Raw genomic sequence first — 56518 nt, 5'->3', positions numbered from 1 at the left:
GCTGGTCGGCACCGGCACGCTGTCGTTCCTGCTGATGATTCAGACACTGGCGCTGACAAGCGCCGTGACCGGCCGCTACGCATCGCTGACGACGCAGTTGCCGCTGGCGATCGGTTATGCGCCGGTTTTTCTGCTAGGGCTGGCGGCGGCGCGGGTGCCGACCCTCCGCCGCATCGTAACCAACGGATTCCGGATGCCGGCGCTGATCCTGATCGGTGCAGCGAGCGCACACATCCTGTGGCGCCTGCCGTGGCGGCCGGCCATTGATCCGGTGCTGGCGGGATCGATCGACGATCTGTTGCTGGTCGCCGCCGCCGCGTTTTGTCCACCCGCCGCCGCCGCGCTGATCCTGCGATCGGCAAATGCGATCCGCCATGTCCCGCCCCTGCTGCGGCGGTTAAGCGATGCCTCGCTGACCATGTACATCCTGCACTATCCGATCATCGCCGCGTTAAAGCTGATGATCGCACCGTTGGAATGGCATCCGTGGGTGGAATGGGTGCTGGCCGTCGTCGTCGCGGGCGGATCGTCCTATGCCATCCATGCCTGTCTGGTCGAACGATCGCCTGTCGCCGCACTGTTGCTGAACGGTCGACCCCTACCGCGCCCGGTGCAACGAACTGCGTTTGCGTGAGTCGAGGCGACGGACAATCGTTCGTGCAATGTCATAAGGCGAGTGGGGAGCTTCTGTTGCCCGGTGCTCCCCGTACCGCTGGAATCCGCTTCTGTTGCCCGGTGCGGTCCAACCGCGCTATCTTGGAGTAACCTTAGGCCGTGAGGCCCTTAGTTACGCCGCAATCGCGAGTGCTTCGTTATCGTTGGCACTTGTGTAATGGGCCGTTGCGGTGGTCCCATTCCGAGCAAAAACGGCGCCTTTCAATACACGTCGATCCTGGTTCGACCCCGTCAGCTGAACCGCCCCTTCCCCGCTGAAAGCAGGTGGGCGGCGGTGCAAATGGTGGAGTCGCCGGGTACTGCCCCCGGGTCCGCTGCATCTAGTCTACGCCGCGATTTATCGCCATAGTCGGGCGAACCCGACACATTGGATATAGGGAGCCGCGCGCGCCGGTGCAAACGCCTTTCGCTCGCCACAAAGCGGGTCCATAGGGCTGACCATCATGTTGACCCAGCGTTCCCGTTATGGCCTTCGATCGATGCTGTTGCTGGCGGAAGTGCCGCCGAACAGCCCGCCGACGCCGATGACGCGCATCGCGGCGGAAGCGAACGTGCCGCGCAAGTTCCTGGAACTGATCCTGGCCGACCTGCGCGATGCCGGACTGGTGACGAGCTTTCGCGGCAAGATGGGTGGATATGTGCTGGCGCGGCCCGCGCACCTGATCTCGCTGGGCGATATCATCCGCGTGATCGAGGGGCCGCTGGCGCTGGTCCCCTGCGTCAGCCGTACCGCCTATCGCCGCTGCACGGACTGCAAGAGCGAGGCGGATTGTGCGATCCGGCATGCAATGATGCGCGTGCGGGACGAAACCGCGCGCATCCTGGATGGTACCAGTCTGGCGGATGCGACGGCCGTGGCGCTCGTCGCCGCCTAAGCAGCGCAATCGGCGATCGTCGCCTGATCGAGCAACAGCAGGATTTTTGCGTCGATGCCCAGTCCGGATGTGCGGGCAGCACGAACGAAGGCCGGCACGTCGGCGGTTGCGACATGGTGGACGGTGATGTCTTCCTCCGGCGATCCGCCGCCCGCGCCGGTGCGGACGAGGCCGGTGGCCCGCACGACCATGAAGCTCTCCGACGTCATGCCGGGCGAGGAATAGAACAGCCCCAGTTCCTCGATCTTGTCCGCGAGGTAGCCGGTTTCCTCCTCCAGTTCACGCCGGGCGCCATCGACGATCGACTCGCCCGCGCTTTCGTCACCGACCAGGCCGGCGGGTAGCTCGATGCAACGGCGGCCGATCGGAATGCGGAACTGCTCGACCAGGATCAGCCGCCCCGCCTCGTCAGTCGCAACGATCACCGCCGCGCCGATCTGTCCCTGTCGTTCGGCGTATTCCCATGTGCCCTGCTGGCTGACCTTCAGGTAACGGCCCTCCCACATCGTCCGTGTGGGGTCGCTCATAGTTCGATCAGCCGGTCGGGCAGTTCGTTCACGTCCATCTCCGTCTTGGGTACATATTCGGCCAGTACCGTACCGATCCGATCGACCGCTGCGACCAGCCCCGCCGCAGGTCGGCCCGCGCGGACTTCATCGACCAGGGCAGTCATCGCCTCGCCCCAGGCCTCGTTCGGCACGCGTCCGTGGATCGGGCTGTCGGTGACGATCTCGGCCAGATGTTCGTCGAGCGACAGATAGAGCAATACCGCTTCGTGCGCCTTCGTTCGCCGGTCGGCACCCAGCCGGAACGCGCGCACCGCCTGCCGCCTCACCCGCCGCGCCTTGGTAGCGCGGGGCGTCAGTTTCAGGCGCAGCGGCATCCAGGCGAGGGCAAAACGAACGATCAGGAACGCCACCGTCTGCGCCACGAGCAGCGCGAACAGCCCCTGTTCCAGTTGCCAGTCGCCCCAGCCGGTGTCGCCGACCATCAGCAAGGGGGGATGGATAGCGGCGATTGCCGTCACCGCCAGCACGGCCGCCACCGCGTAATGCAACGCGACGTCGTGATAGGCATCGGAGCGTTCGGCAAGGACGGTGACGATCTCGCCGTCCGTCCCCGCCTCTGCGCGCTTGACCGCCGCCGCTACGGCATCGCGACCCGAGCCATCCAACAGCGACACCATCACCAACCGCCCGAGGCGCCACCGCCCCCGAACGATCCGCCACCACCGGAAAAGCCCCCGCCCCCGGAAAAACCGCCGCCGCCCCAGGAAGACCCGCCGCCGCTACCGCTGCCGAGACCGGGACCCCACAGCACCACCGGCGCGATGCCGCCGCGATAGCGCCGCCCCTTGGCACGGCTGACGATCAGCGGCAGCACGACGAATACGATCACTACCGCCCAGAAGATCGCAACGGCGATGTCGCCGTTGCTGGCGGCCTGTTTCTTCGGCCCGGCCGCCTGCACCTGCGCCTGGGCGCGGCGTTCGCCTGCCTCGAGCGGCAGTTTCAGCTGCTCGGCGATCGCTTGCGCGCCGGCGACGATGCCACCGCCCATGTCACCTTCACGGATGCGTGGCAGTATGGTCTGGTTGACGATGACGCTGGCCAAAGCATCGGTGACGATCGGTTCCAGTCCGTAACCGACCTCGATCCGCACCTTTTTTTCGTTCGGTGCGACCAGCAGGATAACGCCATTGTTCGCGCCATCCTGACCGATCTTCCATGCGCGACCGAGGCGATAGCCATAATCCTCGATCGAATAGTCCTGCAGACTCGGTACGGTCGCCACCACCAGTTGGCGCGACGACGCCTGTTCGACCTGCGCGGACAGTTGATCGAGCTGCTGCGTCTGTTCGGGCGTCAGCAGCTTGGCGGCATCGACCACCCGGCCCGACAGGGGCGGAAACGTCTGCGCGGTTGCGATCCCTGCCGTGATCAGCAGGAACAGGCCCAGCAGCCAGCGGAACATGATGGTCATGCTCCGGTCAGTTCGTGTTGCCGAAATCCACGCGCGGCGCCGATTCCGCGTTGGTCGCGGTCGCCTTGAACGGGGTCATCGGCTTGGCGCCGTAGAAGATCTTAGCGCCAACCGCGTCGGGGAAGGTGCGGATGCGGGTGTTATAGTCCTGCACCGCCTGATTATAGTCGCGCCGCGCGATGGTGATGCGGTTCTCCGTCCCCTCCAGCTGCGATTGCAGCGCCATGAAGTTGGCGTTCGACTTAAGGTCCGGATAATTCTCGGTGATCGACAACAGCCGGCCGATCGTGCCGCCGAGCGTGTTCTGCGCGGCCTGATACGCCTCTACCTTGGCCGGATCGGTCAGGTCGTCGCCGGACACCTGCATCGACGTCGCCTGCGCGCGGGCCTGGGTCACCTGCGTCAGCACCTCGCGCTCCTGCTTGGCATAGCCCTGCACGGTGGACACCAGATTGGGGATCAGGTCCGCGCGACGTTGATATTCGTTCTGCACATCGGCCCAGCGGGCCTTGGCGTTCTCCTCGGCGGTCGGGATCGAATTGACGCCGCAGCCGGCGAGCGGGACGGCAAGCGTGGCAACGAGCGCGACCGGGGCGAATTGGCGGAACATGCGACCTCCTGATGATCCTGTCCTATTGATATAGGACACGAGCATCGCCGGGCGAAGAGGCAATCGTATTCGGGCTACGGACCCGTCATCATCGTTGCCGTGTCGATGTTTAATCCGTAGCGTCCGACAGGGTGCAGCAACGGGAGACACAACGATGCTCAAGGAATTTCGATCGTTCATCGCGCGGGGCAACGTGCTGGATCTGGCGGTCGCGGTCATCATCGGTGCCGCATTCGGCAAGATCGTGACGTCGCTGACCGACGACATCCTGATGCCGATCATCGGCAAGATCTTCGGTGGCCTCGATTTTTCCAGTTATTTTGTGACGATGGGGCCAGTGCCGGCCGCGTTGCAGGGATCAAGTGACTATGCCGCGTTGAAGAAGGCGGGTGTACCGCTGCTAGGATATGGCGAGTTCATTACCGTCGCGGTGAATTTCGTGATCGTCGCCTTCATCATCTTCATGGTCGTTCGCTCCGTTAACCATGCGACGACGCTGCTGGAGCGGGAAAAGGAAGATGCCGCCGCGGCTGAGCCGGTTGACGTCGCCTTGCTGCGGGAAATCCGCGACGAATTGCGGGCGCGTCCGAAGGTCTGATTTCTATCGGTGCGCGGCGCGGCTCAGCCGATCGTTGATCGCCGCGCCGATCCCGGCCGGCGGGATCGGCGCCACCGCGATGCGCTCCGCCGAGCCCTCATCGGCGCGATGCAGCGCGGCGAACAGGCGCCCGGCGGCCTCCACCGGATCGCCAGTCGCCGATAGCGTATCATCGCCGGCAATGGCGCCGAAGCCGATCAGCCATTCGCCGGGCAATGCTTCAGTCGCATTAAGCCGGAGTGGCTTGGCGGGGGCATAGTGCGTCGGCAGCTGGCCCGGTGCGGTGATCCGGCCAGCCGACGTCAGCGTGGCGCCGCCGCCGGGCAGGACGCGGGCAATCTCCTCGGCCGTGATCGGCCCTGGTCGCAACACATCGCGGCCGGCAACGATCGTCGATTCCACGCCCGCCGCGCAGGCGCCGTCGTCGATCACCAGCGGCACCGCTTCACCCAGACTAGCGAAGACATGCGCTGCCTCGGTCGGGCTCAAGCCATTGCTGCGGTTGGCGGAGGGTGCGGCGAGCGGGCGTCCAGCCGCCGCGATCAGCGCCTGCATCGCACGGTGCGTCGGCACCCGGATCGCCACTGTATCCAGCCCCGCCGTCACCAGGGACGCGATCGGCGCGCCGGGCCGCAGCGGCAGCACCAGTGTCAGCGGCCCTGGCCAGAATGCCGCCGCCAGCGCGTGTGCATCGTCATCGAACACGGCCAGCTGCCCAGCCATTGCGGCGTCGGTGACATGCACAATCAGGGGGTTGAACGAAGGCCGGCCTTTGGCGGCATAGATGCGCGCAACCGCCGCCGAATCACCGGCGTCGGCAGCCAGGCCATAGACCGTCTCGGTCGGCACCGCGACGATGCCGCCGGCGCGAATCAGCGCCGCCGCCTCGGCGATGGCGGCCGTGCCGTAAGGGCGGATACGCGGGTTTGAAGTGGCCATGATTGTCGGCCTATACCAGCCGAAAAGCCGGAGAGAACCTTGCCCTTCACACCCCCCGTCGCCGAACAACGATTCGTGCTGACGCATGTCGTCGGCCTGCCCGATCTGGCCACCACCGACCGCTTTGCCGCCGCGAGCGAGGATGTGGTCGATGCGGTGCTGGAGGGGGTTGGCCAATTCGCCGCCGGCGAATGGGCGCCGCTTGCGCGGATCGGCGATACGGTCGGCGCGAAATGGACGTCGGCGGGCGTGCGGATGCCGGAGGGCTACGCCCAGGCCTACCGCGATTATGTCGACAATGGCTGGGGAACGATCGGTGCGCCGGAGGCGTGGGGCGGACAGGGTCTGCCGTTCGCGCTTCAGACTGCTGTGCTCGATACGTTGGGCGGCGCGAACATGGGCTTCGCGCTGTGCCCGACACTAACCGTTGGCGCGATCGAGGCGTTGCTGCACCACGGCTCGCCCGAGCAACGAGAGGCGTATCTGCCGCATCTGTCGACAGGCGCCTGGACCGGCACGATGAACCTGACCGAGCCACAAGCGGGCAGCGATGTCGGTGCGTTGCGCGCCACGGCCACTCCGCGTGGCGACGGCACGTGGAGCGTGCGCGGCACGAAGATCTATATCTCGTTCGGCGATCACGACATGGCAGACAACATCGTCCACCTCGTCCTCGCCCGAACGCCCGAAGCACCGGCGGGGACGCGCGGCATATCGCTGTTCCTCGTGCCGAAATACCGGCTCGATGCTGACGGCAAGCCCGGCGCGTTCAACGACGTCACCGTCGTGTCGATCGAACACAAGATGGGCCTTCACGCGTCGCCCACCTGCGTCCTGTCGTTCGGCGATGCCAGCGATTGCATCGGCGAGCTGATCGGGCCGGAGCATGGCGGGATGCGCGCGATGTTCACGATGATGAACAACGCCCGCCTGAACGTCGGTTTACAGGGCGTGCAAGTAGCCGAGGGTGCGACACAGGCGGCGGTGACCTATGCGCTCGACCGGGTGCAGTCGGCGCGGGCGGGCGGCAACAGTCGCGATCCGGTGCGGATCATCGAGCACCCAGACGTGCGCCGGATGCTGCTCAGGATGAAGGCGCAGACGCAGGCCGCGCGCGCGCTGGTCTATTACGCCGCGGGGCAGGTCGATCGTGCCAATCTGGGCGATGTGGCGGCCAGAGAGCGGCTGGAGTTGGTCACGCCGCTGGCCAAGGCACACGGCACCGACATCGGTAACGAAGTCGCGAGCCTCGGCATCCAGGTTCATGGCGGCATGGGCTATGTCGAGGAGACGGGCGCAGCGCAGTTCTTCCGCGATGCCCGCATCACGCCGATCTATGAGGGCACGAACGGCATCCAGGCCGCGGATCTAGTCGGGCGCAAGTTGGGTCTGGGTGGCGGATCGGCATTTGCGGTGCTGATCGCCGATATGCGGGCGGAGGCGGCAGCGCCGGAGCTGATCGCGCTGATCGATGCCTGTGAAACGGTCGGCGGACATCTGGCGCGGGCGGGCCAAGACGATCGCCTGGCGGGCAGTTATCCATTCCTGACGATGCTGTCGATTGCGGCGTGTGGCTGGCTGATGGAACGCCAAGGCCGCGCGGCGACGGGCGACGATGGTTTCGCGGCGATGAAACGGGCGAGCGTGCGCTTCTATCTGGAACAGCTCGTGCCGGAAGCGCTGGGCCTGCGGGCAGCGGCGATGGCCAGTGCGGAAATGCTGTACGCGGTGCCGGCGGAGGCGTTCGCCGCCTGATCCCGGCCATCCACGGCAACGACGGGGCGCTGTCTTCACCAATTCACCCTGTCGTTCTAAAGACCCCGGCCATGTTCGACCTCAACACCTATCTCGCCCGTATCGACATGCCCGCCCGCCCCACACTCGATGCCGCCGGGCTGGGCCGGCTGCAACGGTCGCACCGGTTGGCGATTCCATTCGAGAATCTCGACGTCATCCTTGGTCGCGGCATCGCGATCGACAGCGATAGCGTGTTCACCAAGCTGGTGACCGACCGGCGCGGCGGATATTGCTTCGAGCATAACCGGCTGTTCGGCGACGCGCTGGGCGAATTGGGATTCGACCATCGTCCGCTGCTGGCGCGGGTCTGGCTGGGCGGCGGCGATGCGGTGCCGCCGCTGACGCATACGCTCAGCCTGGTCGAGATAGACGGCCAGTCTTGGATCGCAGATCCCGGCTTCGGCGGCAGCTACGCGCCCGCCATGCCGCTGGTCGAGGGGGCCGAGGCCGCGGCACCCGATGGTGCTCGCTTCCGCCTGACCCGGTCGGATCTGCATGGCTGGATGCTGGAACGGCATGGCCCGGCGTCCACCACCGACGGGCGCGGCACCGGCGATGGCTGGCAACCGCAATATAGCTTTACCGAAGCGATGGTTTTCGACGCCGATCTGGCGATGGGCAACCTTTGGTCCTCGACCGCGCCGACCAGCCGTTTCCGACAGTTGCGCGTTGTCAGCATCATCCTGCCGCACGGCTTCGCTACGCTGACCGATGCGAATTATCGCCGCCATGCTGCCGGCAGCGACACCGCCGCGACGATCACCGACCGCCGCGTCTATCGGATGCGGCTCGGCCTGATGTTTGGTATCGCGCTCAGTGTCGAGGAGGTCGCGGCGCTCGGCCTGTTCTAGGCCCGCTCACGCTCCAGCAACTCGTCCCAGTTCAGGCCGAGCAGATTCACCGCCTCGACGATACGCGGCCAATGGAGGCGGTGGAACGTCTCGCGCTCTGCATCCAGCAGCTTTTCGGCGGCGCCCGGCAGCACGAACATGCCGACGCCGCGTCGCACCTCGACATAGCCATCATCCTGAAAGCTTTGATACGCCTTGGCAACGGTCAGCGGGTTCGCGCCATGTTCGGCGGCAAAGGCGCGAACGGAGGGCAACTGGTCGCCGGCTCGGTATGCGCCGCGCAGGATACCCGTCGCGATCTCGCCGCGCAGGCGGAGATAAACGGGACTGTCCTCGTTACTTAGCGCTGTCATGCTGGGATAATACAGCAATGGCCGGTCTTGTCGACTCACCAGTGCGATACGATCCGGTCAAATTCGGGACGCGGTCGCTCGTCGAGTGGCCGGCTGGGTGTACCGATGAACACGAAGCCGACGATGCGTTCGGGCGCAGCGCCGAACGCGTCGCGGACTGGATCGCTGTACGCTGGCCACCCAGTCAGCCAGCCGCCCGCGAAGCCTAACGCGTTGGCGGCGTGCAACAGGTTCATGCACGCCGCCCCCGCCGACATCTCCTGCTCCCATACCGGGATCGGGCTGGCGGCCTTGGGCGATGACAGAACCACCACCAGCGCCGGAGCTTGGTGCGCGAACTGGTTCATCCCCGCGATTTCCGCCGCTGAGGCGGTCGGTTTCTCGGCGAGATAGGCGTCGGTAATCAGCGTCGCCAGGGCATCGCGGCGATCGTCGGCTACCACGACGAAGCGCCACGGTGCGAGCTTGCCATGATCCGGTGTCCGCGCGGCTACCGCCAGCATCTGCATCAGCGTATCGGCGTCCGGCCCCGGTGCGACCAGATCGCGCGGCTTCCCGGAGCGTCGGGTGGCGAGGAACGTGGCGGGCGAAGAATGGTCGTTCAGCATCGCTGCGCCACGTAGGCATCCCGGCCCATATTTACACCCGCCCCGATGACGCTAGGGTCGCGCGCAAAGCGTGGAGAGTTGAAAAGCGTATGGCGACAGTGATGCAGGGCGGCGGGGTGCCGCCGCATGCGAAGACGTTTCTGGGGCATCCGCGTGGCCTGTACCTGCTGTTCTTCGCCGAGATGTGGGAGCGTTTCTCCTATTACGGCATGCGCGCCATTCTGGTGTTCTACCTCACCAAGCATTTCCTGTTCACCGAGCAGCCGGCCTATGCGGTGTACGGCGCCTATACGTCGATGGTGTACATCACGCCGATCCTGGGCGGGTGGCTGGCGGACCGGTATCTGGGCGCGCGCAAGGCGGTGCTGGCCGGCGGTGTGCTTATCACCACCGGCCATCTGCTGATTGCGCTGGTCGAGGGACCAGTGGGGGTCCGCGGCACGGCGATGGAGGGATTCTACGCCGGCCTCGCCTTCATCATCGTCGGCACGGGATTCCTGAAGGCCAATATCTCGGTGCTGGTCGGGCAGTTGTATCCGCGTGACGACCTCCGTCGCGATGGTGCTTTCTCGATCTTCTACATGGGCATCAACACCGGCGCCTTTGCCGGGCCGATCATCGTCGGCGTGCTGGGAGAGACGGTGGGCTGGAACTGGGGCTTCGGCGCGGCGGGCATCGGCATGGCGCTGGGACTGGTGGCGTTCGTCCTGTTTAAACCGGCGCTGCACGGCGTCGGCGCACCGCCATCGGCCGAACGGTTGAGCGCACGTGGGCCGATCGGTCTGTCGCAGGAATGGACGATCTATCTGGCGGCACTCGGCGGTGTGGCCGCGTCGTGGTGGCTGGTGCGTAACCAGGGCGTGGTCGGCACCGCGTTGATCGTCGCGGCCATCGGCACAATCGGGTACATCCTGTGGACCGCCGTTGTCCGCCTGCCGCGCGAGGACCGCGACCGCATCTTCGCCGCGATGTTCCTGATCGCGCTGTGCCCCTTGTTCTGGGCGCTGTTCGAGCAGACCGGATCGTCGCTGAACGTCTACACCGACCAGCAGGTCGACCGCACGATGCTGGGCTGGACGATTCCGGCAACGGTGTTCCAGTCGGTCAATCCGTTCTTCATCATCACGCTGGCGCCGCTGTTCGGCGCGCTGTGGATCAAGCTTGCCCGGCGCGGGCTGGAGCCGAGTGCGCCGCTGAAGTTCGGGCTCGGCCTGATCCTCGTCGGCGCGGGTTTCTTCGTGCTGACTTGGGGCGCGCCGGCCGAAGGACTGACGCCGGCGATCTTCGTCATCCTGCTCTATATGCTGCACTCGATCGGCGAGCTGTGCTTCTCGCCCGTCGGCCTGTCGTCGATGACGCGGCTGTCGGTGCCGCAGATGACCGGCCTGATGATGGGGACGTGGTTCCTGTCGACCGCGGCAGGCAATTTCCTCGCCGGTCTGATTGCGCAGGCGACCGGTGGCGAGGGGGCCGGGCCGTCGCAGGTGCTGGAGGTGTATGGGCGGATCGGCTGGGTTTCGATCGGCATCGGTGTTGTCGTGCTGTTGCTGGCGCGGCCGGTGACGAAGCTGATGCACCTCGATACGCTGGGCAAGAGCGTGGACCATGGGCTGGCCGGCGATAAAGCGCTGGCGGAGCCGGCGGCGGCGGGTGTGGATACGCGGGGGGAACAGACGCCGCGGCGGTAGCGCTTCCCCCCTCTCCCGGTGGGAGAGGGGTTTTGCCGCGGAAAGTCCCGAAAGTCACACCTGCGTACGCGCGGGCGTGGGCGCGCAAGGGCGGACGGGTTGAACGGACGGTGAGAAAGAGCGGTGTCGCATCCTGAATACCGGGATGCGGCGGTGTAGGACATACACCGCCATCCCAGATCGATCAGATGCGCGTCATCGCCATCGCTTTTTCGCCATAACGCGGCCCGGCCGTGCCGCCGCGCGGAGCGGCGGCGTCCAGCTTCGTCAGATCGTCCGGCGTCAGCGTCACGTCTGCGGCCTTCATGCTGTCCTCCAGCGTCACGCGCCGCTTCGATCCGGGGATCGGCACGATGTCGTCGCCTTGGGCAAGCAACCATGCCAGCGCGATCTGCGCGGAGCTGGCGCCGTGGGCAACGGCGATGGTCTTCACCACGCCGACCATTTCCATGTTCCGGGCGAAGTTCTCCTCCGAATAGCGCGGATCGTTACGACGATAATCGCCCTCGGGCAGGTCGTCGCGGCTGGTGATCTGCCCGGTCAGGAAACCACGGCCGAGCGGGCTGTAGGGGACGAAGCCGATGCCGAGTTCGCGGCACACCGGCAGGATCGCCTCCTCCACGTCACGCTCCCATAGCGAATATTCGCTCTGCAACGCGGCGATGGGATGCGTGGCGGCGGCGCGGCGGATCGTGTCGACGCCGGCTTCGGACAGGCCGAGATGGCGGACCTTGCCCTCTGCCACCAGTTCGCCCATCGCGCCGACCGTATCCTCGATCGGCACATTGGGATCGACGCGATGCTGGTAAAGCAGGTCGATCGTCTCGACCCCCAGTCGCTTCAACGACCCTTCGCACGCGCGCCGGACATTGGCGGGGGTGCTGTCGACGCCGGTCATGCCGTTTTCATCGTAGCGGAAGCCAAATTTGGTCGCGATGACGACGCCATCGCGCTTGCCCCGGATCGCGCGGCCGAGCAGTTCCTCGTTGACCAGCGGGCCATAGATTTCGGCCGTGTCGAACAGCGTGACACCCAGTTCGATCGCACGGTGGAGAGTAGCGATGCTCTCGTCGGCGTTCGCCGCGCCGTACATGCCCTTCCCGATCCCGGCCATTGGCATGCAGCCGAGGCCGAGGGCGGATACTTCGAAATCAGGGCCGAGGGTGCGGTATTTCATGCGGAATCTCCTGCGCGCCGCCCTCCTGTGCGCCGGTGCGGGCAGCGACGGAGAGGGTAACGGCGGTATCCATCGTGACGTTCCCGACGGTGCGGAACAGGTCGGGCACGGTTTCGACCGCGATCAACAGCCCGAGCGCCTCGATCGGCACGCCCATGGCGATGGCGACCGGCGCAACCGAGGCGATGAAACTGATCGTGCCGGGCAGGCTGATCGATCCCATCGTCGTGATCGCCGCGGTTGCAATGCCCGCCGCCATCTGGCCGGGACCGAGATGCACGCCCATCAAATGCCCGACATAGAGCGCAACCGACAGGTTCATCGCCGGGCTGGTCGCGCGAAATACCGCGACCGACAACGGCAGCACGATGCCGGCGGTGGCGGGCGCGGCGCCGAGATCGGTCGATGCCTTCAACATGGCGGGCAGCGAGGCGAGCGAGGATTGCGTGCTGATCGCCACCGCCTGCGCCGGCGCCACCGCACGGGCGAAGCGCGACAGCCGCATCCGCCCGCCGACCGCCGCAACCGGATAGGCCGACAGCAACACAATGACGCCGATCGCCGAGACGCAGACGATGTAATGCGCCAGCGCCCCGAACACCGCCGTCCCCGTCCGCGCGCCGACGCTGTAGGCGAGCGCGAAGATGCCGATCGGGGCCAGTTTCAGCACCCAGCCGATCAGCACCAGCAGCGCATCGACCACCGCCCGGAAGAACCCAGTCAACAGGTCGCGCTGCGCCGGCGGCAGCCGGTTGATCGCGAAGGCGAAGGCCAGCGAGAACACGGTGAGCGGCAGGAACGCATCGCCCGCCGCCGCCGCAACCACGTTGGTCGGCACGATCGTGTCGAAGAATGCGCCGATCCCCGGCACCGTCCCGACCGGCGGCGCATCCGTCAGCGCCGCGCGCAACGCCTGCGCCAGTGCCGGCGGCAACGGCCACAGATCGATGATGATCGGCATGACGAACGCCGCCATGATCGTGGTGCTCCATAGGATGACGACGATCATCGCCAGCGCGCGGGCGGTGATGCGCCCGGCGCGGGCCGCCTCCGCCGTCGCGCCGATGCCGGTGATCAGCAGGCCGACGATCAGCGGCACGATCACCATCTGCAAGCCGTGCAACCACGCGGTGCCGATCGGCTGCGTCACCGCCGTCGCCGCGATCGCGCGTTCCGGCGCCAGCGCGGCGGCGAGGATGCCGATCACGATGCCGGCGATCAGTGCCGATAATATCCTGCTCGTCTGCGACATGCTCGCCCTTCGCGTTCGGGCGCGCTATCAGCGCCGACGACCGATAGTCGGACGGGAAAGCGGGCAAATGGCAAGGAAATATTTCGGCACCGACGGAATTCGCGGCGCCACCAACACCGGCGCGATGACCGCGGCGATGGCGATGAAGGTCGGCATGGCGGCCGGCGCGTACTTCCTGCGCGGCAGCCACAAGCACCGGGTGGTGATCGGCAAGGACACGCGGCTGTCGGGGTATATGCTGGAATCGGCACTAGTCGCGGGCTTCACCGCGGTGGGCATGGACGTGGTGATGACCGGGCCGCTGCCCACCCCCGCCATCGCGATGCTGACCCAGTCAATGCGCGCCGATATCGGCGTGATGATCTCCGCCAGCCATAACCCCTATGCCGATAACGGCATCAAGCTGTTTGGGCCGGATGGGTACAAGCTGTCCGACGAGGCCGAGGAGGCGATCGAGGCGCTGATCGACAGCGACGTTCCCCTTGCCCCCTCCGACCATATCGGCCGCGCGCGCCGGGTGGACGATGCCGCCGGCCGATACATCCACTTCGCCAAGTCGACCTTTCCCGAGAATCTGCGCCTCGACGGGATGCGCGTGGTGATCGATTGCGCGAACGGTGCCGCCTACAAGGTCGCACCGGCTGCGCTGTGGGAACTGGGTGCCGACATCATCCCGATCGGCGTGACGCCCAACGGCGCCAACATCAACGACGGCGTCGGATCGACCGCGCCGGATGCGCTCGCCGAGACGGTGGTCGCGGCGGGCGCGGATATCGGCATCGCGCTGGACGGCGATGCCGACCGGCTGATCGTGGTCGATGAACGCGGCCGGGTGGTCGATGGCGACCAGTTGATGGCGACGATCGCCGCCGCCTGGGCGCGACGCGGCAAGCTGGCGGGCGGTGGCCTGGTCGCCACGGTTATGTCTAACCTCGGGCTGGAGCGGCATCTGTCGGCGCAGGGGCTGGGCCTGGTCCGCACCAAGGTGGGCGACCGCTATGTGCTGGAGGCCATGCGGTCACGCGGGTTCAACGTTGGTGGCGAACAGTCCGGGCACATCATCCTGTCGGATTACGGCACCACCGGCGACGGTCTGGTCGCGGCGTTGCAGATCCTGGCCGAGGTGAAGCGCGCGGGCGCGCCGGCCAGTGAGGTGCTGCACCGCTTCGACCCCCTGCCCCAATTGCTGAAGAACGTGCGCTTCGCCGGCGGCAAGCCGCTCGACAACGACGCAGTGAAGGCGACGATCGCAGAGGCGGAGGCCGAACTGCTCGGCCGTGGTCGCCTCGTCATCCGGGCGTCGGGTACAGAGCCGGTGATCCGGGTGATGGCGGAGGGCGACGACGCGGCCCAGGTCGAACGGCTGGTCGATCGCATCTGCGATGCCGTGCGGGCTGCCGCCTGATGCTGGCGATGAAACCCGATTGCGAGCGGTGCGGCACCGATCTGCCCGCATCGGCGCCGGGGGCGTTCATCTGCTCGTTCGAATGCACGTTCTGCGCGGAATGCGCGGATGAACTGGACGAGCGCTGTCCGAATTGCCGTGGCGAATTGGTCGATCGGCCGACGCGGGCGAAGGCGGCGACGCCCCCGGCCGCCGCATGACGATCGCCCGCGTCCTGATCGTCGCCGGATCGGATTCGGGCGGGGGCGCCGGTATCCAGGCGGATATCAAAACGGTAACGATGCTCGGCGGCCATGCGATGACCGCCATCACCGCGATCACCGCACAGAACACGCTGGGCGTGCAGGCGGTGCATCCAGTGCCGACCGAGATGGTCGTCGCGCAGATGCAGTCGGTGATCGACGATCTGGGCGTCGATGCGGTGAAGATCGGGATGATCGGATCGGCCGAGACGGCGCAGGCGGTGGTGGGTGTGCTAGAGCGGCTGTCGGTGCCGGTCGTGTTCGATCCGGTCATGATCGCGACGAGCGGCGCGACGCTGGCCGACGAAGCGACGATCGCCGCGTTCGGACGGTTGATGCGGATCGCCGCGGTGGTGACGCCGAACCTTCCCGAACTGGCGGCGCTCGGTGGCGAGGCAGTCGTTCGCGCAAGCGGTGCGGCGCTACTCGTCAAAGGTGGGCATGGCGAAGGCCAGAAAATCGAAGATCGACTGGTCGCCGATGAGGGCGAAACCGTGTGGACGCATGGTCGCATCGATACCGTCCATAGCCACGGGACTGGATGCACGCTGGCAAGCGGAATCGCTACTGGTCTGGCGCAGAACATGACCTTATCCGACGCGTGCGACCGGGCGATCGCGTACGTGCAGTCCGCTTTGGCGACTGCGCCGAACATTGGCGGAGGCCATGGACCTATGGGTCACGCACTCGCACTCACCCCATATTACCATCTGTTGGCTGCTGCTGATTCAGATGGCTGGGACGCCAGCGCTTTCGCTGCAAAGTGGTCCTGACATGCCCGGCCTGAAACACGAGAAGCTCTGTCTCGGCCCGGTCGTCGGCGTGGACGAGGCGGGGCGTGGGCCGCTGGCGGGGCCGGTCGTGGCCGCGGCCGTCATCCTGCCGCCCAAAGGCGTGCCGCGCGGGATTGATGATTCGAAGAAATTGTCGGCCAGCGAGCGGGAGCGGTTGTGCGGGCGCCTGAAAGGCTGCGCGATCGTCGGCATCGGGATCGTCGAGGCGGACGAGATCGATCGACTCAACATCTATTGGGCGACGATGAAGGCGATGACGATCGCGGTCGATGCGGTGGCCGAACTGTTGGGCGCGGTGCCGGGACACGTGCTGGTCGATGGCAACCGCCTGCCGCGCTGGAGCTATGCCGCGACGCCGCTGGTCGGGGGGGACGCCAAGAGCCTGTCAATCGCCGCCGCCTCGATCGTCGCCAAGCACACGCGCGACCAGATGATGATCGCTCACGCCGCCACCTATCCACATTACAACTGGCATTCCAACAAGGGGTATGGCTGCGCGAAGCATCTGGCCGCGCTGCGCGATCATGGTCCGACCCCGCTCCACCGGTACAGCTTCGCGCCGGTCGCGCAGGCGGTTCTGCCGCTTTGACCGGCTCTTGAGTCTTTAGAGTCACACTCGCAAGCGCTTGGGCGTCGATGGACGGTAATGCGCAAGATGTTGGTGCCGGGTCGGCCCCTCATCCATGGTTCATCGCCGGGCGGCAGATGTCTCTTCACAATCATCGCTTGACGACATCTGCCGGTTCGCCACGATAAGGGCGACGAAGGGGACGGACATTGGGGGCAATTACAACGATCGCGCGGCCACGCGCCAAGGCGAAGGAGTCGCTGGCGGTGGAACCGTCGGGGCCGCTGCCGCTCAACCGCATCCTAATGGGCGACTGCATCGCGCATATGCGGTCCCTGCCGCCCAAGTCGGTCGACATGGTTTTCGCCGATCCGCCCTATAACCTGCAACTGGGCGGCGAGCTGTTCCGCCCGGATGGCAGCCATGTCGATGCCGTCACCGACGAATGGGACAAGTTCGACACCTTCGCCGCCTATGACGCGTTCACCCGCGCCTGGCTGGCCGAGGCGCATCGTATCCTGAAGGATGACGGCACGATCTGGGTGATCGGCAGCTATCACAACATCTTCCGCGTCGGCGTGGCCGTGCAGGATCTGGGATACTGGATCCTGAACGACATCGTGTGGCGGAAAGCCAATCCGATGCCCAATTTCCGCGGCACCCGCTTCACCAACGCGCACGAGACGCTGATCTGGGCGTCAAAGGGCGAAAAGGCGAAATACACCTTCAACTATCGTTCGATGAAGACGCTGAACGACGAGCTTCAGATGCGGTCGGACTGGGAATTCCCGATCTGCGGTGGGCAGGAACGGTTGAAGAAGGACGGCACGAAGGTACATCCGACCCAGAAGCCCGAGGCCCTGCTATACCGCATCCTGCTGGCCTGCACGAAGCCGGGCGATGTGGTGCTCGATCCGTTCTTCGGCACCGGCACGACGGGCGCGGTGGCCAAGCGGCTGGGCCGGCACTGGATCGGGATCGAGCGCGAGACCGGCTATATCGATGCCGCCGAGGAGCGGATCGCCACCGCCCTACCGCTCGACGAATCGGCGCTCGCAACGATGCAGAGCCCGCGCCAGCAGCCGAAGGTCTCGTTCGGGACGCTGGTCGAGAACGGATATCTGACCCCCGGTGCGGTCCTGCACGACAGCAAGCGTCGGTTCCGCGTGACGATTCGCGCCGATGGATCGCTGCTGAGCGATTGCGGGGCAATCGGGTCGATCCACAAGCTGGGCGCGACGTTGCAGGGTTCGGCGGCGTGCAATGGCTGGACGTTCTGGCATCACGAGGCGGCGGGCAAGCTGCAACCGATCGACACGCTGCGCCAGACCTGGCTGCTGGCGACGCAGCCCTGATCGACTGGCTGCGCCCGGTCCGCTTCGTCGACACGCCCGTCGGGCTGGACGACGGCAGCGTCGCGCGACTGGCGGGCGGGCTGCAGTGGTTCGCCGCCTATGAGGTGAGCGAAGGCGGCCGGCGGCGGACGTTGCCGATCGCCGAGGGGGTTGCGCTGGGCGAGCGGGCGGCGCTGCTCCATGCGCGCATCGTCGCGAGCCGGCCGGCATTGACGATCGGCGCGCGGACGCTCCGGTTCGATCAGCCGCAGGTGGCGGGCATCCTGAACGTGACGCCGGACAGCTTTTCCGATGGCGGCCAGCATGTCGACGATCCCGAAAGCGCGGCGGCAGCGGGGGTGGCGATGCTGGCGGCTGGCGCGGCATTGGTCGATCTGGGTGGCGAATCGACGCGGCCGGGGGCGACGGCGGTGTGGGAAGGCGACGAGATCGCCCGCACGGTGCCGGTGATCGAGCGGCTGGCAGGCAGTGGCGCGCTGGTGTCGATCGATACGCGCAAGGCCGCGGTGATGGAGGCGACGCTGGCGGCGGGGGCGGGCATCGTCAACGATGTGTCGGCCCTGTTGTGGGACGACCGGGCGCTGGACGTGGTGGCGCGGGCCGGCTGCCCGGTGGTCCTGATGCACTCGCCCGACCCCGCCAAGGGCGGGCATGGCCGGGTCGCCTATGCCGATGTGGTGGGCGAGGTGTTTGGCTGGCTGGAGGCGCGGATCGCAGCGGTCGTGGCGGCGGGCGTGGCGCGGGACCGGATTATCGTCGATCCCGGTATCGGTTTCGGCAAGTCGCTGGGCGACAATCTCGCGCTCATCAACGGGCTGGCGGCGTTCCACGGGCTCGGCTGCCCGATCATGCTGGGCGCCAGTCGCAAGCGGATGATCGGCGCGCTGGCGGACGAGGCACCGGTCGACCGACGTCTGGGCGGCAGCATCGCGCTGGCGCTGAAGGGAATCGAGGCGGGCGTGCAGTTGCTGCGCGTTCACGACGTGTTGGAAACGGTGCAGGCGGCGAAGATCTGGCGGGGATGGCGCGATCGCGCTCTGGTCGGTTGAACTCGATCGAGGTTAAGACGTTCGCACCTGCAACAAAGGGAATCGCCTGTTGATCGTCGCTGCCACCCCCCGCCTTGGCCGGATCGTGTCCGAAGTCTGGAAGCCGCTCATCATCCTGTTCGTGTGGGATGTGATTGTAACGGTCGCGTATTTCGTCCTGCCGTTCAAGGCGCCGACGCTGCCGCTGCCGCTGTTCGGCACCGCGCTCGCGCTGTTCCTCGGGTTTCGCGACAACTCAGCGTATGAGCGTTGGTGGGAGGGTCGGACCCTGTGGGGGGCGATGATCAATGCGTCGCGCAGCCTGTCGCGCGCGACCCGCAATTTCCTGCCCGATCCTGACGCCCATGACCTGAAACGGACCATCGTGCTGCGCCAGATCGCGTATGTGAACGCGCTGCGGTGTCAACTGCGCAAGCAGGATCGTGACGCCGAGGTTCTGCGCTTCTTGTCGCATGGGGAAGCGGAACCAGCCCTGAAACGGGTCAATGCCGCCAACGGCCTGCTCGACGGCACCGGCCGCCGTATCGCCGATGCCCAGCGCAAGGGCTGGATCGACACCATCCAGCAGACGCAGATGGAGGCGGTGCTAGTCGATATTGCCAACGCGCAAGGCGGGATGGAGCGGATCAAGAACACGCCGCTGCCCAACCAGTATCGGTTCTTCCCGACGCTGTTCACGCATCTGTTCTGCATCCTGTTGCCGATCGGACTGGTGGAGTCGCTGGGTTATGCCACGCCGCTGGGATCGACGATCGCCGGCTTGATGTTCCTGGCCGTGCTGCAGATCGGTGACGATCTGGTCGATCCGTTCGCCAATACGGTTCATGACGTGCCGCTGTCGGCGATGTGCCGCACGATCGAGATCGATCTGCTGCAATCGATCGGCGACGAGGCACCGGCCCCGATAACGCCTGACAAGGGCGTGTTGTGGTGACGGCGTTGACCGCCCTCGCTGGCCCGCGCAGACAGGCGGCATGAGCACCAACCCTCCCCTACGCGCCGTGATCGTGCCGGTGACGCCGCTGCAGCAGAATTGCACGCTCCTCTGGTGCACCGCGACGATGAAGGCGGCGGTGATCGATCCGGGCGGCGACCTGCCCCGCATCCATGCCGCCATCGCCGAGGCGGGGGTAATGGTGGAGAAGATCCTGCTGACCCATGGCCACATCGACCATGCCGGCGAGGCGAAGCCGCTGGCCGAGGAGCTGGGCGTGCCGATCGAGGGGCCGCATGAAGCGGACCGGTTCTGGCTGGCGCGGCTGGACGAGGATGGCCGCAATTACGGCATCCGGGGCGTGGTGTTCGAGCCCGATCGCTGGCTGGACGACGGCGACACGGTGACGGTCGGCGACTTGACGCTGGATGTGTATCTGACGCCGGGACACACGCCAGGCCATGTGATCTTCCACCATGCACCGTCGCAGTTCGCGCAGGTCGGCGACGTGCTGTTTCAGGGATCGATCGGGCGGACCGACTTCCCGCTGGGCAGCTTCGACGATCTGGTGACGTCGGTGACGCAGAAGCTATGGCTGCTGGGTGATGTGACGTTTATTCCGGGGCATGGCCAGCCGAGCACATTCGAGCATGAACGGCGGACGAACCCGTTCGTGGGGGATGCGGCACTGCGGTGGTGAGCCGCTGAGTTTGCGGTCAGGCCCACCCCGTGCCCCTCCCGGCGAGCGGGAGGGGCCCTTTTGTTAGCGGCGCGCGCTGGCTGTCTTGGCGCGAATCGCCTTGAATTCCGAGGTGTCACGCCACTCTGGCCACATCGTGCTGTTCGCCAGCGTCGCGCCGATCGAGCGGAGCAGGTCGACATCCGCCGCCGCGCCGCGCAGGTCCCAGTCGGCGCTCCACGCGTCGCAGGTCTGGTGATAGCAGCGCATATAGCCGTCCAGCCACGCCTGCCCCGCAGTACGCCCGCCGGTGACGAGATCGGGTGCGCCGCTGATCGCCATCAGCAACAGCGTCGGTACGCCGCGGCGCGCGACCGAGAAATGGTCGGCGCGATAGAACAGGCCGCGTTCGGGCAGCGCCTCCGGCGTCACCGTGCGCCCCTGGGCGGTGGCGGCGGTGGCGAGCATGTCCTCCAGCGCGTTCTGGCCATCGCCGACCAGCATCACATCGCGGGCGGGGCCGGCGGTCTGGAGGATGTCGAGCGTCAGGTTCGCGACCGTCTTGGCGGCCGGATAGACGGGATCGGCGGCATAGGTTTCGGAGCCGAGCAACCCGCGCTCCTCGCCCGTCCATAGCGCGAAGACCTGGGTGCGGGGCGTGCGCGGGGCCTTGGCGGCGACACGGGCAATGGCGAGGACGCCGGCGGTGCCGAGCGCGTCGTCATTGGCGCCGGGGCGGATGCGGCGGCCCTGCGCGTCCGGCGCACCCTCTCCGTAAGCGTCCCAATGCGCCCCGTACATCACAACCTCGTCCGCTCGGGTAGTGCCAGGTAGCTTGGCCAGCACGTTGCGGCTGGTCGCGCGCGTGAAGGTGACGGGCAGGTCGGCGGCGAAGCCGGCACCCGCCAGCGGTACGGGACGGAAATCGGCGCGACGGGCGGCGATTCGCTGTTGCGCGAGATCGAGACCGGCGGCGGCGAACATCCGGGTCGCCGCGGCTCCTTCCAGCCACCCCTGCAGCATTACGCGCGGGGCGGGCGGCTTGGCTACATCGTAATTCTCGCCAGCGGGTGCGGTGACGGTGTTCCAGCCATAACCGGCGCCGGGCGTGTCGTGGACGATCAGCGCGGCGATCGCGCCGCGGCGAGCCGCTTCCTCGAACTTATAGGTCCAGCGGCCGTAATAGGTCATGCGCCGGTTGCCGAACTTGCCCGCCACCGGCTCGCCCGCCGCCGCGTCGAAATCGGGATCGTTGACCAGGAAGACGGCGACCTTGCCCTTCAGGTCGACACCCTTGAAATCGTCCCAGCCACGCTCCGGCGCGCTGACGCCGTAGCCGACGAAGACCATCGGCGCGGCCGCCATCTGCGCGCGGGCGACGGGGCGGACGGTGCTGAGGTACACGTCGCGGCCCTGCACGAGCGCTGCGCCGTTCGCGGAGACGGTGCCGGTCCCCAGTTGCGTGCGAATCAGCGGCACGTCCTGCGTCCAGCTGCCGGCGCGACCACCGGGCTGCAGGCCAGCGGCCTTGAACTGCGCGATCAGCCAGTCGATAGTCTTTGTTTCGCCCGGCGTACCGGGCGCGCGGCCACCGAAATCGTTGGAGGCGAGCACCTTTACGTCAGCGGACAGCCGTTCGGGCGAGATCAGATCGGCGGGCACGGCCGCCCCCAGCAGGAGCGGCAGGGATAGCAGGCTGGCGATAGCGGCGGGACGGATCATGGACGCTCCTTTGACGAACATCCCGTGCCACCGCGGTCACGTGCTTGCAACATGAGCCGAAATCGCTATAGCGCCACGCTTCGCGATGCGTCCGGAATGTACGCGCGGCCTTATGGGTCGGGCAGCATTTCGCGTCGCATCCTTCAACTGATTCAAGACCATAAGGTGCCGCAATGGCCGTCCCCAAAAGAAAGACTTCGCCCTCCAAGCGCGGCATGCGTCGCGGTCACGATTCGCTGACCGTCGCGGCATTCCAGGAGTGCCCGAATTGTGGTGAGCTGAAGCGTCCGCACATCCTGTGCACGTCGTGCGGCCATTACAACGGCCGTGAGGTCGTGTCGGTCGAGGCGTAAGCCACACCGAACGGACATACGCTGATGACGGACCAGCCCTGCATCGCCATCGACGCGATGGGCGGTGATGAAGGGCTGGCAGTGATGCTCGCCGGGGTTGCGCGTGCGCGGCGCCGGTACGAGGATCAGTTCTCGATGCATTTCCTGCTGGTCGGTGACGAGCAGGCGATTCGGGCTGAGCTGACAAGCCATCCCAATCTAAGCGCGCATTCCGAGATCATCCATGCCCCCGAAGTCGTCGGGTCGAGCGAGAAGCCCGGCCAGGCGATGCGTCGTGCCAAGACGACATCGATGGGTATCGCGATCGACCTGGTCAAAAAGGGTCGAGCGCATGCCGCCGTGTCGTCGGGCAATACCGGCGCGCTGATGGCGATGGCGAAACTGTCGCTGCGCATGTTGCCGGGCATTGATCGGCCAGCGCTCGCCGCGCCGCTGCCCACGCTAGGTGACAACGACGTGGTGATGCTCGACCTGGGTGCAAACACCGAGTGCGATGTGCGCAACCTCGTCCAGTTCGCGGTGATGGGTGCTGCCTATGCACGCACCACGCTCGATCTGGAGCGACCGCGTGTGGCGCTGCTGAACATCGGGTCCGAGGATCAGAAGGGTACCGAAGAAATCCGCGCGGCGGCCAGCGAACTGCGCGCGGCGACGCATCTGCCGCTCGCGTTCACCGGCTTCGTCGAGGGCGACAAGCTGGCGCGCGGCAATCACGACGTGATCGTGTGCGACGGTTTTGCCGGCAACATCGCGCTGAAGACTGCCGAGGGAACCGCGCGATTCGTCGCCGATCTGTTGAAGCGTGCCTTTACCAGCTCGACCCGGTCGAAAATCGGCTTCCTGATCTCTCGTCCGGCGACGCAGTTGTTGCGCGATCACCTCGACCCCAACAACCACAATGGCGCGGTCTTTCTGGGCCTGAAGGGCATCGTCGTGAAGAGCCATGGCAGCGCCAACGAGCTGGGCGTGGCGACCGCGATCGGCAATGCCGCCAAGATGGTGCGCAACGACCTGACGCGCCGGATTGCCGAGGACCTGGGGCTGGATCACCAGCCGACCGCCGTCGAAAAGGCCACGACATGATCCGCGCGGTGGTGACGGGCACGGGCTCCGCCCTGCCAGCACGGCGGGTGTCGAACGCCGAACTGGCGGAGCAGGTCGATACCAGCGACGAATGGATCGTCGAGCGCACCGGCATCCGGTTCCGTCATCTCGCCGGCCCGGACGAGACGACCGCGACGCTGGCCCGTGATGCATCGATTGCGGCGATCGCGGCGGCTGGGCTGCAGGCGGACCAGATCGACCTGATCGTGCTGGCGACCGCGACCCCGGACCAGACCTTTCCCGCCACCGCCACCAAGGTGCAGGCGATGCTGGGCATCGACGATTGCGTCGCTTTCGACGTGGCGGCGGTGTGTTCGGGCTTCCTCTATGCGGTGCAGGTCGCCGATTCGATGATCCGTGGCGGTGTGTACCGGCGCGCGCTGGTGATTGGTGCGGAGACGTTCAGCCGCCTGCTCGACTGGGAGGATCGCACCACCTGCGTGCTGTTCGGCGACGGCGCCGGCGCGATCGTGCTGGAGGCGCAGGAGAGCGTCGAGGCGGACGGACGCGGCATCCTGGCGACGAAGCTGCACGCGGATGGGCGGCACAACGGCCTGCTTTACGTCGATGGCGGCGTGTCCACGACAGGCACGGTCGGCAAGCTGCGGATGAAGGGGCGCGAGGTGTTTCGACACGCGGTGACCAATCTGGCCGCAGTGATGACCGAGACGCTGGCGATCGCGGGGATCAAGTCGGCCGATGTCGACTGGGTCGTGCCGCATCAGGCAAATGCCCGTATCCTGGATGCGACCGCGCGCAAGCTGGGACTGGACCCCGACCGGGTGGTGGTGACGGTGGACCAGCACGCCAACACGTCGGCCGCTTCGGTGCCGTTGGCGCTTGATACTGCCGTGCGCGATGGCCGTGTGAAGCAGGACGATATCATCGTGCTGGAAGCGATGGGCGGCGGCTTTACCTGGGGCGCGGCCGTCATTCGCTTTTGATAACGACGAAATCAGCCCTTTTCCGGGTGATTTCGGTTACGAAACGACAATCACTCGCAAAGCCCTCTTTCGATCAGGCGGCGGCTTGTGTAGTCTCCCGATCCCAAGGGGATATGACATGACCGATGCCGGAACGCTGACTCGCGCCGACCTAGCCGAAGCGCTTCACCGCGAAGTGGGGCTGAGCCGCGCCGAATCGTCCAAGATCGTCGAACAGATCCTGGTCGAAATGTGCACGGCGCTGTCGAACGGCGAAAACGTCAAAATTTCTGGTTTCGGCACCTTCGTCCTGCGCGACAAGGGCGAGCGGGTCGGCCGCAATCCCAAGACCGGCGTCGAGGTGCCGATCGCACCCCGCCGCGTGCTGACGTTCCGCGCCAGCCAGATGATGCGCGACCGCATCGTCGCGGCCGAGGCGACCGGCTGATCGCCATGACGACGCCGACGCCGAAGGCGAACGGAGCCTTGCGGACGATCGGCGAACTGTCCGCCGAAACCGGCCTGCCGCATCATGTGCTGCGATATTGGGAAACGCGTTTCCCCTCGCTCAAGCCGATGCAGCGGGCCGGCAACCGGCGCTATTACCGGCCCGAGGATGCCGCACTGGTGCGCCGGATCGACCGGCTGCTGAACCATGAAGGCTATACGATCCGGGGCGTGCAGAAATTGCTCGCCGCCGAAACGGAGCCGGCGGAGGTGGTGGCGGTGGCTGCGCCGGTAGAAATCGACGCGGGCGATGCCGCCGCCATCAGCGAGATCGAGGCAGCGCTGAAGGCGATCCGGGCGATGCTGGCCGAAGCGCTGGCGGCAGACGAGCCGCGCTCACCCGTCCGCTGACGTCACGGGCGGAGCACTCGTCCGGCCACCGCGTCCAGCTTCGCTGCCAAGACGGGATCGCGCGCCGTTGACGGTGTGATGATCGCATGGTCGAGCACCCGGTCCAGCGGCGATGCGGTTCGCCCGGCTGGCAGGGCGCGGGCGAAGGTTTCGATCAGGCGGCGGGCGATCGTGCCATTCACCGTCATCTGTTCGATCACCTCGCTCACTTCCACAAACTCGGCTTCCTCGCGCCAGCAATCGTAATCGGTGACCATACCGACCAGTGCGTATGGCAGCTCCGCCTCGCGAGCGAGGCGCGCTTCGGGCATCGCGGTCATGCCGATGACGTCGGCGCCCCATTGCCGGTACATCATGCTTTCGGCGCGGGTGGAGAATTGCGGCCCCTCCATCGCCAGATAGGTCGCGTCCTTGGCCATCGTGCCGCCGGCCGCCTTGATCGCCTCCGCCGCGAAGGCCGACAGGCGCGGGCAGACCGGTTCCGCCATCGAGACATGCGCGACCAGCCCGGTGCCGAAGAAGCTGGCGGGACGACCGACGGTACGATCGATGAACTGGTCGACGACGACAAAGCGGCCCGGCTCCAGTTCCTCACGCAACGATCCGATCGACGATACGGCGAGCAGGTCAGTACACCCTGCTCGCTTCAGCGCATCGATGTTGGCGCGGGCGTTCACCTCCGACGGCGGCATGCGATGACCGCGGCCGTGGCGAGGCAGGAAGCGGAGGTGGACGTCGCCGATCCGGCCGAACAGGATCTGGTCCGATGGCGCGCCCCACGGCGTCTCGACATCACGCCATGCCGCATCCTCCAGCGCGTCGATCGCATAGAGGCCCGATCCGCCGATGATCCCGATCGTCCAGTCCGTCATGCCCGGTCCATCATAGGGTGTCGTTCCTGGTGGCTGTTCAGCACGGCTATAACGATGGATCGGTTCACGGCCACAGCGTGACGGGATCATCCGGCCGCCACGGGGTCAGTCGTTCCATCGCCCGGCCGAACAGCGGCGAGGCGATGTGATCGGCGAGCCACCGCCGAACCTGCGGGACGGGCTGCGCGTCGAACCAGTCCGGATCGACCGCGGCGAACTGGCGGACGAACGGCATGATCGCGATGTCGGCCAGCGACCGCGTGGCACGGCACAGGTTCGTGGTAATCGACAGGCGATCCTCCAGCACGGTCAGCAGGACAAGACCGGCAGCGCGATGATCGAGAGGGTCGGCGCCATGACGATCGGCGTATTTGTAGCGATCGAGATGATGTTTGAACCGGTCATCGAACAGGTCGATCAGCACCGCATCGTCGCCGCCCAGCCAGTGTTCTGGATCGCTGCGCCCGAGCGACCAGCGCATGATATCGATGCTCTCGTCGATCACCCGGCCATCGGCGCACAGGAGGACGGGCACCGTCGCCTTGTGCGAGATCGCGATCATCGCGGCCGGCTTGTGCCGCAACGTCACCTCGCGGATGGCGAACGGTACCCCGCCGACCAGCAGGGCGAGGCGCGCGCGCATGGCATAGGGGCATCGGCGGAAGCTGTAGAGGGTATCGATCGACCGCACCCTATCGCGGATGCCGGCGGGACAGAGCGATCCCGGCAAGGTTCTGTGCCCGCTTGACGTAGCGGATCATAGGCGAGCCGAGCGCAGCGGTCAGATCGCGCACGGCGGCGAGATGCGGCAGGCACGCCCCCCGCGCCTTCAGGACGCCATTCGCGCGATCGATGACCGCGACGGCATCGCCAAGCAGGACGACGTTCGTCTCGCCCAGCGCCTGGACTAGGCGGAGCGCCTGCAGGAGCGCGAGCCACTCCGCCGTCACGCTGGTCCCCTCCCCCAGATCGGGTTGAATATGCGCCTGCCCCCGGACCACGACGGCGGTTTCCATCCCGCCGCCGCCGGGCCGATAGCCACCATCGAAATAGATTTTCAGTCGCGTCGTCATGCCGGTTCTCCGTCCGCGCCATCGTCGGCGAGGATCGCGGCCACTTCATCGGTCGAGATACCGAAGGCGCCGGCGAGGCCAGAGATCGACGCGCCGCGCCGGGCGAGTTCGCGGACGCGGCCGGTATCGACGACGGTCTGGTAATGGCGCGTATCGCGTTCGCGCTGCACTTCGCCCGTGCGCGCCAGCGCGCCCGATCGGCGACGTTTGGGTCGTTCCTCCTGCGCGGCGGCCTGTTCGGTGCGATCGGTGCTGCGCGCCTCGATCCGGCCAGCTTCCTCAAGGCGGCGCTGTTCGCGGGCCTGTTCGCGATCGCGGGCGGCCTGCTCGCGTTCCGACGCTCGTCGGTCGCTGCGGTCTTGCGTGGCGTCCAGCCGTTCGTGGGCGCGACGTTCCCGTTCCCCGGCGCGTTCCTCGGCGCGCAGTCGGGCGCGGTCAGCCGAGGCGTCGTCGATGGGCAGCAACGGGCGCACCTGTGCCTTGTCCCATCCATTGCTCATGAGCAGTCGGCCCTGTCGATCATCGCCGCCTCCATAACGATGACGGACGAGATCGCCAGATCGGCGATCAATCGATGCCGGCCAGCCAGCGGACGAGCGCGTCCGCGATCGGCGCGCCGGTACGCGACTGATAATAGCTATAGGCAGGACAGGGATTCGCCTCGAAACAGATCGTCTCACCCGACGGCGCATGGCGCAGGTCGATACCGGTGAACGGCAGATCGAGTTCTGCCGACAAGGCCACGCAGGCGCGGTGCAGCGCCGGATCTAGGGTAGCGGCGGTCAGATCGGCATCCGCACCCGACTGACGCTGGGCATAGCGGTAATCCGTCGCCTCGCTGGCGATGGCGGTGGCAAAGGTCCGCGTGCCGACCACATGGACGCGCATGTCGGGTCCACGGACGCGGCGCTGGAACTGGGTGGGGCACCAGCAGATATGACCCAGCCGGTCGTGATCGCCGGGCGCGAAGGTCTGCACGATCGAACGAGTGCCGCTGACCGATTTGTAGATCACCTCATCCCCATCCGCCGCGCATTCCTCGACGAACGCGCGCGCCGCCGCCGGATCGTTGGTGACGATCGTATCTGGAATAGCGAAGCCGCAGCGGCGGATGATGCCCGCCTGATAGGTCTTCGACATGTTCGACAGCATCGCGCGCGGGCGGCTGGCGACGCGGATCGGCGCGACGTTCAGCCAGTCGTGCAGCAATTGGTGCAGTCGTCCCGACCGCAGGCGCGCGGGGGCATCGGCGGGCAGATCGACCACATCGGGCAGGAAGCGTTCGTCCATCAGGCGGACATACACGCCGCGGATGTCGGCGAGATCGGTACGGCCGGCCGGCGCGTCAAGATACCCCCGCCAACCACCGACCGGGTCCAGCGTCAGTCGCAGGTCGATCGCCAGATGATCGCGCTGGTCGAGCACGACATGCGCGATCCCAGCAACCTCCGCCGCCTCGATCGCCAGGGCGACGGGGGATTCGTCGGGGATGCCGGCGATCAGGATCATGGCCGCGTCATGCCGTCAGTGCCCTGGCCATCGCCCGTACCAGCAACCCGCCGCCCATCGGATAATGCGGCAGGCTGGTCGCGGTGACGAAGGTGGGGCGGCCGGCATCGTCGCGGGTGTCGATCTGGATCAGGCGGGTGCCCCATGAACGCGCGAGATGGAGCATGGCATCGCGGTCTGTCCTCGATAGGTGGGGGCCGATCACCTGATCGTCGAGGACGAAATGCGTCGTCCCCTCATCGATTGCAGAGGATCGAAGCTGCGGCAGCGTGGGCAACGGCCGATCCGGCGACAGGTCGACCGGGTCACAGGCGAACCCCGCCATCGTCGCCCGTTGCCATGCGCCGACGACATCGTGCCAGACCCCGGCAAGACCCTCGGGCGCCGGCGGGTTCAAAACGGGACAGTTCATCGATCCCAGCCAGCCGAGCAGAAAGGCGTGAAGCTCGCTTTCGGCATAGGCACGCTCACCTGCGCCCGCGCGGGCGAAGTGATCGTTGGGCGCCGCCGTCAGACGGTTCACGATGCCGGTCACGTCGGTGCAGCCGATCGACGTGTCGTCGCGGAGCGACACGCGCCAGTCGGTCGACCCCGTGGCCATCCGGTGGACGATCGAGGGGGTATAGACCAAAGCGGCCGGGGTCAGCAGCCGCACCGGCACCGTGACGAATGCCCGGATCGCGGCGTGCAGCCACAGGGCGGCGACATCATCCGGGCGGGCGATAATCAGGATCACGCCGTGACAATCGTCTGGTCGCGAACCCCGACAGGTGCCACCACGGAGGCGATGGGAGGGAACGCCCCCGTGGTGACCGGCACGATCAGTATCCCTCGTTGTCCTTCTGGTCCTTCCACTGTTTGGACTGTTCGTCCTCCTGGGTCAGACCCTGTGCCTGCTGGCCGAGCGCCGAAGCGGACAGGTCGGGACGCAGATCGGTGCCGATGAAGTGGACCAGGCTGTCGATCGCATTCTCGATCGCGGCCAGCCGCCCCTCGACACTGGTCGCGGGCGCTAGTTCGCCGAGATTGCCGGGCTGGATCACCTGATCGCGGATTCCGCCGCCGCCCTCGAACGCTTCCTTGTCCTTGTCCTTTTCCTTGATCTGCTTGTCGGGTCGTTCCTTCAGTTCCTTGATCTGCTCCTTGCGGATTTCCTTCACTTCCTTGACGGCATCCTTCCGGAGTTCCTTCGCTTCCTTCGTCTCCTTCCGGGCGTCCTTCAGTTCCTTGACCGCCTCCTTCTGCTCCTTGACGAATTCCTTACCCTCCTTGATCTCCTTGAATGCGCCTTTGCCGAACGCGCAGGTGGCGAGCTGGCGCAGATTGGGGCGGGCGCCGATCCGTTGCGTCGCGGGGCGCCCCGGTTCGTCCTGTTGCGGCGAGCCGGTCGAGCGAAGGCAGGCGCGGAACTTCGCGGGCGTCAGCACCGCCTGCCCGCGCGCGCGGGCCATCCCCTGCAACGACGCGGCGACGCCGACGATGATCGGCGAGGCGCTGGACGTGCCGGAGAAGGTGTCGGTGTACCAAAGGTCTTCGTTGGTGCCGCCCTGCAGATCGCCATAGCCGGCGGTCGTCACCTCGCGTCCCCACCCTTGCGTATCGAACAACGCGCCGAAGTTCGAGAAGTCGAGCCGCGAACGGTCGGCGCCGTGGTTGCGCCCGTGTGTTCCCGGCGGCGGGGCCCCTGCCCCGACCATGATCGCACCGGAATCGCGGTTGGCGCGACGGAACGGATTGGTCCAGCCGGCGGGAAATCCGGACGCCGCCGTCTGATACACTGGATCGTCCAGATTTTCGGCGCCGTTGCCGCCCGCCTCGACCACGATGATCCCGCGATTGACCGCGTTGCGGATCGCCACGAAATCGTCGGGCCACCATTCGACCGCGATATACCCGCGCTGGTCGGGACGGTTGGCGAAGGCGAAGCGCGGTCCCGGCCGATGAAGTTCGATCAGGATCACGTCGCCCGCACCCAGTCGCGCGGCGGCGGCGTTGATCGCGCCGGACGAGCCGGGTCCACCGAAGATCGAGATCGCGCTGACGACCGCGTTCGACGCGATGCCGGTGATACCGATCGCGTTGAGGTCACCGCTGAATTCACCGAGCACCGCGGTGCCGTGATTGCGCCAGCCGATGTCGGTCGACATCGTCCCGCCGACGACGCCGCCCTGATTGACCGTCAGATCCTCGTGCGTGAAGCGCCATGCGCCCTCGACATCGATGATGCGGATCGTGTTGCCGCGGCCGCCCGCCTGCGTCCACGCCCACCGCGCCTCGACGCCGCCGGGTGCCGCCTCCAGATACCCCTGCCGCGATCCGAAATCGGGCGAGGCGGGGGGCGCCTCGTCGGCGACGGGCGCCATGTCGTTCAGAAAAGCGGCCGGCTCCGCGCCGGGCTTGATATAGGCGCCGTCGACCAGATCGTGCGATTGCAAATCCGCGCGCAGCGATTCCATATTTTCGGGCGCCGCATCGATCGCGTAGAAACTCGTCATGTCGACGGGTTCGCCCGATGCGTCGGCGACCATGCTGTTCGACAGCGAGGAGAAGGCGGCGACGCGCTCTTCGGTCGCGCCGAACAGCGGCCGCATCGCGGCGCCGTGATCGGCCAGGATCGTGGCGAGATCGTTGGTGGGCGCGCCGGACATCGCCTCGAAGCGGCCGGCGGAGGCGCGCAGCGCGTTTTCTACATGAGTGACGACCACCAGCTCCGGCGGCGCGGCGGGCGGGGCGGCGGTGCTGCCCCCGCCGCCGCCCCCGTTACCGTCGCGTTCGTCGCCGTTACCGTTGCGGGCCTGCTTGTTCGGTTTCTGCGCCATTCCTCATCCCCTGTTGACGGGACGCGACGCAAGGCGGCGCTCCCCCTATGGCAGTTCGTCAGCCGGCTTGACGTAAGCAGCCTCTAATCCGGCGATATTTCGCAATTCCCCAAGCAACTGATCGACTCTGTCGGGGGCAACATCCGCGATCCGATAATAAGCGGTGCCGCCAGATTCCTGATCGCTCGATACCATTTTGGCATCGAAACGTCTAAGTACGCCCTCGATACTGTTTTCCGACTCGACAGTCGTTTCTAACACATTCTCATTCTGCTGTTTAGACAGCGCGACGATGATATCGGTCATCTACTTACTTCCATTTGTTATACTTCAGCCACCGAGGAATCATAATATTGACATATGACAGCGCACGCGCTTTATCTATACTTAAGATATTGGCCGCTGCATCAATAACATGGCGCATAGCTGCTTGGTCAGGCCCGCAATCGGGCCGATCGTTCAGCGCAGCGGGCGGATTTCGCTCCGATAGATCGCCGACCATGCGCCGGGCAATCCACCGCAGCGACGTTGCCAGTCGAACGCCGACAGGCGGAACCCGGTGCCGTCGAATGTCCATGACGTGGTCGATCCACAATCGGCCCAACCACGCCCTTTGGACAACTCGGTCAGCGTTGCCGTAGCGCGATCGAAGACCGGGCTGACATATTCGCCCGCGGTGTTTGGATCGTCGCTCTGTTCGCCGATCGGAGGTGGCGGCAGGATCAGCGGCGTGGCGGCATATGGCGCCTGGCGATCGACGCGGAAAACGATGGAAGAGGTCTGGTAGGCGAAGCGACCACACCCGATCAGCACGATCGCGATCTTCGCGTCGAGCGCGGCGGCCTCGTCATCCTGCCCCGACGCCAGATCGCAGTCATGTCGCCTCAGCAGCGCCGCCTGAGCGCGCCGCACCCGCGCAGCCAATGCCACCGCGCCCGGCAAGGGGCCGGCGGGTCGGACCTGGACGACCGGATCGGGCAGCACGCCGCCGCCGCGCTGCGCCTCGTCCATCGCGAGGCGGATCGCAGCCAGTCCCTTCAGCGAAATGGTCATCCCCTCGGCCAGCACCAGCCGCTGCGCATCGACGATCACGCGAACAAAGCGGGTAGCGGCCGCCCCGGCCAGGCGCGCTTCGGTGCGATCGGCCGACCGCACCCAACCAGCGCCGGCAAAGGCCTTCCCATCGATCCGGATCGCACCGGGGTCGAACGGCGATGGCGCGACGATCTCCACGGTGAACGCACCGTCGCGACCGGCCCGCGCGATCGTCAGGCCGATGGGGTCGCCATCTCCGGCCGACGCCCCGCTCGTCTCGTCGAACACGTAGCGCGCGGCACATCGGCGGGTGTTGTCGCAGCCAAGTACCCAGTCACCGATCTCACGGTACACCGGCATCGCCAGCGTGTCGGCGGGCCATGCCGGTCGATCGGTCGCGCCTGCCGCCGGTGCGCCGAGCGCCTGGGTGATCAACGCCGCGACGATCATGGCCGGTAACGCAGAGCATCGACCAGCAGCGCGAACGCCGCCGATGGCTGGCGACGGCTGGTATAATAGAGGTGATAGCCCGGAAAGGACGGCGACCAATCCTCCAGCACCCGGACCAGCCGACTATCCGCCAGCGGCTCGCCCACCGAGCTTTCCATCAGGAAGGCGAGGCCCAGACCGGCGGTCGCGGCGCGCACGATCGACCTGGTGTCATTGCAGATGATCTGCCCGTCGACGCGCACGCGTATCTCGCGGCCGTCCTTCTCCAGTTCCCAGGCGTACAGGCTGCCAGAGGTCATCATGCGCAGGTTGATGCAATTGTGCCGCGCCAGATCCTGCGGTATCATGGGGGCAGGATAGCGTGCGAAATAATCGGGCGAACCGATCACCGCCATGCGCAAGTCCGGGCCGATCCGCGTCGCGATCATGTCCTTGGCCAGCGCCTCACCCAGCCGCACGCCGGCATCGAACTGGTCGGTGACAATATCGGCGAAGCTGGAATCGATGCTCAGCTCGACACGGATATCAGGATAATCGGGCAAGAAGCGTTCCAGCACCGGCCAAAAGACCGTCTTCGCGGCATGATCGGAGGTGGTCATGCCGGATGGCGCCGCCGGGCTTGTCGCGCAGCTCGCCGAGCGATGCCAGCTCTCCCTCGATCATGTCCATCGCCGGCCCGAGCGTGGCGAGCAATCGCTCGCCCGCCGCAGTCGCCGACACGCTGCGCGTGGTGCGGGTCAGCAACCGGACGCCGAGCCGCGTCTCCAGCCGGCGCAGGGTGTGGCTGAGCGCCGATTGCGAGGTGCCGAGCTCCGCTGCGGCGCGCGTGAAACTCTTCTCCGCCGCGACCGCCATGAAGGCGTTCAGGTCGACCAGATCATCGCGTTTCATCGATGAAGCCTAGTCATGAGTCCATGCAACTTCCAACGCCTAATCGCGCTCTACCTTCCAACCCATATGCCGGACAACGACAGGAGACGATCATGGACATCATGCGCAGCGGGTCACGGCCATCGGGTAAGGGACCGGCGGACTATTTCACCGGCACCGTCCGCACCGACGCTCCCTTTGCCGGCAGCGGCAATCTGAGCGGGACGACCGTTACGTTCGAACCCGGCGCCCGGACGGCATGGCATACCCATCCGCTGGGCCAGACGATCATCATCACCTTTGGTCTGGGCCGGGTGCAGCGCGAGGGCGGCTCGATCGAGGAGGTGCGACCAGGCGACATCGTATTCTTCGCGCCCGGCGAGAAGCACTGGCACGGCGCCGCCCCGGACAATGCGATGAGCCACATCGCCATCGCCGAGATGAAGGACGGCAAGGTGGTCGATTGGCTGGAACAGGTGTCCGACGCCGATTACGAGGGCGAAGTGCGGTCGTGAAACCGCGGGTGATCTGCCTGATGCTGTCGTCGATCGACGGAAGCCTTCATCCCAGCCGCTACACGGCCAGCCCGGACGGCACCCGCCAGGACTGGACCGCGCTATACGAGCGTATTGATACGCTGTCGGGTCGAACCGTCGGCAATCGACCACGCCGGAGTCATCCGCAGAGATGTAGAAACAGCGCCGCCGACCAGACCGCGAGGACGGTCGACGCTCGCATGGTTGTCCATTTCAGAATTCCGACGGCTTTGTCCCTGTCGGGGATTATTCGGGGAATCCAGCTTGGCGATTGGTTGACCAAAATCAAAGATCGTGTCCATGCTGCAAGATAACATTAGATAAGTATATCGACACTTCGCAGCAGCAAAGCGCAGCTCTCTGATGAGCTGTCGGAAAACATCAGATAGTAGGTGTCCGTAAGCGATCGATCGATGGCGTTATAGTTTCGCCGCATAACCCACACGTCTCGACCGATAGCGATTGTCAGCTGAACACAAGCCTGTCCTGACTGGCATGACCAAATTGGAGAGGTAAATATATGCGTTCAGTTCTTCCGAAATATTCGGCCGTCGTGATGATCCTGATCGGCTCGACCGCGCTGGGCGGCTGCGCCACGAAGGGGTTCGTCCGGGAGCAGATCGCGACGGTGAACTCGCGCATCGACGGCATGGACGGACGGCTGCGCAAGGTCGAGGGCACGTCGGGCCAGGCGCTCACCCAGGCACAGGCCGCGGCCGGCCAGGCACAGCAGAACGCCCAGCGCATCGACCAGATCAACGGCCGCGTCGATGGCCTCGATCAGCAGATGCAGCAGCAGTTGCAGCGCCAGCAGCGCAAGCCACGCGGCTAAGCGCATCATTGCGCGACGCGCTTGCATCAACGGACCATTCCGCTGAACAAGGCCATTGTGACGATCAGATTGTTTCACATCGCCTGCCGTGCGGGGTTGGTCCCCGCGCTGTTTGCGGCGCTCGTGTTGCCGGCCGCCGCAGGGCCACATCCTCGCGATCGCAAGGATGTGGCCCATGTGCCGGCGAAGCTGGTTTCCGAAAAACTGATCGAGCCGACGATCGAGTTGTCGCCGTCACCATCGACCGTCCGCCTGACCACTTGGGTTGCGGCCGCGCGGGACAACGGTAATCTTCCCTATGCGGTCATCGACAAGCAGACCGCATCGCTTTTCCTGTTCGATGCGAAGGGCAAACCGCTCGGCCAGACGCCGGTGCTGATCGGTGTCGGCGTGGGTGATGACTCGTCCCCCGGCGTAGGGGCCAAGAGCCTGTCGGAGATCGGCCCCGCCGAACGGACGACACCGGCGGGCCGGTACGTCGCCAAATTCGGGAGAGCCTTTGGCCGCCAGCGCGTGCTCTGGGTGGACTACGTCAATTCGGTCGCGCTTCACGCGGTCATCAACACGAAGAAGAAAGAACAGCGGCTGGTGCGGCTGGCGTCGCCGGCGCCGGACGACAACCGGATCACCTTCGGCTGCATCAACGTCGGCACCAGCTTCTACGCCAAGACGCTTCGCCCGCTGTTCCAGAAACGGGGCGGCGTGGTCTATATCCTGCCGGACACCCGGTCGCTCGACGACGTGTTTCCCCGGTTGCGGATGTTGCCCTATCTCACCGCTGCGTCGGGATAGGACCGGCGCCGGCGTGCGAAGCCGTCGTCACTCGAAGGAACCACGATGATGATGTTCATGCTCGCGATATTGGCCGCGGCGGATCGACCGGTGGTGGTCAGCTCGCTGACGACCGGCCAGCTGGTCGAGTATTGCCGGGGCAAGGATACCGATCCCACCTCGAACTTCTGTACTGGCTATATCATTGGGGTGTTCGACGCCCTGTCGCTGTCCCGCCAGATCTGCCCATCGACCGCCCGTTCCTCGAATATCGAGGTTGCCGCCGTCGCGCGCAAATATCTGCGCAAACAGGCCAAAAAGACCAGCGTTGCACCGTCGTTCGTCATCCGCGACGCGCTGCGCCGCGCCTTTCCCTGCAAGCGGAAATAGACGCGCCTACTGCGCCTCGCGGATCTTGGTGACCTTGCCGAAAACCGGCGCGTTAACGGTGGTGAGGCGATCGGTGGCATCGCCGGTCAGGTCGAAAAACAGGATGCGGTTGGCGCCTTGCTTCATCCACGGTGCCGGCGTGTAGAGCGTATGGACGGGCCCGATCGACCAGAATCGGCCGAGATTATGTTCGCCCAGCCATAGCTGCCCCTTATGCAGGCCGCGCATGTCCAAATACGTGTCCGCCGGCCGATCCACCGTCATCTCGGTTTCGTAGAAGCAGGGGCCGACACAGGGGGCTGTTGTCAGGCGCAGCGTCGACAGATCGTTCATCGGCAGGCGGAACATGCGCCAGTCTTCCAGCGGCTGGCCGTTTAGCGTGACCGCGCCGGTCAGCCCCGTCTGTTCGGTACGGATCGCATGCGAGTAATTCACCCGCCCGGTATTCTCGACCAGGATGTCGAGCGTCACGGGGCCATCCCGCTGCGGAAGGTTGACCGTCTCCTGCCCCAGCCGGCGATCCAGCGTGCCGACCAGCTTGCGGTCGAGATAGACCTGCGCATAGCTGTGCATGCCCTTGAGCATCAGCGGCCCCGCCTGCCCCTTGGCGAGTGCCACCCGATAGAGGACGTAGCCGTAATTCTGTTCGAGTTCTTCGAAGGTCATCGGGCGTCGGGCGCGGACCGGGTCGGGCAGATTATCCCAGAGCGATGCGCTGCGCCGGATCTGTGACACCGGGAATGTCGCGGCGACACTTAGTGCGGGGGCCGGCGCCGCAGGTTTGCCCGTGACCTCGGCGATGACTGAGGCGAGCAGCGCGTATTTGTACCGCGGATTGCCTGCCTCATCGAGCGGGGCGTCGTAATCATAGCTTGTCGTGTCGGGGTGATAATCGGTGCCGGTATGTGAATCGGCGCCGTTCATCCAGCCGAAGGTGGTCCCGCCATGGAACATGTACAGCGATACCGAATACCCGCGTTTCAGCATGAAGCGTAGTTCCTCGGCTTCCTTGCGGCCATCGGTTTCGTGATGGTCCTCACCCCATTTGTCGAACCACCCTGCCCAATATTCACCGACCATGCGTACGCCGTTGGGCCGGAACGCCTCCAGCTTGGCGACTGCGTTCGGTGCGCCACCTGATCCGAAATTCACGACCGAGGGCAGATGCGGCAGCGAGCCTTTGGCCAAATCGCCCGCCTGGTTGGACGTGAACAGCACACCGTCGGCCAGGCCGGCACGGCGATAGGTGGCCTCCAGTCCCTTCAAATACGCCTTGTCGTCGCCGAAGGCGCCGTACTCGTTCTCCAACTGCACCGCGACGATCGGGCCGCCGTTGCGCAGCAGCAGCGGCTTCACCTCCTGTCCCAGCCGAACCATCCAACGCTCGACCGCGGCGGTGTAGGTCGGGTCGGTCGATCGCAGCAGAAGACCGCGATCCTTCAGCAGCCAGGATGGATAGCCGCCGAGTTCCCATTCGGCACAGACATAAGGGCCGGGTCGCAGGATGACGTCGAGCCCCTCCGCCTGCGCATCGCGGATGAAGCCGGCGATGTCGTTCTGGCCGGTGAAATCATACACGCCGGGGCGCGGTTCATGCGCGTTCCAGAAGGCGTAGGTCGTGATGGTGTTCAGCCCCATCGCCCGCGCCTTGCGCAGGCGATCGCGCCAATAGGCGCGCGGTATCCGGACGTAGTGCATCTCAGCGGAGATGACCTGATAGGGTTTGCCGTCCTTCAGGAACTGCGACCCACCGACCGCAAAGCTATGCGCCGGCACCGCGGTCTGCGCCGCGACCGGCGCGGCCGGGAGCATTGATGCCGTCAGGGCCGCGCCCAGGATCGACCGAACAACCATCTTCATGCGATGCACCTTCAGTCCTTCATCTCGAAAACGAACGCCGTGCCGACGAAATCGCCCTTGAGCGGTGCGCGCAGACCGCGCTCCATCCAATAGGCGCCGCTGGCGCGAGCCGGCACGCCATCCGGCAACGCGCCGCCGCCCAGCACCGACACGGCATAGGACCGGGCGGGATCGAGCCCCTCGGGATGGTTCGGCGCCGGATTGTCGCGCCACATCGACGAATGCAGCATCTGGAACATCACGCCCTGGCGCTTGTCCTGCGACACGTACATGGTGGCCGACGACGCATTGTCCTTTGCCGGCGGATCAATCCGGTACAGTTGGCCGCGCTGCACGGTCTGGCGGATGGTCTTGTACGCCGCGACCCATTTGCTGGCAGTCGTGAAGTCCTCGTCCTTCCACTTGTCCAGATTGGCGCCGATGCCCAGCCCGCCCTGCATCGACGACAGGAACCGGTAGTCGAGCGAGGTCGTGCGCGTATTCGCCCAGTTGGGACTGTCCGTCACCCATGCCATCATCACCGCGACCGGATAGGCCTGGGTAAAGCCGTCCTGGATCATCAGCCGGTCGGCGGGGTCGGTGTTGTCAGACGGCCAGACCTCGTCGGTCAGGCCGAGGATGCCGAGATCGACACGACCGCCGCCGCCGGAGCAGCCCTCAATCTCCAGTTTCGGGTGGCGGCGACGCAGTTCGGACAGGATGTGATAGAGGTTGCGGACATATTCGACATAGACGCGCTGCTGGTCCTGCACCGGCACCTGCGGCCATCCGGCCTCGGTCCAGTTGCGGTTATAATCCCATTTCAGGAACGCGATGTCATTCTCGCCGACCAGCTTGTCGAGCACGGCGAGCAGGTGATCGCGCACGTCGGTGCGCGCCAGGTTCAGTACAAGCTGGTTGCGCCCTTCCGTCCGCGGACGGCCGGGATAGTTGAGCACCCAGTCGGGATGCGCGCGATACAGGTCGCTATCGACGTTCACCATTTCCGGTTCGACCCACAGGCCGAAATCCATGCCGAGCGTATGGACCTTGTCGATCAGGGGCTTCAGGCCATTGGGGAATTTGGTGCGATTGACCGTCCAGTCGCCCAGACCCGCCTTGTCGCTGTTGCGTGCGCCGAACCAGCCGTCATCGACCACGAACCGCTCCACGCCGATGCGGGCGGCCTTTTCGGCGAGCGCCTCTTGCCCCACCTCGGTCACGTCGAACGCGGTCGCTTCCCAGCTGTTATAGACGACCGGTCGCGGCTTCGACTTCTCGCCGCCGGGCAGGATGTGCGCGATCTCGAACTTGTGAAACGTGCGTGAGGCACCGCCCATGCCATTGTTGGCAAAGCCGGCGTAGAAGACCGGCGTGTCCAGCGTCTCGCCCGGCTTCAGCGTCCAAGAGAAGTCGTAGGGGTTATACCCGCCCATGATGCGGATACGGCCAAGATTGTCCTGGCCGACGCTGACCCGGAACGATCCCGACCATGCCAGCGCACCATACCAGACGGGGCCGGCATCCTCGCTGGTCGCGCCGTCCTTGCCGATCGCGAAATACGGGTTGTTGCCGTGACCGGTCGATCCGCGCCGGCTTTCCAGCACCGTCAGCGCCGGCGTGATCGCCACATCCTTCTTCGTCCATTCGGCGGCGTGACGGCCGGTCAGATAGTGCAGGCGATAATCGTCACCCACCGGCAGCGTGAACACCGCCGAGGCGATCTGGTCGACACGCACCGGCCGGCTGTCGCCATTGCGGACCGAGGCGGATCGGGCGATCACGCCGGTGTCGGGATCAATCGTGTAGCGCAGGGTGACGGTCAGCGGCCGGTTGATGTCGGCCAGTTCGATCATCAGGGTTTCGCCGCGCACCGAATGCGATTTGTATTTCAGCACCAGATCGCGATTGCCATCGGCGAAGATCGTCTTGATGCCGGGATCGTTGACCAACCCTTCGCCCTGCCCCGGATATTCCTGCAACGTGATCGATCCAGCCGGATCGAATCCCGACAGTTCGCCGGGCGCCTTCACCAACACGGGATCGCCGGTCTTCACCGGGTCAGTCGAAACCAGAGGATCGCCGGGGGCAAGCGGCGCACCCCAGTATAGGGGTTGCAGATAACCCTTGTCGTCGACGCCCATCGCATAGGTTACACCGGCGCCATCGAGGCGGAATATCCGCGCGCCGGCCGGTGCCGTCACCTTCGCCTGTGCATCGACGCCAATGAATGCTGCGACGACGGCCGACGCCATCAGGATTGTCTTGCCACGCATACTTCTCTCCGGCGCTGAGGGGGCTTCGTACGCGGTGCGGACGGTGTTCATCGATGTACAACCGGGGCGGGATCGCACGTCGATCCCGCCCCGGCCCCGTCTCTTTATTCTCAGAACGAGAAGCGTACACCCGCGTCGTAGCGTGGTCCAAAGTTCTGATATCGGAGCACCTGATTGTCGAAGCGACCCGTAGCGATGTACTTGGCATTGAACAGGTTCGTGCCCTCCACGAAAACCTGCGCATAAGGCGTGATGTTCACCGCGACGCTGCCATCGAACTGGCCGTAATCCCGCACAAAGACCGGCTCGTTGCCCGGGCCACCAGCCAATGTCTGGAGGAAGCGCTCACGCCGGTTGTACGCGATCCGCGCCGAGATGCCGTATTTCTCGTAGAAGATCGTGCCGTTCTGCGAGTTGCCGATCCCCTCCGCCGCGAAGGATTGGCCAATCTGGTCGACGTCGAATTCGCGGTTAGTCTTCACGAAGGTAGCGTTGGCCTGCACGCCGAAGCCGCTGAGTACACCGGGCAACCAGTCGAGCGTATGGACCAAATTCAGTTCCAGCCCCCGGACCCGCAGCGACTGGGCGTTGCGCGGCCGGCGCACACTGAACCGGCCGAAATACTGCCCGCCGATCAGTTCGATCAGCCCACCGGCCGACAATCGGGCACCCTGCGAATTACCAGCATTGGCGATCGGGAACAGTTCGGTTTCGAAGGTCTGCACTACGAAATCGTCGATCGTTTTCTGGAAGATCGCAGCAGACAGCGTCGTGGTACGCGTCGGATACCATTCTACCGAAAGGTCAAGATTGTCCGCGCGATAGGGCTTCAGGTTGGGGTTGCCACCCGTCGCGGTCAACGTCGCCGGCCGAAGCGTGCCGATGTCCAGCGTCGGCGCCAGATCGCCGATCGCCGGCCGCGTCAGCGTCCGGTATGCGGCGAACCGCGCCTGCAATGTCGGCGTCAGGCTGAGCCGGGCGTTCAGGTTGGGTAACAGATTGCTGTAAGACGACCGCTGGTCGACCGCGATGATCTGTCGATTATTCGCGAACACGCCGGTATATGTCGTCGGATCGCCCGTGACCGGGATCAGGTCGGTCAGCTGGAGCGACTGACCCGCAGATACCAGCTCGGTATATTCGTACCGCGCGCCGACATTGATGAACCAGGGCAGGCTGGCGACCTCACCCTCCAGATCGACATCGGCATAGCTTGCATAGACGCGTTCCTTGACCCGGGCCGAAGGCTGGCGCGACACCGCATAGCCGTTCGAGGCGGCAAAGATCGCCGCCGTGGTGCCGACGGGCTGGTTGCGGGCGCGATCCAGCGCCGTGGTCGCGGCGGCGCTGGTCAGGAAGTTGAAATACGCACCCGGATCGAAGGTCAGGAACGACGTCGGCACATTGCCGCTCTTCGCCCCCAGCGAGCCGATGCTGAACGGCGACAGCAACGACGCATCCGCAAGCGTCGAATAGCCGCAATAGACGCAGCCGACGTTCGGGTCCGACGTGATCGGCACGTTGCTCTTGTTACGCGACGTGCCGGTCAGGCCGAAGCGCAACGCGGTGACGACGTTCCAGCCCGGCTTCCATTCGGTATTCCAGCGATATTCCTGGACCCGCTCGGTGACGTCGTTGCCGTTGATCCCGGCGATATGGGTGCGGCCAAGGGCGGGATTGGACAGCACGCCGGTTCCATACCCGAAGGTGGATGGGATGCCGCCCCCCTCCGCGCCGGTGAACGAATATTGTGACGGCGTGCCGATGACCGTAAAATAGCTCTGCCCGCCGCCGGCGTTCTTCGCGCGCGACCACGTGCCATCCAGCACCATGCGCAGCGTATCGGTGGGTCGCCATTCGGCGTTGAACCCGGCCTCATACGTCGTCGTCTCGCGCAACGCGCCCGACGCAATAAAATCGGCGTTGCCGTTGGTCGTCAGCGAGGTGATCGTGCGGTTCTCGTCGATCGTCGCCGCGGTGTAACTGGACGGTTCGAACCAGCTGCCCAGACCCCGCGTCGTGGAGTCGCTCTTGAAACGGTTGTACAGGCCGTCGACCGTGAAGGTCAGTTCGTCGGTGGGGGCATATTGTGCCACCACCGTCGCACCCAGACGGGTACGCTCGTCACGCGTCTGGTTCACATCCTGGTTTCGGGGCGCATAGACGTTGGTGAACAGCGGTGCGGCATTCGGCCCGACGGATTGATTCGTCAGATAGCCGTCGGTGCTGATCGAACGGATCGACGCGATACGCTTCTGATAGGACAACGAGGCGAGCAGCCCCAGCTTGCCGTCGGCGAAGGTGTCGCTGAGCAGGCCAAATAGCTGCGGCGTAACCTTCTCGCTGTTCTTCTCATACAGCGCCTTGCCGGTGAAGACCGCCTTGAATTCTTTCAACGCCAGCGGACGCGGCGTCTGCACGTTGATCGTGGCGCCGATGCCACCGCCCTGCAATGGCGCCTGCGTGCTCTTGTACACTTGCGCGCCGCTGATGAGTTCGGCCGGGATCAGGTCGAACGAGAAGGCGCGGTTATAGTTGTCCGAGGCGAAGCTGCGGCCGTTGAACAGCACGGTGTTGAACGCCGGGCCCAGGCCGCGCACGGTAACCGATTGACCCTCGCCGTTGCTGCGATCGATCGCGACACCGGGAATGCGCTGCAACGATTCGGCGACGTTGGCATCGGGGAACTTGCCGAGGTCTTCCGACGAGATGGCATCGAGGATACCCGCCGCATCGCGCTTCTGCGCGGCGGAGGATTCGATGCTGCGGCGAATGCCGGTGACGACGATGTCTTCGCCCACGCCATCGGCTGCGGTCTGGCTGGGAAGAACGGCGGTCGAGTCGGCGGGGGGCAGCTGACCGGCAGTCTGGTCGGTCGAGGTCGGGGTTTGCGCCAGTGCCGGCGTGACCGCAATCAGGACGCTCATGGCGCTGGCCAGTCCATATGCCGTATACAGCGCCCGGCGCTTAGAAACCTGTTGCATGATAGCCATCGCTCTCCCCTTCGTTTAATCGTTCGTCGCCTCGGTCGGGCGAGATGAATTCGATCGCTAAATTCATTGTATGATAAATACAATCACAAATAGCAGGAGAAATTCTCCGTCGGGGCATTAGGGAGGACGGGATGTTCCCCGGAGAGGAAGCTGTGGACGGGCTGGTGCAACATGTTGTCGTGGTGGGCGGAGGATCGGCCGGCTGGATCGCCGCGTGCCGGCTGGCAGCGCAGGCGAAGCGCTCCGGCAGCGGCGTCCGCGTCACGCTGGTCGAATCGACCAATGTACCCTCGGTCGGCGTCGGCGAGGGCACGTGGCCGACGATGCGCAACACGTTGGCCAAGATCGGGATAACCGAAACCGACTTCATCCGGTCGTGCGATGCCGCGTTCAAACAGGGTGCCCGCTTCGTCGGATGGACGGACGGAACGCCGGCCGATGCCTATTACCATCCGCTCAATCCGCCCGCCGGGGCGACCGAGATCGATCTGGCGCCGCACTGGCTGCATCGGCCCGCGACGGAGGCAACGGATTTCGCCAGCTGGGTCGATTTTCAGGCCACGCTATGTGACGCCGGGCTGGCGCCCAAGACCATCCTGATGCCCGAATACGCGGGTCATGCGAATTACGCCTATCACCTCGACGCGGGCAAATTCGCGACCCTGTTGCGTGACCATGCCGTGGGCAATCTGGGCGTAGAGCATGTGCTGGGCGACGTGGTGCGCCCGCACATGGCCGACAATGGAGATATCACCGACATCGAATTGGCCGATGGCCGGCGGCTGGCAGGCGACCTGTTCGTCGACTGCACCGGCTTTGCCGCGCTGCTGATCGGCGGCGTCTATGGCGTGCCGTTCCGGCGGTGCAGCGACGTCCTTTTCGCGGACCGCGCGATGGCGATGCAGGTGCCCTATGGCGGCGAGGACGACGACATCACCTGTCACACCGTCTCGACCGCGCAGGACGCCGGCTGGATCTGGGACATCGGCCTGTGGACGCGCCGCGGGGTTGGCCATGTGTACAGCAGTGCGCACACCAGCGACGACGCGGCGGAGGCAGCGCTACGCCGCTATACCGGGCCACGGGCCGAAGGGCTTTCCGTGCGTCGGATCAACATTGACGCCGGCCACCGCGAACGGTTCTGGCAGAACAACTGCGTCGCCGTCGGGCTGTCGGCGGGCTTCATCGAACCGCTCGAGGCGTCGGCGCTGATGCTGATCGAAACGTCGATGGATGCCATCGCCGACCGACTGCCGCGCACGCGATCGGCGATGGATGTGATGGCGCACCAGTTCAATGATACGTTCCGCCACCATTGGCAGCGGATCATCGAATTCCTGAAGCTCCACTACGTCCTCACGAAACGAACCGACACCGCGTTCTGGCGGGACAATACTGTTGCGTCATCGATCCCGGACGGATTGCGCGAACGGCTCGATCTCTGGCGACATCATTCGCCGGCGCCGCAGGATTTCGATCATGCGCGCGAGGTGTTCTCGTGGCCGAGTTATCAATACGTCCTGCACGGCATGCAATTCGCCAGCGATTATCCGCGTGTCGATGCCGCATCGCCCGACGCGGCGATGGCAAGCCGCTTCGTCACGCGCAACGACCGGGCGCGCGCCGATCTGCTGCACCGGGCGCCGCGCCACCGCGATTTGTTGCGCGCAGTGCGCGACCATGGCCTGCAGCTGGTATGAGCCGGGTCGCTCCCCTGAACGCGGCCGATCATGGGACTCTGCACTTCGATCGCAACGCGGCCGGTGCGACGCGCCAGATCGTACAACTGGGCCTTTCAGAAATCGCCTTTGCCGCCGCGGATATGCCGCTCTGCCTCGCCAAGGACGCGAATACGGGGCGGTTCGACCTGGTGGCCCTGTTGGGACTGATCGAGCCGACCAATCTGTTTTCGTTCGGCGGCCATTTCCAGGCGACATACGTGCCGCGTGCGGCGCTGCTGACGGGCTTTCGGCTCGACCCGAATGGTGTTGCCGGGCTGGCCGTTGATGCCGCCGATCCGACGATCGGAGCCAATGGCGAGGCATTGTTTGTCGATGGCCGTCCGGCTCCCTTGCTGGACCAGCTGCATCAGGCGCTGGAACAAGTGTTGGCCGATATCGCCGCCGCCCGGACGCTGATCGCGCTTTACGCCACCAAGCGCCTCATTCGCCTGCTGACGCTGTCGGTGCGGAAAGCGGATGGCGGGGATCATGATATCGCCGGCCTGTACACGATCGATGCGGCGGCGCTGCGCTCGCTGCCCGATAACGAGATCTTGGCCCTGCACCGCGCCGATGCGCTGGCGCCATCGACTATTCTGTCAGCCTCGCTCGCCCAGATCGAACGATTGCGCCAGTTACACAATGCCCGGTTTGAGGCAGCTATCTCCTCGTATACGATCGGTTAGCCAGCGGATCGGTAACTGCTATCCTGACGTCACTATCGAGCGCGATCGCACTGTTTTAGTTGAGTATCGATCTGACGCCAGCGGCGATCCCGGCGCCGAAGGTTAGCCGTGCACTGTCACACGGGGAGTCTTCGGGATGGGCAAAAAATGCACGGCGGGCTCCCACGACAACGCATCGCTCATCGTTGTTTCTCAAATCATAGTCCGCTGTCTGGGCGCTATCACCCAAGCCATAACAGCTTAACATCCACGAGCGGCGGTAGCCGCTCGTGGATGTTACGATGCCGCCATCACGTCAGCCGATAGAGTTCGGCACCATGCGGCGATACTGTCCGCGTGATGTGGTCGCGGACGGCGCCGGCAGCCCGACCGGACCACAGATCACGAACCGCCACCGACCCCGACTTGCCGAGATCACGCAGGGCGATCGTCACCTCCTTGGGCTTGTCGGTGGTGTTGAACAGCGCAAGATAGCGGTCCTGGCTCCCCTCCGGCCGGGCAGACCAGATGCGCGCGCCGTCCTGCACGAAATGCGGCCGGTTATCGGTGCTCGCCTGATTGACCGCCAGCACGTCGCGGTTGGTCAGCAGCGCCAGCGTCGGCGCATCGAGATGGCGCAGGTCGCCACCCATGATGAGCGGCGATCGGGCGATCGACCACAAAGTCATCAGCGTGCGCTGTTCATCGGGCGTGAACTTCGTATCGCGCTCACCCAGCTTGAGCTTGCCCAGCGGCAGCATGTCGGCGTCGGGCCAGGCGCCGGGGCGGCGCCATGTATTCCAGTTCTCCAGCCGGGTGAACTGCGCCTCCAGCATCGCCCATTCGTCCCAGAAATCATCGCTGATCCGCCACATCTGTGCATATTGACGGACGTGATCGCCGCGGATCACCGGCGTCTCGCCCGGCGACAGGCTGAGCATCATCGGGCGACCGGTGTTGACGATCGCCTGATGCGCGCCCTCGATCTCGGGCGCATGCGCGTCGTAGGGGCGGCTCATGTCGTCCATCTTGACGAAGTCGACGCCCCAGCCGGCGTACAGCCTGAAAACGCTGTCGTAATAAGCCTGCGCGCCCGGCTTCGTCATGTCGACGCCGTACATGTCCGGGTTCCAGGGGCAGATGCTGTTCGTGTCGGCGACATCGGCAGCGCGGTACGTCGTGCCGAGGATGGGCAGATTCTTCTTCACCGCCAGCCGGGGGATACCGCGCATCAGGTGGATACCGAACTTCATCCCCATCCGGTGGACGTCGGCGGCCAGCTTGGTGAAGCCGGAACCCTCGGCGCTCGACGGGAAGCGGTTCGGCGCGGGGATCAGCCGACCGTACCCATCCATCGCCGGCACCGGATTAGTGCTATATTCGTAACTCGACGCGCCGGGTTCGTACCACTGAATATCGACGGTGAAGATGTCGTAGCCGAACGGCAGCAGCTTGCTCGCCATGATCGCGGCGGTTTCGCGTGCCTGTGCCTCGGTGATCGTCGTCGCGAAGCTGTTCCAGCTGTTCCAGCCCATCGGTGGCCGCGGGGCCAGCACCCCGCCGCCGGGCGCGCGCGCTTCGGCGATCGCCGGCAGCACGATCGACGCCGCAGCGCCAGCAAGGCCCGAGGTCAGGATTCCCCGGCGATCCATCTGCGGTCCGTCCATCTTTGCCCTCCCGAATGGTCTTCTTGAAGCCTTGGCGATGGCCATAGTTTTTACCATCAGCTGCAGCACCGGCCGCAACGCCGTATCACTACACCGCTGAAAATCGCTGATGATATCGCGATGAATGTCACAGCACGATACCGAAAGCCTGAACCTCGTTCCGATCCAAGATCATGACATGCTGATCAGTACCGCCACCAAATATCGTTGATGTGTCGGTTATCGCAAAACCACGAAAGAGGGCGGATATGAAAGTCCGCCATGCGCGATCGCGACCATCTTTCACAACCATATGGCGGAATGGGCGCAAATCGGTCTACGTGGGGGACGACACCCACGATCGACGATGGTGAAGAGACAGACGATCGCCACGAGAACAGCCCGTCACATCTGGATAATCGCGGCGGTGGCGTGCATCGCCGCACAACTCGCCGTGACCATCGATTGGCCCGATCAGTATATGAGCATGCGGGCGGGTACCGCCGCCCTGGTCGCTCTTTGTGCCGCTCGCACTGTCCATCTGACATCCCGATCGGCCGTCGATCGGCACCGATGGCGATGGCACCTGGTAACGGCCGCGTTCGCCATCTGGGCGATCAGTTGGACGACCTCGGCGATCATGAGACCGTCCGATGCGGCCCAGCCTTTCCTTAGCTTGATCGGATTGTTTCGGCAGGTTTTGTTTCTGATCGCGCTGCTTCCAACGTCTGGTGAAGACCAGGGGTGGCGGTTACGAAGCCTAGATGTGGCGCAAGTTGTCCTTCTGGGTGTGCTGCTTGCGATATTATCATGGCCAGGCACGGCGTTACTGCACATCCGACAGACCGACTCCCGCTTCCTCTATGTTGGCCATGTCGCGCTCGCCATCGTCGCTATCGCCAGCTACCTGCGGCAATCAGGGGAGATACGGCGGCTGATCGGCCCCTTGGCGATCCTGCATTCGGTCTATGCCGTCACCAGCATCTTCGCCGCAATCGCCTTCGAGCGATGGGGATTTGCCGACAATTCAGCCAAATGGGTATTCGGCGACATAGCCTTTGTCGCCTATTTATGGGCGACGTCGAAGAAGAGCTGCGAGACGTCGCGGTGGAGGGTGCTCATCCGCAACGTCCCCCGCGACCTTCCCCCGTTGCTGCTCGCCGCCGTCATCCTGATGCTGTCGGTCGAACTAGGCCGTCGCTCGCTACCCTGGGGCATGGGCGTGGGCATCATCGGTCTCATCATCTACGCCACCCGAACGACGATCCTCAACGAACGCTATCTGACGCTGCGCGATCAACTGATCGCGACCGAAGAAGCACGTGGACGGGCGCTGATCGATATCGTCCACGAAATCCGCTCCCCGCTGGGCAGCGTCGCATTGAACGCAGCGTTGCTGACGAAAGGGGATGCGATCCAGCAACCACATCGCCGATGGGTTGAGCAGATCGAAACCAGTACGACCCGGGTGACGACCTTGCTGAACGATGTCCTGGAACTGGAGCGGCTGGACGCCGGACTGATCGATCTGAACCTTCAGTCTTGCGAGATGGAATCCGTCATTACGGCTGCGCTGGCGGTCGTATCGCCGCAGGCCGATGAATTCGGCATCACTCTATCGTTCATTCCCTACCCGGCAACAGCGCCAGTCATGGCAGACCAATGCAAATTGAGCCGGGTGCTCATCAACCTGCTCGGCAACGCGATCCGTTTCACGCCCACTGGCGGACATGTCACTATCTCCATCGTTGAACGATCGCCGAGATATCTGGCCATCACCATCGAAGACACCGGCGTCGGCATCCCGCCCGAGGCCCAAAAGCTGCTCTTTAAACGGTTCGGTTTTTGCGCGACACCGGTGAACGGCCTGCGTGGATCCGGCCTCGGTCTATCGATCTGCGAGGGGATGACCAAAGCCATGGGTGGCGAGCTGTCGCTCGAAAGTGTCCCCGCGGTCGGGACAACGGCCAAAATCGTCATGCCGGTTTACAGCGCAGCATTCACAGGGCGCTCGCTCAGCCAGATGCCTTGATCCGCGCGTGGTTCCAATCAAGCGGCCATCGATACCCGGGCGGCGGCGGCGCGATATATAAGCCGAAACGATGCGCGAAATGATCGCCCATGTCGCTGATACCCGGCGCGGCGGCAATGGCGACTGTTCGTGCCCGTGACGACCGATCCGCCAGAAAATCGATGATTGCGCTGGCCAGACCTGCCGCATCGTGAGCAGGGTATCGCCGCCCCTGCCCCATGACGAACTGATCGCCTGCTCCGCCATCGTCGGGTACGATCAGCGGCAATCCGCTCGCCCGTGCCTCCGCGGCGACCATGCAAGAGGTTTCCGCCTCGCACCCAGGTCTTGTGCTTCAGCAGCAAAACGAACAGCGGCGCCAGGATACTGGCGATCACCGCCGTGCCTTCCGCAGCCCCGCCGGCGCGTTCCTGCCCGAGCACGGACAGGAAATTGGCGATTACGAAATCGCCCGCATGGGCGTTCGCCGTATAAAGACCGAACGCCAGCGCCGTCGGCAATAGCGCCCCACCGATCCACGTCATCACATATCCGGCCAGCCGCGCGCCACGTATCCCCGCCTGCCACGTCAGGACGATCAGGAGACAGCCCAGATAGATGCCCTCGACAAGGACGCTATATTTGATCTGCAGGGCGATGCCGACCAACACCATCGCCGCGGCCGCAACCATCGCTAGGTTATCGAAGACCGGCGCCTGCACGCCCTCACCCTCCATAAAATCCAACCACAGGATATAGAGCGCGGCCCCGGCCAGCGCGCCAACCGGACCGTTCGCACGCCGCGCGAGGCCGAAGATCAGCAGCGCCGTAGCCAGTACGCTTGCCAAGGCCAGCAGTTTACATGCCAGAATGGCTTTAGAACCCGATCCGGCCGCCAGCGCGTAAATCAGGAACAAACCGATCGGCTTGCGATCGAAGATATCCACGAACGGCAGCATTCCGTGCCACATCCGGTCGCCGACCAGCAGATAGAATTGCTCATCGAACCCGATCACCGGGTTCCCGAACGTGCGTGCGCGAGCGGCCACGGCGATGACCACAAGGATCAGCGCCACTACAGGCAACTCGCGTTTCGACGGCGCCACCGGGCTCACCGGATATCGGACCGCCCGGCACGCTGCGGCAGCAGCACGATCAGCGCAACAATTGCCAGCCCCAGCAGCAGCGACGCCAGCGGACGGCTGAAAGCGAGACCACCGTGATCAATCGGCTTGTCGAGGAAATCGCCGACCGTTGCCCCCAACGGCCGCGTCAGGATGAACGCCGACCAGAACAGGACCACGCGCGAGGTGTTGGTGGTGGCGTACAGTATCCCGATCAATACCAGCGCCGCGCCAAAGACGGCCGCGCTACCGAGATAACCAAGGCCTCCCGTATCGGCGAGCCAATCACTAATTGCGGTACCTAGCGTTTGCGAGAACGTGATCGTCACCCAATAAAATAATTCCGCCCGCGGCTCATGGACGCTGTCGACCGATACAGTGCCCAGCGTCGCCTTCCACGCAGCGAGCGACAGGATGACGAACGCAAGCAGCAAGGCCGAACCACCGGTGTACCCAATGCCGACCGAGCGCGTCGCCAAGTCGGCCAGCGTGGTGCCCGCGGTGGTGGAGGCAATGATCGTCGCCCAATAGAGAAACGGGTGGAACGCGCGTGCGCGAATCTGCATCGCGACCAATGCAATCAGTGCCAAACCGAACATCACGGTGCCGACGAGATAGCCAAGACCAAGCGTCATGGTCACCGCATCGCCCGCCGTCTCGCCGAGCGTTGTCGACAGGATCTTGATGATCCAAAACGCGAGCGTAACCTGCGGCACCTTGGTCAGGGTCGATCGCTCCATCATCAGAACCGCACGGCCATATCGATCCCGCCACCGCCATGCATCGCCCACGGCGTCAGCATCACGCGGTCGCTCCGCTTGTGGGTCAGCAAGAAGCCGCTGGCCAGCCCGATACCAGCCCCGGCCAGCACGTCGTGGGCGTAATGCTTGTCCGCCTCAACGCGCGCGAGCCCGACAAAACCCGCTATCACGAGCGCGGGAAGTCCGGCTTTCCAGCCGTAACGATTCTCGAGAGTCGCCGCCGCAGCGAACGACATCGAAGTATGGCCCGACGGGAAGCTCTTGTTATCGCTGCCATCGGGTCGGCGCTCATGGATCAGTTCTTTGAGCGTGAATGTGGTACCGCCCGCCGCCGCCAAGCTTTCCGCCGCCTGCAGATCGCCGTGCCAGTCGCTTTGCACGGCCGGCACGCCCAGTGCTGCTACGACCAACAGATTACGCCCGGCGTCGCTTGCCTTCGCCCAGCCGCCCTTCCCTGCGAACGCCGGCGCCGGCATCGCGGCAAGCCCAACCATGATTGCAACGACAGGATATCGTGTCATCCGCTTGCCTCCCTCCTTGACGGCTAGTGGGCCAACTAAGCTCAATCATCGTATTCAGTATAAGATCGGTATTCGGTGGCAACGGGCCGCATGCGGCCCGTCTCGATCTCACCTTCATAACGGTGTCCGTGAAGATTGTCGGCAACGACTTCTACGCGGGACGCTCGAACAACGTCGCGATCGTCCATGTCTGAGCAGCTAGGGCCTGTGAGCCGACGAGGTGGAGCATGGCGTATTTCCTAGACAGCGCTGCATTGGCGCTACTGAGAGACGACAGCCGATTGCCGGAGACGCAGTTCAACTCTGTTATTTAATCACCGCCAACGGCAAATCCCTCGATTAGGCGCTGTTGCCGATTAGGCCGAGCGCAGCGGTCGCATTTGACGTGCATGGGGAGGTGGGTGTCGTCCTCGAGCAGCCGGTGCTGAAGACATGACTACGGCTCTGCTTCACCCGCGTCTCGCGCAGATTTACCGCAACAAGGCCGAGCGCCTTCTCCAATGCCTAGAGGAAGAAGGTCCACGTTGCGAAGCACGGGGGATCATCCGCAGCCTGATCGACGCGGTGGTGGTGACGCCGGTGGACGGCGTTCTCCACGCCAAGGTGAAGGGTGATCTGGCGACGATGCTGGTTTTGGCGTCGGACAAGAAAAAAGCCCCAAACGCCGGTGCGCTTGAGGCTGAACAAATCAATGTTGGTTGCGGGGACAGGATTTGAACCTGTGACCTTCAGGTTATGAGCCTGACGAGCTACCGGGCTGCTCCACCCCGCGACACTGGGGTTTGGTCTGGTGGTTGGTTGCGGGGACAGGATTTGAACCTGTGACCTTCAGGTTATGAGCCTGACGAGCTACCGGGCTGCTCCACCCCGCGACACTGGGGTTTGGTCTGGTGCTTGTGTGGCACCTATGACCAGGGTGTTGTTGACGTCCCGACCGGGTTGGCCGGTTGGGATGTATGTGAATGGGTTCTTGGCCTCTTTGTTCGTATCCGCCAGCTACAATGCCTGGCGACGACCTACTCTTCCATCGCTTGAGCGATAGTACCATTGGCGCAGGTTGCTTTCACGGCCGAGTTCGGAATGGGATCGGGTGGGACACAATCGCTATGGCCACCAGGCAATGAAGCGGGCGGATACGGGTTTGGGAGGGTTGGGTTTAAAATCGATGCGTGCACTTTGTATTCTGGCGTCGAGCTTATGATCATCCGCTTGTCGACAACGCCGCTGGTGTATCCAGGGTTGTTGTTGATGGCGGGACTCATCAAGCGCGAATAGGACGATTAGTATCGGTTAGCTTCACGCGTTACCGCGCTTCCACATCCGATCTATCAAGGTCGTGGTCTCCGACCGTCCTAAGAAATCTTATCTCGAGGGAGGCTTCCCGCTTAGATGCTTTCAGCGGTTATCCCGTCCGTACATAGCTACCCTGCTGCGCTCTTGGCAGAACGACAGGTACACCAGAGGTACGTTCAACCCGGTCCTCTCGTACTAGGGTCAACTCCTCTCAAATTTCGACGCCCACGGCAGATAGGGACCAAACTGTCTCGCGACGTTCTGAACCCAGCTCACGTACCACTTTAATTGGCGAACAGCCAAACCCTTGGGACCTGCTCCAGCCCCAGGATGTGATGAGCCGACATCGAGGTGCCAAACAACCCCGTCGATATGAGCTCTTGGGGGTTATCAGCCTGTTATCCCCGGCGTACCTTTTATCCGTTGAGCGATGGCCCTTCCACGAGGGACCACCGGATCACTATGACCGACTTTCGTCTCTGCTCGACTTGTCAGTCTCGCAGTCAGGCGGGCTTATGCCATTGCACTCTAAACAGACGGTTTCCAACCGTCCTGAGCCCACCATTGCGCGCCTCCGTTACTCTTTAGGAGGCGACCGCCCCAGTCAAACTACCCGCCACAGAGGGTCCTTGATCCAGTTTCATGGATCGAAGTTAGACATCAGAAAACAACAGGGTGGTATTTCACCTATGGCTCCACATCAGCTGGCGCCGATGCTTCGTAGCCTCCCACCTATGCTACACAGTTCCTTCCTAATGCCACTCTGAAGCTGCAGTAAAGGTGCACGGGGTCTTTCCGTCTAACCGCGGGTACTCCGCATCTTCACGGAGAATTCAATTTCGCTGAGCATGTCCTGGAGACAGTGGGGAAGTCGTTACGCCATTCGTGCAGGTCGGAACTTACCCGACAAGGAATTTCGCTACCTTAGGACCGTTATAGTTACGGCCGCCGTTTACCTGGGCTTCATTTCAGAGCTTGCACCCCTCCACTTAACCTTCAGGCACCGGGCAGGCGTCAGGCCCTATACGTCGTCTTGAAGCCGACTTAGCAGAGCCCTGTGTTTTTGCTAAACAGTCGCTACCCCCTGGCCTGTGCCCCCTCATAAAGCTTGCGCTCAGTGAGGGCCTCCTTCTTCCGAAGGTACGGAGGCAATTTGCCGAGTTCCTTCAGGACACTTCTCTCAAGCGCCTTGGTATACTCTACCTGACCACCTGTGTCGGTTTCGGGTACGGTCTATACGGTGGGGCTATTTCCTGGAACAATTTCGAAGCCAGCTCAATCCGATAAGAGCTGACAACACACATCATCCGTCACACACCACCAGGCCCACGAATATTAACGTGGTTCCCATCGACTACCCCCTTCGGGCTCGTCTTAGGGGCCGGCTCACCCTGCGCGGATTAGCCTTGCGCAGGAACCCTTGGTCTTTCGGCGAGAGGGCATCTCACCCTCTTTATCGCTACTCATGTCTGCATTCGCACTTCCGATACCTCCACGACCCATTACCAGATCGCTTCATCAGCCTACGGAACGCTCCGCTACCGCGTATCCTCAGATCAAGTCTGGGACACACCCTAAGCTTCGGTGCACGTCTTGAGCCCCGTTACATCTTCGCCGCAGAAACCCTTATTTAGACCAGTGAGCTGTTACGCTTTCTTTAAAGGATGGCTGCTTCTAAGCCAACCTCCTGGTTGTTTTGGGATTTCCACATGCTTTCCCACTTAGACGTGACTTGGGGACCTTAGCTGTAGGTCAGGGCTGTTTCCCTTTTGACGACGGACCTTAGCACCCGCCGTCTGTCTCCCGGATATCACTCTCAGGTATTCGGAGTTTGGTTAGTGTTGGTAGATCTCGCGACCCCCGCAACCATCCAGTGCTCTACCCCCTGAGGTGTCCATCCGAGGCACTACCTCAATAGTTTTCGCGGAGAACCAGCTATTTCCCGGCTTGATTGGCCTTTCACCCCTAAACACAACTCATCCGGTAACTTTTCAACGTTAATCGGTTCGGACCTCCAGTGCATGTTACTGCACCTTCATCCTGGTCATGCCTAGATCGCCGGGTTTCGGGTCTAATACTTCAAACTCTGTCGCCCTATTCAGACTCGCTTTCGCTGCGCCTACACCTACCGGCTTAAGCTTGCTTGAAACATTAAGTCACAGACCCATTATGCAAGAGGTACGCTGTCAGGCCATAAAAGCCCTCCAACTGCTTGTAGGCAATCCGTTTCAGGTACTGTTTCACTCCCCTCATCGGGGTGCTTTTCACCTTTCCCTCACGGTACTAGTTCGCTATCGGTCATGTACGAGTATTTAGGCTTAGAGGGTGGTCCCCCTATGTTCAGACAGGATTACACGTGTCCCGCCCTACTCGAGTCCTGAATTATCACTTTCGCATACGGGGCTGTCACCCGCTATGGCGTCACTTTCCAGAGACTTCTGCTAGTTGAAATTCAGGCACTGGCCTGGTCCGCGTTCGCTCGCCACTACTAACGGAATCTCGGTTGATGTCTTTTCCTCCAGCTACTGAGATGTTTCAGTTCACCGGGTTCGCTTCTCGAAACCTATGTATTCAGTTAAGAGATACCTGACCCCATTAACCCCAGCAAAGCCATCCGCCAGACCGCTTGCGCAGCCTGTCGTCCAGCTCTTCTCGGATTAATCGGATAGGTGGGTTTCCCCATTCGGAAATCGTCGGGTCAATGCTTGCTCACAGCTCACCGACGCTTATCGCAGCGTGCCACGTCCTTCATCGCCTGTACATGCCAAGGCATCCACGAATTGCCCTTACCTCACGCTTGAGAGTCCACACCACCAACAACAACACTGGATCACCCTTGCGGGTGACACGAAACTCGGCAGAGCAGTGTCGCTTGGTTTTACCGGGCCCTGCCAACACCATTACAGCATCGGCCGAACCTTCTCGGTGCGGATGATTATAATCTCAGCCAGATTGTTACGATGTGCTGCCCGGAGCAAAACTCCGACCAACCATCGTTAAAGTGAATTACCGGCCTTCTCGCTATCGACGAGCAGCTTGCGCTGCCTGCCTGTCGCTCAAAGCCGATACCTTCACGGCATCGATTTTAAGAACCCATTCACAATGTCAAAGAGGAGCCA

At 64.4% G+C, this 56518-nt stretch carries 54 protein-coding genes, 2 tRNA genes, 2 rRNA genes, 1 other RNA gene and 1 pseudogene (1 of these 60 only partly in view); 28 read left to right on the top strand and 32 right to left on the bottom strand.

Going from position 1 to position 56518, the window contains the following annotated elements; genetic code table 11:
* Nucleotides 1–634: the 3' portion of an acyltransferase family protein gene (locus tag ASG67_RS00300; RefSeq protein WP_056523720.1), read on the top strand. The gene continues 476 nt to the left of window position 1, outside the view; 634 of the gene's 1110 nt are visible here — the last part of the coding sequence; its start codon lies beyond the left edge, outside the window; its stop codon occupies nt 632–634.
* Between the two features lie 41 nt (nt 635–675).
* Here ASG67_RS00300 and ssrA read toward each other — a convergent pair.
* Nucleotides 676–1078, bottom strand: a transfer-messenger RNA (tmRNA) gene (gene ssrA / locus ASG67_RS18125).
* 40 nt (nt 1079–1118) lie between these two features.
* On the opposite strand from ssrA, the gene ASG67_RS00295 reads away from it, so the two are divergent.
* On the top strand, nt 1119–1550 hold the full coding sequence (locus ASG67_RS00295; protein ID WP_056523717.1) for an RrF2 family transcriptional regulator: 432 nt from the start codon (nt 1119–1121) through the stop codon (nt 1548–1550).
* Here ASG67_RS00295 and ASG67_RS00290 read toward each other — a convergent pair.
* The 4 genes from ASG67_RS00290 to ASG67_RS00275 are packed head-to-tail and all read right to left on the bottom strand — an operon-like array spanning nt 1547 to nt 4143.
* Nucleotides 1547–2077, bottom strand: a complete 531-nt coding sequence (locus ASG67_RS00290; RefSeq protein ID WP_056523714.1) for an NUDIX hydrolase — start codon at nt 2075–2077, stop codon at nt 1547–1549. The genes ASG67_RS00295 and ASG67_RS00290 overlap by 4 nt on opposite strands.
* Nucleotides 2074–2736 carry a TPM domain-containing protein gene (locus ASG67_RS00285; protein ID WP_056523712.1) on the bottom strand — a complete coding sequence of 221 codons (663 nt, stop codon included), beginning with the start codon at nt 2734–2736 and terminating at the stop codon, nt 2074–2076. The genes ASG67_RS00290 and ASG67_RS00285 overlap by 4 nt, the downstream gene beginning before the upstream one ends.
* The gene (locus ASG67_RS00280; RefSeq protein ID WP_200940675.1) at nt 2736–3533 is read right to left on the bottom strand and encodes a TPM domain-containing protein; all 798 of its coding nucleotides are present in this window, start codon (nt 3531–3533) and stop codon (nt 2736–2738) included. Before ASG67_RS00280 ends, ASG67_RS00285 begins: the two co-directional genes overlap by 1 nt.
* 7 nt (nt 3534–3540) lie before the next feature.
* Nucleotides 3541–4143 (bottom strand): LemA family protein, encoded by a 603-nt coding sequence (locus ASG67_RS00275; RefSeq protein WP_056523709.1) that lies wholly within the window; start codon nt 4141–4143, stop codon nt 3541–3543.
* A gap of 154 nt (nt 4144–4297) precedes the next feature.
* On the opposite strand from ASG67_RS00275, the gene mscL reads away from it, so the two are divergent.
* On the top strand, nt 4298–4741 hold the full coding sequence (gene mscL / locus ASG67_RS00270) for a large conductance mechanosensitive channel protein MscL (protein WP_056523705.1): 444 nt from the start codon (nt 4298–4300) through the stop codon (nt 4739–4741).
* A gap of 3 nt (nt 4742–4744) precedes the next feature.
* Here mscL and ASG67_RS00265 read toward each other — a convergent pair whose 3' ends face one another.
* A complete protein-coding gene (locus ASG67_RS00265) occupies nt 4745–5680 on the bottom strand; it encodes an L-threonylcarbamoyladenylate synthase (RefSeq protein ID WP_056523702.1) in 936 nt (311 codons plus the stop codon).
* 39 nt (nt 5681–5719) lie between these two features.
* Here ASG67_RS00265 and ASG67_RS00260 point away from each other — a divergent pair, with 39 nt between their 5' ends.
* The gene (locus ASG67_RS00260) at nt 5720–7435 is read left to right on the top strand and encodes an acyl-CoA dehydrogenase (protein WP_056523699.1); all 1716 of its coding nucleotides are present in this window, start codon (nt 5720–5722) and stop codon (nt 7433–7435) included.
* Nucleotides 7436–7506: 71 nt separating this feature from the next.
* Complete coding sequence (locus tag ASG67_RS00255) at nt 7507–8328, top strand: arylamine N-acetyltransferase family protein (protein ID WP_056523696.1); 822 nt, start codon at nt 7507–7509, stop codon at nt 8326–8328.
* Here ASG67_RS00255 and ASG67_RS00250 read toward each other — a convergent pair.
* Together ASG67_RS00250 and ASG67_RS00245 are read right to left on the bottom strand one after the other, a co-directional pair.
* Entirely contained in the window at nt 8325–8681 is a 357-nt protein-coding gene (locus ASG67_RS00250) for a GntR family transcriptional regulator (RefSeq protein ID WP_056526101.1), read from the bottom strand. The two genes, ASG67_RS00255 and ASG67_RS00250, sit on opposite strands and share 4 nt — an antisense overlap.
* Before the next feature lie 35 nt (nt 8682–8716).
* Nucleotides 8717–9289, bottom strand: coding sequence for a nitroreductase (locus ASG67_RS00245; RefSeq protein ID WP_056523693.1), 573 nt, complete (start codon nt 9287–9289; stop codon nt 8717–8719).
* A gap of 89 nt (nt 9290–9378) precedes the next feature.
* Between ASG67_RS00245 and ASG67_RS00240 the strand changes: the two genes are divergently transcribed.
* Entirely contained in the window at nt 9379–10977 is a 1599-nt protein-coding gene (locus ASG67_RS00240; protein WP_056523690.1) for a peptide MFS transporter, read from the top strand.
* A 184-nt stretch (nt 10978–11161) separates the two neighbouring features.
* On the opposite strand, the gene ASG67_RS00235 is transcribed toward ASG67_RS00240, so the two are convergent.
* On the bottom strand, nt 11162–12154 hold the full coding sequence (locus ASG67_RS00235; protein ID WP_056523685.1) for an aldo/keto reductase: 993 nt from the start codon (nt 12152–12154) through the stop codon (nt 11162–11164).
* Nucleotides 12129–13406, bottom strand: a complete 1278-nt coding sequence (locus tag ASG67_RS00230; RefSeq protein ID WP_056523682.1) for a dicarboxylate/amino acid:cation symporter — start codon at nt 13404–13406, stop codon at nt 12129–12131. Before ASG67_RS00230 ends, ASG67_RS00235 begins: the two co-directional genes overlap by 26 nt.
* 67 nt (nt 13407–13473) lie before the next feature.
* Between ASG67_RS00230 and glmM the strand changes: the two genes are divergently transcribed.
* From glmM to ASG67_RS00190, 8 genes are all read left to right on the top strand, one after another.
* Entirely contained in the window at nt 13474–14811 is a 1338-nt protein-coding gene (gene glmM / locus ASG67_RS00225) for a phosphoglucosamine mutase (protein WP_056523680.1), read from the top strand.
* On the top strand, nt 14811–15011 hold the full coding sequence (locus ASG67_RS00220) for a DUF1272 domain-containing protein (protein WP_056523677.1): 201 nt from the start codon (nt 14811–14813) through the stop codon (nt 15009–15011). The genes glmM and ASG67_RS00220 overlap by 1 nt, the downstream gene beginning before the upstream one ends.
* On the top strand, nt 15008–15826 hold the full coding sequence (thiD, locus tag ASG67_RS00215) for a bifunctional hydroxymethylpyrimidine kinase/phosphomethylpyrimidine kinase (protein ID WP_056523673.1): 819 nt from the start codon (nt 15008–15010) through the stop codon (nt 15824–15826). The genes ASG67_RS00220 and thiD overlap by 4 nt, the downstream gene beginning before the upstream one ends.
* 1 nt (nt 15827) lies before the next feature.
* Complete coding sequence (locus ASG67_RS00210) at nt 15828–16436, top strand: ribonuclease HII (protein WP_056523670.1); 609 nt, start codon at nt 15828–15830, stop codon at nt 16434–16436.
* Nucleotides 16437–16675: 239 nt separating this feature from the next.
* Nucleotides 16676–17770 carry a site-specific DNA-methyltransferase gene (locus ASG67_RS00205; protein WP_414887418.1) on the top strand — a complete coding sequence of 365 codons (1095 nt, stop codon included), beginning with the start codon at nt 16676–16678 and terminating at the stop codon, nt 17768–17770.
* Complete coding sequence (gene folP / locus ASG67_RS00200) at nt 17767–18819, top strand: dihydropteroate synthase (RefSeq protein WP_056526098.1); 1053 nt, start codon at nt 17767–17769, stop codon at nt 18817–18819. Before ASG67_RS00205 ends, folP begins: the two co-directional genes overlap by 4 nt.
* A gap of 49 nt (nt 18820–18868) precedes the next feature.
* Complete coding sequence (locus ASG67_RS00195) at nt 18869–19753, top strand: bestrophin family protein (protein WP_056523663.1); 885 nt, start codon at nt 18869–18871, stop codon at nt 19751–19753.
* A 40-nt stretch (nt 19754–19793) separates the two neighbouring features.
* On the top strand, nt 19794–20453 hold the full coding sequence (locus ASG67_RS00190; protein ID WP_056523660.1) for an MBL fold metallo-hydrolase: 660 nt from the start codon (nt 19794–19796) through the stop codon (nt 20451–20453).
* A gap of 63 nt (nt 20454–20516) precedes the next feature.
* On the opposite strand, the gene ASG67_RS00185 is transcribed toward ASG67_RS00190, so the two are convergent.
* Complete coding sequence (locus tag ASG67_RS00185; RefSeq protein WP_056523656.1) at nt 20517–22154, bottom strand: M28 family peptidase; 1638 nt, start codon at nt 22152–22154, stop codon at nt 20517–20519.
* A gap of 173 nt (nt 22155–22327) precedes the next feature.
* Between ASG67_RS00185 and rpmF the strand changes: the two genes are divergently transcribed.
* The 5 genes from rpmF to ASG67_RS00160 all read left to right on the top strand — a co-directional run bounded on the left by rpmF (nt 22328) and on the right by ASG67_RS00160 (nt 25392).
* Nucleotides 22328–22507, top strand: coding sequence for a 50S ribosomal protein L32 (rpmF, locus tag ASG67_RS00180; protein ID WP_056523654.1), 180 nt, complete (start codon nt 22328–22330; stop codon nt 22505–22507).
* 24 nt (nt 22508–22531) lie between these two features.
* Nucleotides 22532–23590, top strand: a complete 1059-nt coding sequence (gene plsX, locus ASG67_RS00175) for a phosphate acyltransferase PlsX (RefSeq protein ID WP_056523651.1) — start codon at nt 22532–22534, stop codon at nt 23588–23590.
* A complete protein-coding gene (locus tag ASG67_RS00170; protein WP_056523647.1) occupies nt 23587–24555 on the top strand; it encodes a beta-ketoacyl-ACP synthase III in 969 nt (322 codons plus the stop codon). The genes plsX and ASG67_RS00170 overlap by 4 nt, the downstream gene beginning before the upstream one ends.
* 118 nt (nt 24556–24673) lie before the next feature.
* Nucleotides 24674–24982 (top strand): integration host factor subunit alpha, encoded by a 309-nt coding sequence (locus tag ASG67_RS00165; protein WP_056523644.1) that lies wholly within the window; start codon nt 24674–24676, stop codon nt 24980–24982.
* Nucleotides 24983–24987: 5 nt separating this feature from the next.
* Complete coding sequence (locus ASG67_RS00160) at nt 24988–25392, top strand: MerR family transcriptional regulator (protein WP_056523642.1); 405 nt, start codon at nt 24988–24990, stop codon at nt 25390–25392.
* A gap of 2 nt (nt 25393–25394) precedes the next feature.
* Here ASG67_RS00160 and mtnP read toward each other — a convergent pair whose 3' ends face one another.
* From mtnP to ASG67_RS00110, 10 genes and pseudogenes are all read right to left on the bottom strand, one after another.
* Nucleotides 25395–26264 (bottom strand): S-methyl-5'-thioadenosine phosphorylase, encoded by an 870-nt coding sequence (mtnP, locus tag ASG67_RS00155; protein ID WP_056523639.1) that lies wholly within the window; start codon nt 26262–26264, stop codon nt 25395–25397.
* A 64-nt stretch (nt 26265–26328) separates the two neighbouring features.
* Complete coding sequence (locus tag ASG67_RS00150; protein WP_268796267.1) at nt 26329–26994, bottom strand: glutathione S-transferase; 666 nt, start codon at nt 26992–26994, stop codon at nt 26329–26331.
* Entirely contained in the window at nt 26957–27337 is a 381-nt protein-coding gene (locus ASG67_RS00145) for a reverse transcriptase-like protein (RefSeq protein ID WP_056523634.1), read from the bottom strand. The genes ASG67_RS00150 and ASG67_RS00145 overlap by 38 nt, the downstream gene beginning before the upstream one ends.
* Nucleotides 27334–27837: a hypothetical protein gene (locus ASG67_RS00140; RefSeq protein ID WP_082543211.1), complete on the bottom strand. Its 504-nt coding sequence runs from the start codon at nt 27835–27837 to the stop codon at nt 27334–27336. Before ASG67_RS00140 ends, ASG67_RS00145 begins: the two co-directional genes overlap by 4 nt.
* A gap of 67 nt (nt 27838–27904) precedes the next feature.
* The gene (locus ASG67_RS00135) at nt 27905–28846 is read right to left on the bottom strand and encodes a hypothetical protein (protein ID WP_056523629.1); all 942 of its coding nucleotides are present in this window, start codon (nt 28844–28846) and stop codon (nt 27905–27907) included.
* A 7-nt stretch (nt 28847–28853) separates the two neighbouring features.
* Complete coding sequence (locus ASG67_RS00130; RefSeq protein WP_056523626.1) at nt 28854–29582, bottom strand: hypothetical protein; 729 nt, start codon at nt 29580–29582, stop codon at nt 28854–28856.
* Between the two features lie 85 nt (nt 29583–29667).
* The gene (locus ASG67_RS00125) at nt 29668–31665 is read right to left on the bottom strand and encodes a S8 family serine peptidase (protein WP_056523623.1); all 1998 of its coding nucleotides are present in this window, start codon (nt 31663–31665) and stop codon (nt 29668–29670) included.
* A 45-nt stretch (nt 31666–31710) separates the two neighbouring features.
* A complete protein-coding gene (locus ASG67_RS00120) occupies nt 31711–31971 on the bottom strand; it encodes a hypothetical protein (RefSeq protein ID WP_056523620.1) in 261 nt (86 codons plus the stop codon).
* A gap of 153 nt (nt 31972–32124) precedes the next feature.
* A complete protein-coding gene (locus ASG67_RS00115) occupies nt 32125–33150 on the bottom strand; it encodes a DUF1176 domain-containing protein (protein WP_056523617.1) in 1026 nt (341 codons plus the stop codon).
* Nucleotides 33147–34041: pseudogene (locus ASG67_RS00110) on the bottom strand (LysR family transcriptional regulator). The gene ASG67_RS00115 and the pseudogene ASG67_RS00110 overlap by 4 nt, the downstream one beginning before the upstream one ends.
* A 92-nt stretch (nt 34042–34133) precedes the next feature.
* On the opposite strand from ASG67_RS00110, the gene ASG67_RS00105 reads away from it, so the two are divergent.
* From ASG67_RS00105 to ASG67_RS00090, 5 genes are all read left to right on the top strand, one after another.
* Nucleotides 34134–34535, top strand: coding sequence for a cupin domain-containing protein (locus tag ASG67_RS00105; protein ID WP_056523614.1), 402 nt, complete (start codon nt 34134–34136; stop codon nt 34533–34535).
* Entirely contained in the window at nt 34532–34870 is a 339-nt protein-coding gene (locus tag ASG67_RS19135) for a hypothetical protein (protein WP_082543210.1), read from the top strand. Before ASG67_RS00105 ends, ASG67_RS19135 begins: the two co-directional genes overlap by 4 nt.
* A gap of 242 nt (nt 34871–35112) precedes the next feature.
* A complete protein-coding gene (locus ASG67_RS00100; RefSeq protein ID WP_056526092.1) occupies nt 35113–35388 on the top strand; it encodes a hypothetical protein in 276 nt (91 codons plus the stop codon).
* A gap of 57 nt (nt 35389–35445) precedes the next feature.
* Nucleotides 35446–36180 (top strand): hypothetical protein, encoded by a 735-nt coding sequence (locus ASG67_RS00095; RefSeq protein ID WP_056526089.1) that lies wholly within the window; start codon nt 35446–35448, stop codon nt 36178–36180.
* A gap of 45 nt (nt 36181–36225) precedes the next feature.
* Nucleotides 36226–36549: a Rap1a/Tai family immunity protein gene (locus ASG67_RS00090; protein ID WP_156460584.1), complete on the top strand. Its 324-nt coding sequence runs from the start codon at nt 36226–36228 to the stop codon at nt 36547–36549.
* A 6-nt stretch (nt 36550–36555) separates the two neighbouring features.
* Here the strand turns inward: ASG67_RS00090 and ASG67_RS00085 are convergent, their stop codons facing one another.
* From ASG67_RS00085 to ASG67_RS00075, 3 genes are all read right to left on the bottom strand, one after another.
* Nucleotides 36556–38409 carry a glycoside hydrolase family 35 protein gene (locus ASG67_RS00085; protein ID WP_056523611.1) on the bottom strand — a complete coding sequence of 618 codons (1854 nt, stop codon included), beginning with the start codon at nt 38407–38409 and terminating at the stop codon, nt 36556–36558.
* 11 nt (nt 38410–38420) lie between these two features.
* Entirely contained in the window at nt 38421–40664 is a 2244-nt protein-coding gene (locus ASG67_RS00080) for an alpha-galactosidase (protein ID WP_235534974.1), read from the bottom strand.
* Nucleotides 40665–40774: 110 nt separating this feature from the next.
* The gene (locus ASG67_RS00075) at nt 40775–43648 is read right to left on the bottom strand and encodes a TonB-dependent receptor (RefSeq protein WP_162244324.1); all 2874 of its coding nucleotides are present in this window, start codon (nt 43646–43648) and stop codon (nt 40775–40777) included.
* 140 nt (nt 43649–43788) lie between these two features.
* Here ASG67_RS00075 and ASG67_RS00070 point away from each other — a divergent pair, with 140 nt between their 5' ends.
* Nucleotides 43789–45357 carry a tryptophan halogenase family protein gene (locus ASG67_RS00070; RefSeq protein WP_056523605.1) on the top strand — a complete coding sequence of 523 codons (1569 nt, stop codon included), beginning with the start codon at nt 43789–43791 and terminating at the stop codon, nt 45355–45357.
* Nucleotides 45354–46064 carry a SapC family protein gene (locus ASG67_RS00065; RefSeq protein ID WP_056523601.1) on the top strand — a complete coding sequence of 237 codons (711 nt, stop codon included), beginning with the start codon at nt 45354–45356 and terminating at the stop codon, nt 46062–46064. The genes ASG67_RS00070 and ASG67_RS00065 overlap by 4 nt, the downstream gene beginning before the upstream one ends.
* Before the next feature lie 290 nt (nt 46065–46354).
* Here ASG67_RS00065 and ASG67_RS00060 read toward each other — a convergent pair whose 3' ends face one another.
* Nucleotides 46355–47695, bottom strand: coding sequence for a glycoside hydrolase family 27 protein (locus ASG67_RS00060; protein ID WP_156460583.1), 1341 nt, complete (start codon nt 47693–47695; stop codon nt 46355–46357).
* A 421-nt stretch (nt 47696–48116) separates the two neighbouring features.
* Here ASG67_RS00060 and ASG67_RS00055 point away from each other — a divergent pair, with 421 nt between their 5' ends.
* A complete protein-coding gene (locus ASG67_RS00055) occupies nt 48117–49721 on the top strand; it encodes a sensor histidine kinase (protein ID WP_162244323.1) in 1605 nt (534 codons plus the stop codon).
* On the opposite strand, the gene ASG67_RS19300 is transcribed toward ASG67_RS00055, so the two are convergent.
* The 3 genes from ASG67_RS19300 to ASG67_RS00040 form a co-directional block, all read right to left on the bottom strand.
* Complete coding sequence (locus ASG67_RS19300) at nt 49705–50019, bottom strand: glycosyltransferase (RefSeq protein ID WP_082543208.1); 315 nt, start codon at nt 50017–50019, stop codon at nt 49705–49707. The two genes, ASG67_RS00055 and ASG67_RS19300, sit on opposite strands and share 17 nt — an antisense overlap.
* A 792-nt stretch (nt 50020–50811) precedes the next feature.
* Entirely contained in the window at nt 50812–51567 is a 756-nt protein-coding gene (locus tag ASG67_RS00045) for a hypothetical protein (RefSeq protein WP_056523588.1), read from the bottom strand.
* Nucleotides 51567–52106: a phosphatase PAP2 family protein gene (locus tag ASG67_RS00040; protein WP_056523584.1), complete on the bottom strand. Its 540-nt coding sequence runs from the start codon at nt 52104–52106 to the stop codon at nt 51567–51569. The genes ASG67_RS00045 and ASG67_RS00040 overlap by 1 nt, the downstream gene beginning before the upstream one ends.
* Nucleotides 52107–52538: 432 nt before the next feature.
* Here ASG67_RS00040 and ASG67_RS18110 point away from each other — a divergent pair, with 432 nt between their 5' ends.
* Complete coding sequence (locus ASG67_RS18110; protein WP_082543207.1) at nt 52539–52823, top strand: hypothetical protein; 285 nt, start codon at nt 52539–52541, stop codon at nt 52821–52823.
* Here the strand turns inward: ASG67_RS18110 and ASG67_RS00035 are convergent.
* The 4 genes from ASG67_RS00035 to ASG67_RS00020 form a co-directional block, all read right to left on the bottom strand.
* A tRNA-Met gene (locus ASG67_RS00035) sits at nt 52802–52878 on the bottom strand. The genes ASG67_RS18110 and ASG67_RS00035 overlap by 22 nt on opposite strands.
* A gap of 23 nt (nt 52879–52901) precedes the next feature.
* Nucleotides 52902–52978 (bottom strand) — tRNA-Met (locus ASG67_RS00030).
* A 131-nt stretch (nt 52979–53109) separates the two neighbouring features.
* Nucleotides 53110–53224, bottom strand: a 5S ribosomal RNA gene (rrf, locus tag ASG67_RS00025).
* Between the two features lie 142 nt (nt 53225–53366).
* A 23S ribosomal RNA gene (locus ASG67_RS00020) occupies nt 53367–56199 on the bottom strand.
* Nucleotides 56200–56518 lie beyond the last annotated feature (319 nt).

Source organism: Sphingomonas sp. Leaf339 (assembly GCF_001426195.1).
GTDB lineage: Bacteria > Pseudomonadota > Alphaproteobacteria > Sphingomonadales > Sphingomonadaceae > Sphingomonas.
Note: the sequence above shows the minus strand (reverse complement) of the source record. Positions and strands in the feature narration are given on the sequence as shown.

Bases quoted from the DNA above. Each gene is read 5' to 3' on its own strand.
- ASG67_RS00295 (WP_056523717.1), top strand. From the start codon at position 1,119: ATGTTGACCCAGCGTTCCCGTTATGGCCTTCGATCGATGCTGTTGCTG.
- ASG67_RS00290 (WP_056523714.1), bottom strand. From the start codon at position 2,077: ATGAGCGACCCCACACGGACGATGTGGGAGGGCCGTTACCTGAAGGTC.
- ASG67_RS00285 (WP_056523712.1), bottom strand. From the start codon at position 2,736: ATGGTGTCGCTGTTGGATGGCTCGGGTCGCGATGCCGTAGCGGCGGCG.
- ASG67_RS00280 (WP_200940675.1), bottom strand. From the start codon at position 3,533: ATGACCATCATGTTCCGCTGGCTGCTGGGCCTGTTCCTGCTGATCACG.
- ASG67_RS00275 (WP_056523709.1), bottom strand. From the start codon at position 4,143: ATGTTCCGCCAATTCGCCCCGGTCGCGCTCGTTGCCACGCTTGCCGTC.
- mscL (WP_056523705.1), top strand. From the start codon at position 4,298: ATGCTCAAGGAATTTCGATCGTTCATCGCGCGGGGCAACGTGCTGGAT.
- ASG67_RS00265 (WP_056523702.1), bottom strand. From the start codon at position 5,680: ATGGCCACTTCAAACCCGCGTATCCGCCCTTACGGCACGGCCGCCATC.
- ASG67_RS00255 (WP_056523696.1), top strand. From the start codon at position 7,507: ATGTTCGACCTCAACACCTATCTCGCCCGTATCGACATGCCCGCCCGC.
- ASG67_RS00250 (WP_056526101.1), bottom strand. From the start codon at position 8,681: ATGACAGCGCTAAGTAACGAGGACAGTCCCGTTTATCTCCGCCTGCGC.
- ASG67_RS00245 (WP_056523693.1), bottom strand. From the start codon at position 9,289: ATGCTGAACGACCATTCTTCGCCCGCCACGTTCCTCGCCACCCGACGC.
- ASG67_RS00240 (WP_056523690.1), top strand. From the start codon at position 9,379: ATGGCGACAGTGATGCAGGGCGGCGGGGTGCCGCCGCATGCGAAGACG.
- ASG67_RS00235 (WP_056523685.1), bottom strand. From the start codon at position 12,154: ATGAAATACCGCACCCTCGGCCCTGATTTCGAAGTATCCGCCCTCGGC.
- ASG67_RS00230 (WP_056523682.1), bottom strand. From the start codon at position 13,406: ATGTCGCAGACGAGCAGGATATTATCGGCACTGATCGCCGGCATCGTG.
- glmM (WP_056523680.1), top strand. From the start codon at position 13,474: ATGGCAAGGAAATATTTCGGCACCGACGGAATTCGCGGCGCCACCAAC.
- ASG67_RS00220 (WP_056523677.1), top strand. From the start codon at position 14,811: ATGCTGGCGATGAAACCCGATTGCGAGCGGTGCGGCACCGATCTGCCC.
- thiD (WP_056523673.1), top strand. From the start codon at position 15,008: ATGACGATCGCCCGCGTCCTGATCGTCGCCGGATCGGATTCGGGCGGG.
- ASG67_RS00210 (WP_056523670.1), top strand. From the start codon at position 15,828: ATGCCCGGCCTGAAACACGAGAAGCTCTGTCTCGGCCCGGTCGTCGGC.
- ASG67_RS00190 (WP_056523660.1), top strand. From the start codon at position 19,794: ATGAGCACCAACCCTCCCCTACGCGCCGTGATCGTGCCGGTGACGCCG.
- ASG67_RS00185 (WP_056523656.1), bottom strand. From the start codon at position 22,154: ATGATCCGTCCCGCCGCTATCGCCAGCCTGCTATCCCTGCCGCTCCTG.
- rpmF (WP_056523654.1), top strand. From the start codon at position 22,328: ATGGCCGTCCCCAAAAGAAAGACTTCGCCCTCCAAGCGCGGCATGCGT.
- plsX (WP_056523651.1), top strand. From the start codon at position 22,532: ATGACGGACCAGCCCTGCATCGCCATCGACGCGATGGGCGGTGATGAA.
- ASG67_RS00170 (WP_056523647.1), top strand. From the start codon at position 23,587: ATGATCCGCGCGGTGGTGACGGGCACGGGCTCCGCCCTGCCAGCACGG.
- ASG67_RS00165 (WP_056523644.1), top strand. From the start codon at position 24,674: ATGACCGATGCCGGAACGCTGACTCGCGCCGACCTAGCCGAAGCGCTT.
- ASG67_RS00160 (WP_056523642.1), top strand. From the start codon at position 24,988: ATGACGACGCCGACGCCGAAGGCGAACGGAGCCTTGCGGACGATCGGC.
- mtnP (WP_056523639.1), bottom strand. From the start codon at position 26,264: ATGACGGACTGGACGATCGGGATCATCGGCGGATCGGGCCTCTATGCG.
- ASG67_RS00145 (WP_056523634.1), bottom strand. From the start codon at position 27,337: ATGACGACGCGACTGAAAATCTATTTCGATGGTGGCTATCGGCCCGGC.
- ASG67_RS00140 (WP_082543211.1), bottom strand. From the start codon at position 27,837: ATGAGCAATGGATGGGACAAGGCACAGGTGCGCCCGTTGCTGCCCATC.
- ASG67_RS00135 (WP_056523629.1), bottom strand. From the start codon at position 28,846: ATGATCCTGATCGCCGGCATCCCCGACGAATCCCCCGTCGCCCTGGCG.
- ASG67_RS00125 (WP_056523623.1), bottom strand. From the start codon at position 31,665: ATGGCGCAGAAACCGAACAAGCAGGCCCGCAACGGTAACGGCGACGAA.
- ASG67_RS00120 (WP_056523620.1), bottom strand. From the start codon at position 31,971: ATGACCGATATCATCGTCGCGCTGTCTAAACAGCAGAATGAGAATGTG.
- ASG67_RS00115 (WP_056523617.1), bottom strand. From the start codon at position 33,150: ATGATCGTCGCGGCGTTGATCACCCAGGCGCTCGGCGCACCGGCGGCA.
- ASG67_RS00105 (WP_056523614.1), top strand. From the start codon at position 34,134: ATGGACATCATGCGCAGCGGGTCACGGCCATCGGGTAAGGGACCGGCG.
- ASG67_RS00100 (WP_056526092.1), top strand. From the start codon at position 35,113: ATGATCCTGATCGGCTCGACCGCGCTGGGCGGCTGCGCCACGAAGGGG.
- ASG67_RS00090 (WP_156460584.1), top strand. From the start codon at position 36,226: ATGATGATGTTCATGCTCGCGATATTGGCCGCGGCGGATCGACCGGTG.
- ASG67_RS00085 (WP_056523611.1), bottom strand. From the start codon at position 38,409: ATGAAGATGGTTGTTCGGTCGATCCTGGGCGCGGCCCTGACGGCATCA.
- ASG67_RS00080 (WP_235534974.1), bottom strand. From the start codon at position 40,664: ATGCGTGGCAAGACAATCCTGATGGCGTCGGCCGTCGTCGCAGCATTC.
- ASG67_RS00075 (WP_162244324.1), bottom strand. From the start codon at position 43,648: ATGCAACAGGTTTCTAAGCGCCGGGCGCTGTATACGGCATATGGACTG.
- ASG67_RS00070 (WP_056523605.1), top strand. From the start codon at position 43,789: ATGTTCCCCGGAGAGGAAGCTGTGGACGGGCTGGTGCAACATGTTGTC.
- ASG67_RS00065 (WP_056523601.1), top strand. From the start codon at position 45,354: ATGAGCCGGGTCGCTCCCCTGAACGCGGCCGATCATGGGACTCTGCAC.
- ASG67_RS00060 (WP_156460583.1), bottom strand. From the start codon at position 47,695: ATGGATCGCCGGGGAATCCTGACCTCGGGCCTTGCTGGCGCTGCGGCG.
- ASG67_RS19300 (WP_082543208.1), bottom strand. From the start codon at position 50,019: ATGGTCGCCGCGGAGGCACGGGCGAGCGGATTGCCGCTGATCGTACCC.
- ASG67_RS00045 (WP_056523588.1), bottom strand. From the start codon at position 51,567: ATGATGGAGCGATCGACCCTGACCAAGGTGCCGCAGGTTACGCTCGCG.
- ASG67_RS00040 (WP_056523584.1), bottom strand. From the start codon at position 52,106: ATGACACGATATCCTGTCGTTGCAATCATGGTTGGGCTTGCCGCGATG.
- ASG67_RS18110 (WP_082543207.1), top strand. From the start codon at position 52,539: ATGACTACGGCTCTGCTTCACCCGCGTCTCGCGCAGATTTACCGCAAC.